39 protein-coding genes (1 of these 39 cut by a window edge) are annotated in these 41,562 nt (G+C 66.8%); 14 read left to right on the plus strand and 25 right to left on the minus strand.

All coding sequences use genetic code 11. The annotated features are described in order from the left end of the window. Together LC092_RS14070 and LC092_RS14075 are read left to right on the plus strand one after the other, a co-directional pair. Nucleotides 1-562: the end of a tyramine oxidase gene (locus tag LC092_RS14070; protein WP_224807462.1), read on the plus strand. The gene continues 1,439 nt to the left of window position 1, outside the view; only the last 562 of its 2,001 coding nucleotides appear in the window; its start codon lies beyond the left edge, outside the window; the stop codon is at nucleotides 560-562. Between the two features lie 130 nt (nucleotides 563-692). Beyond that, on the plus strand, nucleotides 693-1,751 hold the full coding sequence (locus LC092_RS14075; RefSeq protein WP_224807464.1) for an AraC family transcriptional regulator: 1,059 nt from the start codon (nucleotides 693-695) through the stop codon (nucleotides 1,749-1,751). Between the two features lie 70 nt (nucleotides 1,752-1,821). Here LC092_RS14075 and LC092_RS14080 read toward each other — a convergent pair whose 3' ends face one another. The 7 genes from LC092_RS14080 to LC092_RS14110 form a co-directional block, all read right to left on the minus strand. Further along, a complete protein-coding gene (locus tag LC092_RS14080; protein WP_224807466.1) occupies nucleotides 1,822-3,711 on the minus strand; it encodes an amidohydrolase in 1,890 nt (629 codons plus the stop codon). 488 nt (nucleotides 3,712-4,199) lie between these two features. Next, nucleotides 4,200-4,427 carry a hypothetical protein gene (locus LC092_RS14085; RefSeq protein WP_224807468.1) on the minus strand — a complete coding sequence of 76 codons (228 nt, stop codon included), beginning with the start codon at nucleotides 4,425-4,427 and terminating at the stop codon, nucleotides 4,200-4,202. Between the two features lie 252 nt (nucleotides 4,428-4,679). Continuing rightward, the gene (ccoP, locus tag LC092_RS14090; RefSeq protein WP_224807480.1) at nucleotides 4,680-5,558 is read right to left on the minus strand and encodes a cytochrome-c oxidase, cbb3-type subunit III; all 879 of its coding nucleotides are present in this window, start codon (nucleotides 5,556-5,558) and stop codon (nucleotides 4,680-4,682) included. 3 nt (nucleotides 5,559-5,561) lie between these two features. Next, nucleotides 5,562-5,717 (minus strand): cbb3-type cytochrome c oxidase subunit 3, encoded by a 156-nt coding sequence (locus LC092_RS14095; protein WP_029060040.1) that lies wholly within the window; start codon nucleotides 5,715-5,717, stop codon nucleotides 5,562-5,564. A gap of 16 nt (nucleotides 5,718-5,733) precedes the next feature. After that, on the minus strand, nucleotides 5,734-6,468 hold the full coding sequence (ccoO, locus tag LC092_RS14100; protein WP_224807490.1) for a cytochrome-c oxidase, cbb3-type subunit II: 735 nt from the start codon (nucleotides 6,466-6,468) through the stop codon (nucleotides 5,734-5,736). A gap of 15 nt (nucleotides 6,469-6,483) precedes the next feature. Then, on the minus strand, nucleotides 6,484-8,139 hold the full coding sequence (gene ccoN / locus LC092_RS14105; protein WP_224807501.1) for a cytochrome-c oxidase, cbb3-type subunit I: 1,656 nt from the start codon (nucleotides 8,137-8,139) through the stop codon (nucleotides 6,484-6,486). A gap of 265 nt (nucleotides 8,140-8,404) precedes the next feature. Beyond that, a complete protein-coding gene (locus LC092_RS14110) occupies nucleotides 8,405-9,469 on the minus strand; it encodes an AbrB family transcriptional regulator (RefSeq protein WP_224807503.1) in 1,065 nt (354 codons plus the stop codon). Nucleotides 9,470-9,694: 225 nt separating this feature from the next. Here LC092_RS14110 and hemN point away from each other — a divergent pair, with 225 nt between their 5' ends. Next, nucleotides 9,695-11,044, plus strand: a complete 1,350-nt coding sequence (gene hemN / locus LC092_RS14115; protein ID WP_224807505.1) for an oxygen-independent coproporphyrinogen III oxidase — start codon at nucleotides 9,695-9,697, stop codon at nucleotides 11,042-11,044. A gap of 96 nt (nucleotides 11,045-11,140) precedes the next feature. Here the strand turns inward: hemN and LC092_RS14120 are convergent, their stop codons facing one another. The 7 genes from LC092_RS14120 to LC092_RS14150 all read right to left on the minus strand — a co-directional run bounded on the left by LC092_RS14120 (nucleotide 11,141) and on the right by LC092_RS14150 (nucleotide 17,119). Beyond that, nucleotides 11,141-11,848: a helix-turn-helix domain-containing protein gene (locus LC092_RS14120; protein WP_224807507.1), complete on the minus strand. Its 708-nt coding sequence runs from the start codon at nucleotides 11,846-11,848 to the stop codon at nucleotides 11,141-11,143. Between the two features lie 257 nt (nucleotides 11,849-12,105). After that, nucleotides 12,106-12,444, minus strand: a complete 339-nt coding sequence (locus tag LC092_RS14125; RefSeq protein ID WP_224807519.1) for a response regulator — start codon at nucleotides 12,442-12,444, stop codon at nucleotides 12,106-12,108. Nucleotides 12,445-12,754: 310 nt separating this feature from the next. Then, on the minus strand, nucleotides 12,755-13,378 hold the full coding sequence (locus LC092_RS14130) for a response regulator transcription factor (protein WP_224807531.1): 624 nt from the start codon (nucleotides 13,376-13,378) through the stop codon (nucleotides 12,755-12,757). Beyond that, nucleotides 13,375-14,562: a two-component system sensor histidine kinase NtrB gene (locus LC092_RS14135; protein ID WP_224807532.1), complete on the minus strand. Its 1,188-nt coding sequence runs from the start codon at nucleotides 14,560-14,562 to the stop codon at nucleotides 13,375-13,377. The genes LC092_RS14130 and LC092_RS14135 overlap by 4 nt, the downstream gene beginning before the upstream one ends. A 101-nt stretch (nucleotides 14,563-14,663) precedes the next feature. Further along, entirely contained in the window at nucleotides 14,664-15,833 is a 1,170-nt protein-coding gene (locus LC092_RS14140) for a pyridoxal phosphate-dependent aminotransferase (RefSeq protein WP_224807533.1), read from the minus strand. 95 nt (nucleotides 15,834-15,928) lie between these two features. Then, complete coding sequence (mscL, locus tag LC092_RS14145; RefSeq protein WP_224807534.1) at nucleotides 15,929-16,357, minus strand: large-conductance mechanosensitive channel protein MscL; 429 nt, start codon at nucleotides 16,355-16,357, stop codon at nucleotides 15,929-15,931. A gap of 132 nt (nucleotides 16,358-16,489) precedes the next feature. After that, nucleotides 16,490-17,119 (minus strand): hypothetical protein, encoded by a 630-nt coding sequence (locus LC092_RS14150; protein ID WP_224807535.1) that lies wholly within the window; start codon nucleotides 17,117-17,119, stop codon nucleotides 16,490-16,492. Nucleotides 17,120-17,247: 128 nt separating this feature from the next. On the opposite strand from LC092_RS14150, the gene LC092_RS14155 reads away from it, so the two are divergent. Further along, complete coding sequence (locus LC092_RS14155; RefSeq protein ID WP_224807536.1) at nucleotides 17,248-20,772, plus strand: PAS domain-containing hybrid sensor histidine kinase/response regulator; 3,525 nt, start codon at nucleotides 17,248-17,250, stop codon at nucleotides 20,770-20,772. 134 nt (nucleotides 20,773-20,906) lie between these two features. Continuing rightward, entirely contained in the window at nucleotides 20,907-21,506 is a 600-nt protein-coding gene (locus LC092_RS14160; RefSeq protein ID WP_224807543.1) for a cytochrome P460 family protein, read from the plus strand. Nucleotides 21,507-21,774: 268 nt separating this feature from the next. Here LC092_RS14160 and LC092_RS14165 read toward each other — a convergent pair whose 3' ends face one another. Next, complete coding sequence (locus tag LC092_RS14165; RefSeq protein WP_224807545.1) at nucleotides 21,775-22,443, minus strand: response regulator; 669 nt, start codon at nucleotides 22,441-22,443, stop codon at nucleotides 21,775-21,777. A gap of 381 nt (nucleotides 22,444-22,824) precedes the next feature. Between LC092_RS14165 and LC092_RS14170 the strand changes: the two genes are divergently transcribed. From LC092_RS14170 to pip, 5 genes are read left to right on the plus strand one after another with little or no spacing between them, the layout of a single operon-like run. Beyond that, nucleotides 22,825-23,124 carry a DUF4212 domain-containing protein gene (locus LC092_RS14170; protein WP_224807547.1) on the plus strand — a complete coding sequence of 100 codons (300 nt, stop codon included), beginning with the start codon at nucleotides 22,825-22,827 and terminating at the stop codon, nucleotides 23,122-23,124. After that, a complete protein-coding gene (locus tag LC092_RS14175) occupies nucleotides 23,121-24,956 on the plus strand; it encodes a sodium:solute symporter family protein (RefSeq protein ID WP_224807549.1) in 1,836 nt (611 codons plus the stop codon). Before LC092_RS14170 ends, LC092_RS14175 begins: the two co-directional genes overlap by 4 nt. Before the next feature lie 28 nt (nucleotides 24,957-24,984). Then, a complete protein-coding gene (locus tag LC092_RS14180) occupies nucleotides 24,985-25,272 on the plus strand; it encodes a hypothetical protein (protein WP_224807551.1) in 288 nt (95 codons plus the stop codon). A 4-nt stretch (nucleotides 25,273-25,276) separates the two neighbouring features. Then, nucleotides 25,277-25,618 carry a hypothetical protein gene (locus LC092_RS14185; RefSeq protein ID WP_224807553.1) on the plus strand — a complete coding sequence of 114 codons (342 nt, stop codon included), beginning with the start codon at nucleotides 25,277-25,279 and terminating at the stop codon, nucleotides 25,616-25,618. Nucleotides 25,619-25,670: 52 nt separating this feature from the next. Beyond that, nucleotides 25,671-26,624, plus strand: coding sequence for a prolyl aminopeptidase (gene pip, locus LC092_RS14190; protein WP_224807555.1), 954 nt, complete (start codon nucleotides 25,671-25,673; stop codon nucleotides 26,622-26,624). A gap of 47 nt (nucleotides 26,625-26,671) precedes the next feature. Here pip and LC092_RS14195 read toward each other — a convergent pair whose 3' ends face one another. Continuing rightward, on the minus strand, nucleotides 26,672-27,076 hold the full coding sequence (locus LC092_RS14195; protein ID WP_224807626.1) for a secondary thiamine-phosphate synthase enzyme YjbQ: 405 nt from the start codon (nucleotides 27,074-27,076) through the stop codon (nucleotides 26,672-26,674). A 246-nt stretch (nucleotides 27,077-27,322) separates the two neighbouring features. On the opposite strand from LC092_RS14195, the gene LC092_RS14200 reads away from it, so the two are divergent. Together LC092_RS14200 and LC092_RS14205 are read left to right on the plus strand one after the other, a co-directional pair. Then, the gene (locus LC092_RS14200; protein ID WP_412103583.1) at nucleotides 27,323-28,282 is read left to right on the plus strand and encodes an alpha/beta hydrolase; all 960 of its coding nucleotides are present in this window, start codon (nucleotides 27,323-27,325) and stop codon (nucleotides 28,280-28,282) included. A gap of 54 nt (nucleotides 28,283-28,336) precedes the next feature. Then, a complete protein-coding gene (locus tag LC092_RS14205) occupies nucleotides 28,337-29,209 on the plus strand; it encodes an acyl-CoA thioesterase (protein ID WP_224807567.1) in 873 nt (290 codons plus the stop codon). 62 nt (nucleotides 29,210-29,271) lie between these two features. On the opposite strand, the gene LC092_RS14210 is transcribed toward LC092_RS14205, so the two are convergent. The 5 genes from LC092_RS14210 to LC092_RS14230 form a co-directional block, all read right to left on the minus strand. Further along, nucleotides 29,272-29,805, minus strand: coding sequence for a hypothetical protein (locus LC092_RS14210; RefSeq protein ID WP_224807569.1), 534 nt, complete (start codon nucleotides 29,803-29,805; stop codon nucleotides 29,272-29,274). Between the two features lie 122 nt (nucleotides 29,806-29,927). Continuing rightward, entirely contained in the window at nucleotides 29,928-30,548 is a 621-nt protein-coding gene (locus LC092_RS14215; protein ID WP_224807571.1) for a 2-hydroxychromene-2-carboxylate isomerase, read from the minus strand. A 115-nt stretch (nucleotides 30,549-30,663) separates the two neighbouring features. Next, nucleotides 30,664-32,340, minus strand: coding sequence for a cisplatin damage response ATP-dependent DNA ligase (locus LC092_RS14220; protein WP_224807573.1), 1,677 nt, complete (start codon nucleotides 32,338-32,340; stop codon nucleotides 30,664-30,666). Between the two features lie 16 nt (nucleotides 32,341-32,356). After that, nucleotides 32,357-32,788 (minus strand): DUF4440 domain-containing protein, encoded by a 432-nt coding sequence (locus LC092_RS14225; protein ID WP_224807575.1) that lies wholly within the window; start codon nucleotides 32,786-32,788, stop codon nucleotides 32,357-32,359. 1 nt (nucleotide 32,789) lies between these two features. After that, the gene (locus tag LC092_RS14230; RefSeq protein WP_224807628.1) at nucleotides 32,790-33,887 is read right to left on the minus strand and encodes a ligase-associated DNA damage response exonuclease; all 1,098 of its coding nucleotides are present in this window, start codon (nucleotides 33,885-33,887) and stop codon (nucleotides 32,790-32,792) included. A 92-nt stretch (nucleotides 33,888-33,979) separates the two neighbouring features. On the opposite strand from LC092_RS14230, the gene LC092_RS14235 reads away from it, so the two are divergent. Next, nucleotides 33,980-36,511 (plus strand): ligase-associated DNA damage response DEXH box helicase, encoded by a 2,532-nt coding sequence (locus tag LC092_RS14235; protein ID WP_224807630.1) that lies wholly within the window; start codon nucleotides 33,980-33,982, stop codon nucleotides 36,509-36,511. Beyond that, nucleotides 36,508-37,233 carry a ligase-associated DNA damage response endonuclease PdeM gene (pdeM, locus tag LC092_RS14240; RefSeq protein ID WP_224807584.1) on the plus strand — a complete coding sequence of 242 codons (726 nt, stop codon included), beginning with the start codon at nucleotides 36,508-36,510 and terminating at the stop codon, nucleotides 37,231-37,233. The genes LC092_RS14235 and pdeM overlap by 4 nt, the downstream gene beginning before the upstream one ends. A gap of 25 nt (nucleotides 37,234-37,258) precedes the next feature. On the opposite strand, the gene LC092_RS14245 is transcribed toward pdeM, so the two are convergent. The 4 genes from LC092_RS14245 to LC092_RS14260 form a co-directional block, all read right to left on the minus strand. Then, nucleotides 37,259-37,753, minus strand: a complete 495-nt coding sequence (locus LC092_RS14245) for a DUF3429 domain-containing protein (protein WP_224807586.1) — start codon at nucleotides 37,751-37,753, stop codon at nucleotides 37,259-37,261. A gap of 45 nt (nucleotides 37,754-37,798) precedes the next feature. Further along, nucleotides 37,799-38,593, minus strand: a complete 795-nt coding sequence (locus LC092_RS14250; protein ID WP_224807588.1) for a TIGR02186 family protein — start codon at nucleotides 38,591-38,593, stop codon at nucleotides 37,799-37,801. Beyond that, nucleotides 38,590-39,522 carry a sulfite exporter TauE/SafE family protein gene (locus LC092_RS14255; RefSeq protein WP_224807590.1) on the minus strand — a complete coding sequence of 311 codons (933 nt, stop codon included), beginning with the start codon at nucleotides 39,520-39,522 and terminating at the stop codon, nucleotides 38,590-38,592. Before LC092_RS14255 ends, LC092_RS14250 begins: the two co-directional genes overlap by 4 nt. Nucleotides 39,523-39,741: 219 nt before the next feature. After that, nucleotides 39,742-41,562, minus strand: a 1,821-nt coding sequence (locus LC092_RS14260; RefSeq protein ID WP_224807601.1) for an SEL1-like repeat protein, incomplete at its 5' end; no start/stop codon positions are given.

A 41,562-nucleotide genomic window follows, 5' to 3' on the forward strand; every position in this document is an offset into this window, starting at 1 on the left:
CAACACGTTCATGCGCACCGCATTGGTGAAGGGCGAGGTCGCGGCCGATGCGCCGCGCCGCTCGCTCTGGGTGACGCAGACGACGCCGGCGGAAACCGAGCTTGGCGGGCGCTACAAGGTCAATCCGGACACGCCGGCGATGTATCACGTCATGAACATGGGCGCGGAGGGACCGCTCGGCCACAAGCCCGGCTACATGATCGTGCCGAACAACTCGGTCGCCTATTCGCCGTTCGATTTTGCAAACGACCCGCCGATGAAGCGAAACGCCTATGTGGAATACACCATCTGGAACACGCCCTATGACCGCGACGAGCGCTACGCGGGCGGGCGCTTCGCCTTCCAGAGCGACGGATCGGACACGCTGGCGGCCTGGACCGCGCAGGACCGGCCGATCGCGAACACGGATATCGTCACCTGGTACACGATGGGCTTCCATCACGTGCCGCACACGGAAGACTGGCCGGTGATGTCGACCATGTGGAAGGGTTTTTCGCTGAGACCCTTCAATTTCTTCCCGCACAATCCGGCGCTGTCGATCCGTCTCGACGACGGCTCCTGAGAAACGCGACCTGTGGCAGGGCGGCACGCCGCCGCCCTGCCCGCCCCTTCCGACACGCTCCTTCCGCCATCCCGCGATTGACACGGCCCGCCGTCGCGGGCGACGCTTCGCGGCGAGGACGGGAAACCCCATGCAGGATTTCACCATTCCCGAGGCGACCATCGGCGCGGCCGCGCTGCCGCTGATCGCCGACGCGATGCAACAGGCCGGGGTCGACGCCGCGCGCGCCTTCGCCGACAGCGGCCTCGCCGTGCGCCCCGCCGCGCCGCCTGCGGTCGGCGAGGAATTGCCGCTCGCCCAGTTCACCCGGCTGCTGCAGGCCGGCGGCGCCCAGGCCCCGGATCAGGGGCGCATGTGGCGCTGCGGCGAGGCGATCGCAGCCCCCGCGCTCGCCGGTCTGTTTCCCGCCTGCCTTGGCGCAACGCATCTCGGCGACCTGCTGGACCGGCTTCTCGCCGATCTCGAAGCGCTGCAGCATGGCACGGCCTTTCGCCGCGAGGTGGCCGGCGACACCTGCATCCTGAGCTACCGGATCATCGATCCCGCGATCTGGCCGCGCTCGCGCGACGCGGAATTCACGCTTGCCTTTCTCGATGCGGTGGTGCGCCGCTATGCGTCGGCCAACCCCGGCGACGACACGCTTGCCGTCGCGCTTTCCTTCGAACACGAACGCGACACGCCCGCCGATATCGCCCGCGTCGCCGGGCTCGCACCGCTCTTCGGCGAACCTTGCAACATGCTGGCGTTTCCCGCGCGACTGCTGGATGCGCGGGTTGCGGGAACCCCGGCGCCGGCCGGCAGGCTTGCGCCCCCGACGGCAACGCGCGGTGGGGCACCTGTTCCGGTCGCCGACATCGTCGAGGCGGTCTATCGCAGGCTCGGCCAGGGCGATCTCAACCAGGGCGCCATCGCGGCGGACTGCGGTCTGTCGCAACGCAGCCTGCGCCGGCGGCTCGACCGGGCCGGCGTCACCTTTCGACAGCTCACCGAAGACGCGCGGACGCAATATGCGCTGTGGGCACTGCGCGAGACCCATCTGCCGGTGAGCGAAATCGCGCATCGGCTGGGCTACGACAGCCAGGGCGCCTTCGCCCGCGCCTTCAGAAAGTCCACCGGCACACCGCCCAGCGGATTGCGCCGGGGCGGGCGAACGGACCGCCGCGCAACCGCGCCCGACCCCCCATCCTGACACGCTTGAACGCAAGACGCCCGGGGCCTTTCGGTCCCGGGCGTCGGTGTTTCAACCGGTATCGCGCGCCTTAGCGGCTGGCGGCATCCGGCCCGGCGAAGCCGGCGGCAAAGGCCTGGTAGAGAATGTCCGGCCCGTGCGCATGGCCGCCGGATTCCTCGATGCTATGCGAGGCATGACGCAGGAAGTTGCCGAGCGCATCGCTTCCGTCCGGTCCGGGACGCATGCGCAGGTTGCCCTGCTTCTCGTCGTCCTTGCGGGTGTAGATCGTCTCGCCGTGCTTGATGGTCTCCTCGACCTTCAGGCTGTCGAGCGTCTCCGGGTCGATGGCCGTCGGATCGTCGGACAGGACGATCAGGTCGGCGACCTTGCCGACCTCGATGGAGCCCTTCCCGGTCTCCTCGAAGTGCTGGTAGGCCGGCCAGATCGTCATCGCCTTCAGCGCGGTCATCACGTCGACCCGCTGGTCGGGACCCAGTATGTCGCCAGAGCGCGTGCGCCGCGTCACCGTGGCATCAAGGATGCGCATGCTGTCGGGGAAGGCCACCGGCGCATCGTGATGCGAGGAGAACATCATGCCGCGCTCGCGCACCCAGCCCGTCGGCGAGATGTTGTCGGCGTTGTCCGGACCGACGGTGCGGTCGCGGTGCCAGTCGCCCCAGTAGAAGGTGTGCATCGGAAACAGCGAGGGGAACACGTCCAGCTCGTCGAAGGCCGCGACCTGGTCCTTGCGCAGGAACTGGCCGTGGATCAGCACCGGCCGGCGGTCGACATTGCCGTGTTTTTCCGTTGCGGTCTTGATGCCCGCGATCAGCATGTCCGAGGCGCCTTCGCCGTTGGAATGGGTGATCACCTGGATGTTATTCTCAAACGCCCAGTCGATCGCGTCGAACACCTGATCGGGGGTGGCGGCGGAATAGCCGGCGTAATCCGCGCGGTACTGCTCCGGCGGCTTGTAGTAGGGCCGGTCGCGCAGCGCGGTGAAGCCCTGCGGCGAGCCGTCGATGGTCAGCTTGGCGCCGGCGACGCGGAAGCCGTTCTTGTAGGTCCGCGACACGTTCTTGGCGATGAAGTCGCGGTCGACCAGCACATCCGGATAGGTCACGACGTCGATCTTGATCCGGCCGGCATCCGAGGCGGCCTGCATCAGCTTGACGACATTGGGCGTCGAGCGCCCCTCGTGGCCGGTGGTGTAGCCATAGCTTGCCAGCAGCTCGGTGCCGGCGACGAAGAGCTCCTCGCCGCCTTCCTTGTCGAGCCCGGACAGCAGCTTCACCAACGCCGGGAAGAAGGCGGATTCCTCCAGCACGCCGTTTGGCTCGGTGCTGCCGTCCTCACGCCGGATGACACCGCCCTCGGGATCCTTGGTGTCGGCGGTGATGCCGGCCACTTCGAGCGCCTTGGAGTTGAAAACCCCCAGATGGCCGGACTGGTGAATGATCAGCACCGGCTGGTCGGTGGAGACGGCGTCGAGATCCTCGCGCGTCGGGTGGCGCTGCTCCTTGAGCTGGGCGTCGTCATAGCCAAAGCCGAGGATGGTTCCAAGCCGTTCGATCCGCTCGGGATAGGCCTTCTGCCACTCGCTCAACGTCTGCTGCAGGGCGGGAATGTCGTTGACCTTGCCGTCGGGCGCCGGCTGGGTGTTGGCGGAGACCGCCTGCACGCCGATCATGAAGGCGTGGCCGTGGGCGTCGACGAAGCCGGGCAGCATCGTGCGGCCCTTGAGGTCGATGAGCTTCGTGCCCTCGCCCTTGTGCTTCATCACCTCGGCCTCGGAGCCCACGGCAATGATCTCGCCATCCTTTTCCGCGACCGCTTCCGCGCGCGGCGCGAGATCGTTCATGGTCAGGATCGGACCGCCGGACCAGATGCGGTCGGCGATGTCCTCGGCGGCGAACGCGGGCAGCGAACTGACCCCGGCGACCAGCATGGCCATGAGGGATTTGGACAGTGGTTTCACGATGAACTCCAGACTGAAAACAGGGTTTGCCAAAGCGGACGGCCGGCATGGACAGGCGACTCGCCCTGGCGCACGGACGCAGCTTGATCTCCAAACTCTTTCGGGAATGTGAAGGCTTTCCGGGCTTTTTGCATCGCGGTGGCGGGTGTCACCGGAAAGATCCCTCCTGACGCAGCGGAAGCGAGATGTCACCCCCTTGAAGGCTTTGGCGCGCGAGAAGATTTCACCCGCACCCAGTACCAAAAACGCCAAATATTGATTGCTAAATTTCAATATGCAATCCTAGTGTGCATTTTTACTCAAAGGTGAAGTGTCCGAATTCAATGGGGGTGCTACCAATGTTCCGGATCCTTTTCGTTTTCATCATTTTTTTCGCAAGCGCTTCCTTTGCGAACGCAGGTACTTGTGAATGCTGGGATGACGGCGTCATGAAGTATCGCTACTGCGCTGATTCAGCACTGTCTTGTTCGTGTTCACATTGGGAGCAATCACGCTACGTTCGCGAGGGAAGCCTGTGCCCAGTTGGAAGCGGCTCGCCCGCATGCAATATCGGCAGCGGCGACAATTGCGTTGTTCTGTTCCTTGGCAAAAATTACACCAACGGTGCGCACGGACGTTCCGCCGGCGAATATTCGGATTTCGCTGGATGCGGCTTCAATGATCGCATTGAGAGTCTGCAAGTCGCGGCAAATTGCGCCGTTACTCTCTGCCAGCACGCGAACTTCGTCGGACCTTGTCAGTACTACGGACCAGGCGAATGGATCCCGGATCTTTGGGCACATGGAAACGTCCCCGGACGAACGGCCTCATCGATGATCGTCGAAAGCAAGTAAGGCTCGGAAGCGCGGACGCGGGGACATCGATACCAAAACAAGAGAAGGCGCCCGCGAGGGGCGCCTTCTTACATCTTTCCGAAATCGGCCGGGGAGGCTGCACGCGGTGCGCGCAGAACCGTTCGCGTCTCCCGCCTATTCGCCGCCGCCGAGCGAGTGCACGTAGACGGCGAGCGACTTGACGGTCGCCGGCTCGAGACGGGGCGACCAGGCCGGCATCACACCATAGCGCGGATTGATGACCTGAGCGGCAATACCGTCGATGGACCGCTCGAACGTGTAATTGTTGGCAAGGAGGTTCGGCGCGCCGAGATCCCGGTTGCCCTTGAGGTCATCGCCGTGACAGGCGGCGCAATTGTCGGCGTAGACCGTCTCGCCCGCGGCCAGATCGACGTCTGCGGCCGGTTCCAGGCCGGCTTGCGCGCCGACATAGTTGGCCACTTGGGTGATCTGCTCCTTGTCGAGGATTTCGTCGCGACCGAACGCCGGCATCTCGCCGAACCGGGTTTCGTCATGATCGGAGCGGATACCATACTGCAGGGTCGTGTGGATAGCATCGAGCGAGCCGCCCCAGATCCAGTTGTCGTCCTGGAGGTTGGGATAGCCCGGAAAGCCTTCCGCACCGGTTCCGTGACAGCCGGCGCAATTGTCGCCGAAGGCGGCCTCGCCGTTGGCCAGCGCGAACTCCAGCAACGACTGGGTCGAGCGGATTTCCTCCAGCGGGGCATTGATCAGCTTCTCGCCGATCTGCGAACGCGCCTCCAGGTCGGCCTGATAGGCGGCCAGCGCATTGGCGCGCTGGCTGTCGCCGATGACGCCGGCGGTATAGCCGGAGATCAGCGGCCAGGACGGGTAGACGATCCAGTAGCCGATGGCCCAGACGATGGTGGCGTAGAAGATATAGAGCCACCACTTCGGGAGCGGATTGTTCAGTTCCTTCAAGCCGTCCCACTCGTGCCCGGTCGTTTCCACGCCGGAGAGCTTGTCGACTTCCTTGTTGTGCATGTCAGCCATTCATCAATCCTCCCGCAAGGGGATATGCGCGGCCTCGTCGAAGCGGCTGCGGTTCTTGGGCCACAGCGCGTATGCCAGGACGACGGCGAACAGAACCACGAAGTAGACCAGGCCCCATGTCTGGGCGAAGCTGGCGACGGAGTTGTACGCTTCGTTCATGTCACGTTCCTCTTCGTCAGCGCAGGTTGGCCTTGTTGTCGTAGATCGAGAAGTCGACCAGCGTGCCGAGCATCTGGAGATAGGCGACGAGCGCGTCCATCTCCGTCACGTCCCTCGGGTTGCCGTCGAAATCGCGGACGATGGCGTTGGGATAGCGTTCCAGGAACGCATCCACGTCGTCGCCGTCGGGATTGGCCTGAGCCAGCATGTCGGCGCGTGCGGAGGCGATCATGTCCTCGCTGTAGGGCACGCCGACGATGGCATTGGCGGTCAGGTGATCCTCGATACCGCGCGTCTCCAGCTTCGCTTCCAGCAGGAAGGGATATCCCGGCATGATGGAGGCGGGCACGACGGAGCGCGGGTTCACAAGGTGATCGCGGTGCCATTCGTCGGAGTATTTGCCGCCGACGCGGGCAAGGTCGGGACCCGTGCGCTTCGATCCCCACTGGAAGGGATGGTCGTACATGGATTCCGCCGCCAGGCTGAAGTGTCCGTAGCGCTCCAGCTCGTCGCGCATCGGACGCACCATCTGCGAGTGGCACAGATAGCAGCCCTCGCGGATGTAGACGTTGCGCCCGGCAAGCTCCAGCGGGGTGTAGGGCCGCATGCCCTCCACCTTCTCGATGGTGCTCTTCAGGTAGAAGAGCGGTGCGATTTCGACGAGGCCGCCAATGGCGACGACGACGAGGATGCCGATGACAAGCACAAGCGAATGCTTCTCAAAGACTTCGTGTTTTTTCCAGATCGACATTATGTCCCTCTCCCCTTATTCGGCAGGGGCCATGGCGCCGGCGCCCACGGTGTCGGCTTCTTCAGCCTCGCCGTGACGAACCGTCATCCACAGGTTGTAAGCCATGATCAGGGCACCGACGACGAACAGGGCGCCGCCCAATGCGCGGATCACATAGAAGGGGTGCATCGCCTCGACGGTCTCGATGAAGGAATACTCCAGGAAACCGAGCTGATCGTAGGCGCGCCACATCAGGCCCTGCATGATGCCCGACACCCACATCGCGCAGATGTAGAGCACGATGCCGATGGTGGAGATCCAGAAGTGCCAGTTCACCAGCTTGAGCGAATAGACCTGCTTCTTGTTCCACAGCCACGGGATCAGGCAGTAGAGGGCACCGAAGGAGATGTAGCCGACCCAGCCGAGCGCGCCGGAATGCACGTGACCGATGGTCCAGTCCGTGTAGTGCGACAGCGAGTTGACCGAGCGCAGGCTCATCAAGGGGCCTTCGAAGGTCGACATGCCGTAGAAGGCGATCGACACGACCATCATGCGCAGAACCGGATCCGTGCGCAGCTTGTCCCACGCGCCTGACAGGGTCATCAGGCCGTTGATCATGCCGCCCCAAGAGGGCATCCACAGGATGATCGAGAAGGTCGCACCCAGCGTCGAGGCCCACTGCGGCAGCGCCGTGTAGTGCAGGTGGTGCGGACCCGCCCAGATGTACAGGAAGATCAGCGCCCAGAAGTGCACGATCGACAGGCGGTAGGAATAGACCGGCCGCTCGGCGCGCTTGGGCACGAAGTAGTACATGATGGCGAGGAAGCCGGCGGTCAGGAAGAAGCCCACCGCGTTGTGGCCGTACCACCACTGCACCATCGCGTCCTGAACGCCCGCCCACACGATGTAGGACTTGGTGCCGTAGATCGACACGGGGACCGTCAGGTTGTTGGTGATATGCAGCATGGCGATCGTCACGATGAACGCCAGGTAGAACCAGTTCGCCACGTAGATATGCGGCTCCTTGCGCTTCCACAGCGTGCCCAGGAAGACCAGCAGATAGGCCACCCAGACGATGGTCAGCCACAGATCGGCGTACCACTCCGGTTCGGCGTATTCCTTCGACTGCGTGGCGCCGAGCAGGTAGCCCGTGCCCGCGATCACGATGAAGGCGTTGTAGCCGAGAATGACGAACCAGGGCGCGATGCGGCCGGGCATGCGGGCGCGGCTCGTGCGCTGGACCACATAGAAGGAGGTGGCAAGCAGCACGTTTCCGCCGAAGGCGAAGATCACGGCCGAGGTGTGAAGCGGCCGCAGGCGACCGAAGCTTGTCCAGGGCAGATCGAAGTTCAGCACCGGATAGGCCAGCTGAAGCGCGATGATCAGACCGACGGTGAAACCGGCGATGCCCCAGAAGACCGCAGCCCACGCCCCGAACTTGATCGGGCCGAGATTGTAGTTCGGCTTGCCGTCGATCTCTTGCGGAATCGCCAATCCGCCGTCGTTGAAATAGTTCTTGAAAATGATGAACGCGCCACCGGCTGCAAAGAGCGAGCCGATTGCGGTGTGAAACGCCATAACCTGATCGTAGGTCTTACCCGCGATGATCAGGCAGACGAAGGCAATCACGATGAGAAAGACGGCAAAGAAGCCTTCCTCCAGCGTGAGGTATTTGGCTTTTGTCTGAGCCATGTCCGCGCCCCGAGTCCGTTTGTGATCCAACCCCCTATGGGTCCAGGAGGACGGTATGACGCACTGCGCCAAATCCGCCTTGATCCAGGTCAACCTGCCATAGGATAAGTCGCCTGGAATTTCACCTGCCAAAAAGTCCGTGCGACGATTTGTACAGATAATCCGCTTTAAAAATCATACTACTAAGTATATCCCCCTAAGCAAACCTCCGATTATCGTCACAGATACGGCGGCGCTTCGTCCCCAACCGGCGATACCAGACGCCCTAGACTGCGGAGCCCGGTCCGGCGGGCGGACGCGCGGTGCCCAGAAACCGCGACGTCAGGAAGGGAAGAATCAGGACCATCGCGACATAGCGCGCGATCTGATGCGCCGCGACGAAGGCCGGATCGAGGTTGAGCAGGAAGGCAAGCAGCGTCATCACCTCCAGTCCGCCGGGCGCGAAGGCGAGGAGCACCTGACCGAAGGGCAGTCCGAATACGGCCCAGACAAGCGCCGACATCCCGACCGAGATGGTCATGCCGACGAAAAAGGCGCCGAGGCACACGACGAACATCCGCGCCAGCGCCTGCGCTCCGAAATCGGAAAAGCGCGTGCCGACCACGCATCCCAGGCCGATCAGCGCCGCATGGGTCAGCCAGCCCGGCAGGATAATGTCCACCGTGCCGGTGGCGCTCAGGATGGCGCTCATGAAAAAGGGACCGGTCATCCACCCGGCCGGCACGCCCGCGCGGGCGGTGCCGAAGCCGATTAGTCCGGCAAGCGCCACCAACACGGCGAGCACCGGCAGGCCGGGTCCGGCCGGCGGTTGCGCGGAGATATCCAGAACCGGCGCCCCGCTGCCCGCGATCAGCGACGGCAGAACCGCCATGAGAATAAAGAGCCGCACCGACTGGGCAAGCGCCACGCGCCCGACATCCGCGCGGGGATAGGACAAGGTCATCGCCATCACCACGGCGAGCGCGCCGGGGATCGCCGCGAAATAGGAGGTTTCCCGGTCCCAGCCCGCGACCTTGCGCTGATAGAGATAGGTCGCCCCCATTACCGCGATCATGGTGAGCCCGAGCAGCGCCATGGTGAAGGGCCACTCGCCGATGCGCGCAATCGTGTCCGGCGTGACCCCTGTTCCCATCGTCACGCCCAGCACCACGAAGAGCCCGTCGCGCAGGGGCGTTGGCACATGCGCGGGCATCTTCGCCAGGCTCGCCAGCGCAACCGCGATCATCGCCCCCGACAGCCAGGCGGCCGGCAGGCCGACCCAGGCGAACAGCGCGCCGCCGAGCGCACCGACGACGAGTGTGGCAAGCGTTGCGGGAACGGCGTGTGGCACGGAGGAAATCGCTTCGCGTTCGAAAATGGAGGATCGAGACCGCGCGAGCGCGGGTCTGCGATGACAGGCGGGAACCTCGCCAGCATAGCGCGTCTTTCAGGGTTTGCGCAGACCGGTTTTTCGCAAAACGCCCCCTGCCCGTGCCCTTGCATAAAAAGCCGCGTTCGACCGTCCTGATTGAGGAAGATCAAGGCGGGCGGTTTCCAGGCGGCGAATATTGGGGGCATGACACAGCTCGACGATCGCTATGCCGCACGTTCCGTGCCGCGCTACACCAGCTACCCGACCGCGCCGCATTTCCATGCCGGCATCGACGGGCCCACCTATGGCCGCTGGCTGGACGAGATCCCGGCCGAAGAGGCGCTGTCGCTCTACCTCCACGTGCCCTACTGCCGGACCATCTGCGCCTATTGCGGATGCCACACCAAGGGCGCGCGCAAGGACGGGCCGGTGATCGCCTATGCCGAGACCCTGTTGCGCGAGATCGACCTTGTGGCCGACCGTCTGGGATCGCAACGGCCGGTCACCCACATCCACTGGGGCGGCGGCACGCCGAGCCTGTTGCCGCGCGACAGCTTTCTGGCGCTGGTCGAGCGATTGCGCCGGCGTTTCCGGCTCGAGGACGGCCACGAACACGCCATCGAGCTCGACCCGCGCACGGTGACGCCGGAGCTGGCCGACACCCTGCGCGACGCCGGCATCACGCGGGCGAGCCTCGGCGTTCAGGACTTCGACGCCACGGTGCAGGTCGCGATCGGGCGGGTTCAGCCGCAGGCCCAGGTGGCGCGCGCCGTGGAGCTGCTGCGCGCCGTCGGCATCACCGCGATCAACTTCGACCTGATGTACGGACTGCCGCACCAGAGCGTGGCGACGATCGACGAGACCGTCCGCGCAACGCGCGAGATGGCGCCCGGGCGCATCGCGCTCTTCGGCTACGCCCATGTGCCCTGGTTCAAGAAGCACCAGCGGCTGATCGACGAGGAGGCCCTCCCCGACACGCAGGCGCGCATCGCGCTGGCCGATCATGCGCGCGCCGCGCTGATCGATGCCGGCTACCGCGCCATCGGTCTCGACCATTTCGCCCTGCCCGACGACAGCATGGCCATCGCGCTTGAAGCCGGGACGCTGCGGCGCAACTTCCAGGGCTATACAACGGACACCGCCGACACGCTGATCGGTTTCGGCTGTTCCTCCATCGGCCATCTGCCGCAGGGCTATGTCCAGAACATGCCCGACATCGGCGGCTGGCAACGCGCGATCGAGGCGGGCGAGCTGCCGATCGCCAAGGGCATCGCGCTCGATGCCGACGACCGGGTGCGGGCCGAGATCATCGAACGGCTGATGACCGATCACCAGGCCGACATCCCGGAGATCGCCGGCCGCCACGGCTTCGCCCCGTCGCATTTCAGCGACGCCTTCGAGGCCCTCGAAGAGTTGATCGCCGACGGTCTGGTGACCGAGGACGGCGGACGGGTCGTCATCACGCCCGCCGGCCAGCGCTATGCAAGGATCGCCGCCGCCGCCTTCGATGCCTATCTGGCGCGCGGCACCGCCCGCCATTCGATCGCGGTCTGAGCGGTGACCTTGGTCTCCCGCAACGACAAACGCCCCGGACACGGTCCGGGGCGTGGGATCGGCTTCCGGCGGATGACCGCCGGCACGCGGGATGTCTCAGTGAATGCCGGTGAGCTGGCAGATGCCGCAGACCCGCGAAATATGGATCTGGTCCTGACGCTCGACCTTGATCAGGCCGCGGCGCTTCAGGTCGGAGATCACCCGGCTTACCGTCTCGATGGTCAGTCCGAGGTAGTCGGCGATTTCCTGGCGGGTCATCGTCAGGACGACATTGTGGCTGTCGGCGCCGGTTTCCGCCGGTCCGATGCAGCCTTCGCCGCCGCGCCGGGGCACCATGCGCATGAGGAATGTCGAGACGCGCTCGATCGCGGACTTGCGCCCGAGGAGGACCGCATGATCGTGCATCAGTTCCATTTGCGACATCAGGCATTTCGTCAGATGGCGCTGGAGCGATGCGGAGCGGTCGATCTCGCGCCGGTCGTAGGCGCTGATGCGCGCACCGGTGAGGGTTTCGGCCGAACAGTCGTAGGTCTCGCCGGCGGCGGCACCGAAGATCGTGCCCGGGTTGAGGATCTCGACGACCTGCCGGCGCCCGTCGGGCAGCAGCTTGTAGAGCATCACGATGCCTTCATCGAGCTCGAACAGACGCTCCGCGCGGTCGCCCTCGTAGAAGATCACGCTGTGCTGGGAATGGCGCTGGACCTTCGCGCTCTGTGACTGCTTCAGTTCAAGCGGCCGGGTTTCGAAGTTGGCCAGTCCCGCGTGGCCGAGGTCGGCCTCGATCGCCGGCTCCAAATAGGTCATGCTACCCTCCTGTGCATTCTCGGCCACCGGAGGAATTCTTCAGGTCATGCCCGGCCCGTCCGCCGCGCGTTGCCCCAGTCTGCGTGCCCCGTCCGACACCGACTCTCCGCCAACCGATTACAAAAGCCTAGCCCCAAGTCGGGAACGCGGGAATCGGGTCGTTTTCGTACGACCTTCTACCTATCCGCCCGCCATGCCGGCGGCCTGCCACGGCGGCCGGGGGTGTGGAAGCCACACAGCGCCAGAGACGGCCCGCATCACAGATGCGAAACCAGCAGCTCCTCGGTCAAAGGCTTGCGCAGCAGGACGGCGGGCTGCTCGTCTCCCAGCATTTCCATGATGTTGCGGTTGGACTGGCCGGTGATCGCAATCACCTTGGGCGGCTTTTTCAGGCCGTTGATCCAACGGATCAACTGCACGCCGCTCAGGCCCGGCAGGCCGAGATCCACGATCACCGTATCGCTTGAGGACGGTGGCGGGGCCTCGAAGAAGGATTCCGCGTCCGGATAGACCCGCGCGCTATGCCCGATCTGCCCGAGCAACATGGCAAGGCTGTCACCGACGCCGGGGTCATCCTCGATGATGTGGACCGTCATCACGCGCGCACCGCGTTCGGCAGCGGCCCGGCGGTCACCCGCAGCCGCACTGCCTGCTTCCAAGTCGCGCACACGATCCTCACCACCGACGCCATCCCCGCTCGGATATTCGCTCCCGGCCAGGCGCTGGCACATCCCCGCGCACGCGTCGGCTCTTCGCGCACGCGTCGGATTGCACACGCGAACGCGCGCACCGCCCCCGATCGGCCGTTCAACCCGACTATAGTCGCAAGGCTTTGATGAGAAACTACGCAGAAGCACGCAAATGCCGATGATATTTGCGTGAGAAACCGGCCGCCCTGGGTGTGCGTCAGCCGCCCGTCGGTCCCTCGCGCGACAGCACGATACGCACCAGGTCGGCGGCGTTGCGCGCGCCGAGCTTTTCCATGATGCGGGCGCGGTGCACCTCGATCGTGCGCGGGCTGATGCCGAGCGTGCGCCCGGCCTCCTTGTTGGAGGCGCCGGCGGTGATTTCCTTCAGCACCTCGCGCTCGCGCGGCGTCAGCGTCTCCGCGCCGGGGAAGGCACCGGCGGGATGCTCCGGGGGGGTGGCGGCATTCTCGACGGCCGCGATGGCATCGCGCACCCGCGTCACCACGGTATCGGCGTCGAACGGCTTTTCGATGAAGTCATGTGCGCCCTGCTTGATCGCCTCCACCGCCATGGGAATGTCGCCCTGTCCCGAAATCACGAACACCGGCACTGCAAAGCCGCTGCCATGCAGCCGGCGCAGGATCTCGATGCCGGACTGGCCGGGCATGTGGACGTCGAGAATGACGCAATTCGGCGTGGTTGATCCGATCGCATCCAGGAAGGCGTCGCCATTGTCGAACGTGTCCACCGCATAGCCCTCCATGTCGAACACCAGCGAGAGGGCATCGCGGATGGCGGGATCGTCGTCGACAATGTGGATCACCTGCGCATTGACGCTCATTCGGACGGTCCTTTCGTCAGGGAAACTGCCGGCGCCGGGGTCTCTTCCGCGCGGGCATCCAAAGGCAGGCGCAACACGAAAACGGCACCGCCATCCTCGCCCAGCGGCTCGACCGAAAGGTCGCCGCCGTGGTTTTGCGCAATCGATCGGGAGATGGTCAGGCCGAGGCCGAGACCGCGCCGCTTGACGCCGGAAAAGGCGCGAAACAGGTTCGGCACCACCTCCGGCGGAACGCCGCCGCCGGAATCGCTCACGCTAACGATCATGTCGGGGCCTTCGGTGAAGGCGCGCACCCGCACGACCTTGTGCTTGCACTCGCGCACCGCCTCAAGCGCATTGCGCGCAAGATTGACGAGAACCTGCTGGATCTGGACGGGATCGGCGCTGATCTCGGGCAGGTCGTCCGGGATCTCGGCAAAGATCTTCACGCCGGAATGGGCATCGCCCAGCACCACCAGCTCCAGGCATTCCCGGATCAGGCTCGCCATCGACACGGGGCGGCGTTCCGGGTCGCGCTTTTCCACGAAGCCGCGCATGCGCTGGATGATCTGGCTTGCCCGCTCCGCCTCGCGCACGCCCTTGTCGACGATCTCGACGAGCTTCTCGTCCGGCGCACCGCCGGCCGACGCCTTGCGGCGCGCGGCCTGCAGATAGAGCATGATCGCGGTCAGCGGCTGGTTGAGCTCATGCGCGATCGCCGCGCCCATCTCGTCGAGGGCGCTGATGCGGGTCATGTTGACCAGTTGCGCCTGGGCCTCCGCCAGCCGGCGCTCCACCGCCTTGCGCGGGCGCAGGTCGCGCATGATGCCGATGAACTGGCGTCCTTCCGGCGTCGCCGCCTCGCCGACCGACAGCTCGATGGGGAATTCCGTGCCGTCGCTGTGCCGGCCGCGCACCTCGCGCCCGATGCCGATGATGCGCTTTTCGCCGGTTTCGAGGTAATGCGACAGGTAGCCGTCATGCTCATGCGCGTAATCGGCCGGCATCAGCATCTTGACGTTCTTGCCCCGCACCTCCTCGGCCGAATAGCCGAACAGCGTTTCGCAGGCCTTGTTGAACAGGATGATGCGCGCGGCGTCGTCCATCACCACGATGCCGTCGACGGCCGTCCCCAGAACGCTGGCAAGCCGCGCCTCTGAGACGCTCGGCGAGACCGACATGCTGCGGCTATGGTCTTCGCGCATCTTTGGTCCGGTCCACCCCGTTGCTGGCCCGGCCGCCGGTGTGGCAGCCCGTCATCACAATCGTCTACGCAGAATTCCGTAGCGCATCGCGCATGAGCGCGTCAACGCGCGATCCAGTCGCGCAAACGGGTGGCGGCCATGCTTAAATCCCGCTCGGAGCGGGCAAAACACAGGCGCAGGAAGCCCTCGCCCTCGCCGCCGAAGGCACGGCCCGGCGCCAGCCCGACGCCCGTCTCGCTAACGATGCGTTTGGCGAGCGCACGCGAGTCGTCCTCGCCCTCGATCCCGAAAAACAGATAAAACGCGCCGTCGGGACGGGTAAAGCGCGCCCGTCCGCTCTCGTCGAGTGCCGTGGCGACGATCTCCAGCCCGCGGTCCGCGCGCACTGTCTGCTCGGCGAGAAACCCCTCTCCTTCCGTCAACGCGGCATGGGCGGCGTGCTGCATGAACTCGGCAACCCCCGAGGTCGAATACTGGATCAGGTTTTCCACAATCTGCGCGATTTCGGGCGGCGCCGACAGCCAGCCGACGCGCCAGCCGGTCATCGCCCAGTTCTTGGAAAACGTGTTGACGTAGAGGATCCGGTCGTCCGGTTCGGCAATATCGATGAAGGAAGGCGCGCGCGTCAGGCCGCCGCGCACGAATCGGCTGTAGACCTCGTCGGCGATAATCCAAAGCCCGCGCCGGCGGGCCTCGGTCAGGATCGCCTCCAGCGTCGCGAGATCGGCGGTCCAGCCCGTGGGGTTCGATGGCGAGTTCAGGTAGATCGCCCGGGTGCGCGGGGTGATTGCCGCGATCAGCCGCTCCGCATCCAGGGTCCAGCCGTCATCGGAAAACGTCAGCGGAACCGGGATCGCCTGCGCGCCGGCGATCTGCAGCGCGGCCGGCAGGTTCGGCCAGGCGGGCGCGGGATAGATCACCTCGTCGCCAGTGCCCGCGACAAGCCGCACCGCGATCTGGATCGCCTGCATGCCCGAGCCGGTGACGAAATAGCGTTCCGCGCCCCAGTCCTTGCCAAACTGCGCGAGGTGATAGTCGGCCAGGGCCCGGCGCAGGACCGGGATGCCGCGCTGATGGGTGTAGAAGGTCTCGCCACGCACCAGCGAGGCGGAGGCCGCGCGGGTGATGAACTCCGGCGTCGGCAGATCCCCCTCGCCGACCCAGAGCGGAATGAGATCGGCCCGGTCCCGGCCGAAGGTCACAACTTCGACAATGCCGCTTTCCGGCGCGGTGCGGGCCTCGTCGCGCAGCGACGCGATCAGGTCGGTCATGGTTCGTTTCCACCCGAAAACCGGCGACGGGCGGACGGGACGACAATCGCGCCCCGTCCACCCGCGCCTCTTGAACATCTTGACGTCCGGAGGGTCTAGCGCGCTTTCAGAAGGTCGCGGATTTCTTCCAGCAGAACCTGGTCGCGGCTCGGCGCCGGCGGTGCGGCGGGCGCAGCCTCTTCCTTTTGCCGCAGGCGGTTGACGCCCTTCACCACGATGAAGAGCGCGAAGGCGACGATCACGAACTTGACCAGCGCATTGATGAAGAGCCCGAGGTTCCAGGTGACGGCGCCGGCCTCCTTGGCCGCATCGACGGTGGCATAGGGGCCTGCCGTCGTTCCGCTCTTGAGCACGAGGAACAGTTCGGAGAAATCGACGCCGCCAAGCAGCAGACCGATCGGCGGCATGATGACATCGTCGACCAGCGACGAGACAATACCGGCGAAGGCCGCGCCGATGACGATGCCGACCGCCATGTCGACCATATTGCCCTTGACCGCGAACTTCTTGAATTCCTGCAACATATCCTGATGCTCCCCGTCGCCCGCGCCACCCGTCCGAGGCGCGTCTCAATCAACAGCCTCCCTTAGCACGGCGTTTGGAAACCGGGTATCGCAGAAATCGCGCCGTCCCTGATGCCGGCCGGCCGTGCCGTGTCACCCCGCGGGTCTGACCCGCGTCAGGGCCGCCACGTCGAGGCGTCGCGACATATCCTCGTAAAGCTCGGCCAGCGCCAGGCGCAGGGTGTTGCGGATCGTCTCGCGGTCGTCGTCGGTAAAGCCGCGTTCGAGCGGCAGCAGAAGGGCGAAGCGCGCCGCCTCCTGCGGCGCCACAATCTCTGACAGGGAGACCGGCGGCGTGGCGGGCAGCCGCCGCAAGGCGCGCAGGGCCTCGGCATGGTCCTCCCGATCCTCGCCCATGCCGGCGGCGGGAAGCTTGCCCAGCGCATCGACGGCAACCCGCGCCAGGGTCTCGCACCAGATCTCGTGGGCGCCGGAGGGATCCGCGCAGACCTCGCAACAGGCCGCCGCCGTCAGCCCGGCGCGACGGGCGGTGCGGGTCGTCCAGACCAGGCACAAGGGGGTGGCGGCCCTGCAGGCGCAGGCCAGCGCTTCCTGAAAGGCGGCCTCGCAGAAGAGCTGCGGCCAGTTCCGGCCGACCCGCATGCGGGTGTATTCCACGATCGACCGACGCGCCAGGACGATGGCCCGGCGCGCAAGCTCCGTGCTCAGCGCATCCGGGTCGCGAAGCGGCTCCGGCCGCTTGCGGCGAAACAGGGTCGGCAATCGAAAGATCGGCTTTCTCCCGTGGGTTGGCGCCGCCCGGCCCTTCGCCCTTCGACCCGATGGACAGCACCGGGCAACTGTGATCCGATCGCGGTCAAGAGGCAAGAACCGCAGGGAGGCGGCGCAACATGCTTGAGGGTTGGGTCGTCGTCGTTTCGGCGCTCGGGTATATATTGTCGCTCTTTGCGATTGCCAGTTATGGCGACCGCAAGGCACGGACAATGCCGCCGGGCCGCGGACGGCCGCTGATCTACGCGCTGTCGCTGTCGGTCTATTGCACGTCCTGGACGTTTTTCGGCTCCGTCGGCACCGCCACCCGCAGCGGTCTGGAGTTCCTGACGATCTACATCGGTCCGGTGCTGGTCTTCGCGCTCGGCTATCCGCTGCTGCGCCGGATCATCCGGCTGGCCAAGAGCGAGCGCATCACCTCCATCGCCGACTTCATCGGCGCGCGCTACGGCAAGAGCCAGTCGGTCGCAGCCGTCGTCGCGATCATCGCCGTGATCGGCATCATTCCCTATATCGCGCTGCAACTGAAGGCGGTGTCGCTCTCGGTGACGACGATGGTCGACCAGATCGACCTGTCCGGCGGAGTCGGGCCGTTGTCCTTCTTCAGCGACATCACGTTGATCATCGCCATCGGCATGGCGATCTTCGCCTGGCTGTTCGGCACCCGCCACATCGATGCGACCGAACACCAGGAAGGCTTGATGCTGGCGATCGCTGCGGAAGCGGTGGTCAAGCTCATCGCCTTTCTCGCCGTCGGCATCTGGGTCACCTACGGGCTCTACGACGGACCGGGCGCACTGGCGAGCGCGATGGCGGGCGATGCCCGGGTGACCGAGGTGCTCACCGGCGAGTTGTCGGGCGGCAACTGGATCGTGATGACGCTGCTGTCGTTTTTTGCCGTGCTCATGCTGCCGCGCCAGTTCCACGTCACGGTGACGGAGAACAATTCCTCGGAGGAACTCAAACGCGCGACCTGGCTGTTTCCGCTCTATCTCGTCGCGATCAACGTCTTCGTCGTGCCGATTGCCGCCGCCGGCATGATCGCCTTCACGCCCGCCACCAATCCCGACACCTATGTGCTGGCGCTGCCGATTGCCGCCGACCAGCCGTGGCTGGCGCTCTTCGCCTTCGTCGGCGGGCTGTCAGCGGCCACCGCCATGGTCATCGTGGCAACCGTCGCGCTCGCCATCATGATCTCCAACGACCTGGTGATGCCGCTGGTGCTCAGGCGCTCCAGCGAGGATGCGATCATCTCCTCCTCCGGCGAGGACATGAGCCGCATCCTGCTCCTGATCCGCCGGGTGGCGATCTTCGTCACGCTGCTGCTCGCCTATGCCTATTTCCGTGCCGCCGGCGACACGGCGGCGCTGACCTCCATCGGCCTGTTGTCCTTCGCGGCAATCGCGCAATTCGCACCGGCCTTCTTCGGCGGCCTGATCTGGCGCCGGGCGACGGCGCGCGGAGCCATCGCCGGCATGACCTCGGGCTTCGCCATCTGGGTCTACACGCTGCTGCTGCCGACCTTCGCCCAGTCCGGGCTGATCTCCGACACCTTCCTGGAGAGCGGTCCCTTCGGCCTGTGGCTGCTGCGCCCGCAGGCGCTGTTCTCGCTTGCCTTCGATCCGCTGACCCATGGCGTGTTCTGGAGCCTGTCGGTCAATCTCGCCGCGTATATCCTGGTGTCGCTGTCGCGCGCGCCCGAACCAATCGAGCGGTTGCAGGCGAACATCTTCGTGCCCTCCGAGCTCTCGCCCGCGCCGGGCCTCAGGCTGTGGCGCACCTCCGTCACCGTCGGCGAGCTGCAGGCAACGATCGCGCGCTACCTTGGCGAGGAGCGCACCGAGCGCTCGTTCCAGCGCTTCACCCGCGAGCGCGGCCGCGACATGGATGCCGACGCTCCGGCGGACGCGCAGATCATCCGCTTTTCCGAGCAGCTTCTGGCCAGCGCCATCGGCGCCGCCTCCTCGCGCCTCGTCCTGTCGCTCTTGGTCAAGCGCAGCGACCCGAGCGGCAAGGGGGCGCTGAAGCTGCTCGATGACGCGACGGTCGCCATCCAGTACAACCGCGACCTGTTGCAGACCGCACTCGACCAGGTGCGCCAGGGCATTGCCGTCTATGACCGCGACCTCAGGCTGATCTGCTGGAACCGGCAGTTCCGCGAGTTGCTCGGCCTTCCGGCGGAATACGGCCAGGTCGGCACGCCGCTCGACGCGATCATCCGCTACAACGCCAAGCGCGGCGCCTTCGGCAACGATCCGGTGGAGGTCATCGTCAGCGACCGGATCGACAAGCTGGCCGTGCGCCAGGAAACGTTCCAGGAGCATCTGGAAACGGAGGCGACGGTGCTCGAAGTGCGCACCAACCCGATGCCGGGCGGCGGCATCGTCACCACCTACACCGACATCACCGAGCGGGTCCTGGCGGAAGAGGCGCTGGCACGGGCCAACGAAACGCTGGAACGGCGGGTGCGCGAGCGCACGCTGGAGCTCACCCACGTCAACGAGGAGCTCAGCAACGCCAAACGGCTGGCCGACGAGGCCAATTTGGGCAAGACGCGCTTTTTGGCGGCCGCCGGCCACGACATCCTGCAACCGCTGAACGCGGCCCGGCTCTATGCCTCAAGCCTGACCGAACGCTTTGCCGACGGGGAACTGCGGCACCTGGTGCAAAACGTCGGCGCGTCGCTTGAATCGGTGGAGGAGATCATCGGCGCGGTGCTCGACATCTCCCGTCTCGACACCGGCGCGCTCAATCCGGAAATCACCGTTTTCCGCATCGAGGAGATCCTCAACCCGCTCAGGATGGAGTTCGAGCCGATCGCGCGGGAGAAGAACCTCGACCTGCGCATCCTGCCGAGCGGCCTGTCGGTGCGCTCGGACCGCCGACTGCTCAGGCGCCTGCTGCAGAACCTCGTCTCCAACGCGATAAAATACACCCGCGCCGGCAAGGTGCTGGTGGGGGTGCGCAAGCGCGGCGGCAAGGTCGTGATCGAGGTCTTCGACACTGGCATCGGCATTCCGGAATCCAAGCAGAAGCTGATCTTCATGGAGTTCCACCGCCTCGACGACGGCGCGCGGGAAGCCCGTGGCCTCGGTCTCGGACTGTCGATCGTGGAGCGCATCGCACGGGTCTTGAACCATCCCGTCTCCCTGCGCTCGACAGCGGGCGTGGGGTCCCGCTTTTCGCTCTCCGTCCCGCTCGCCGCGACCGTGCCCGTCCTGACGGAGCCGGCACCGCCGCCGCCCGCCCCCGGGGCCCTCGACGGCCTGCATGTGCTCGCCATCGACAACGAACCGCAGATCCTCGACGGCATGCGGGTCCTGCTGACCGGCTGGGGGTGCCAGGTCACCATCGCCCATGACCCGCTGGAGGCGGCGCGCAAGACGACGGAGGCCGGTCAGCAACCGGACGTGCTGATCGTCGACTACCATCTCGACGAAGGCACCGGCGTCGAGGCGGTGGTGCAACTGCGCTGGCGCTTCGGCGTCGAATTGCCGGCGATCCTGATCACCGCCGACCGCACCCAGGCCGTGCGCGCGGAAGCCGCCGACAAGACCATCGACCTGCTCAACAAGCCGGTGAAACCGGCCGCGCTGCGCGCGCTGCTGTCCCGATTGCGGCTGTCGCGGTCCGCCGCCGAATAGACGCCGCGATGACGGGCGATCAAGCAAGCGTGTAGAGCTTTGACTTGCCTGCAGGCGTCCGGCAAAGGACGCTCAGAGCGCCCGCACCGCTTCGGTCGCGCGGCCCAGGATCGGGATCCGTCAGGGAGACGAACATGCATAGTTTGACAAGGATGGCGATTGCCGCGGGCGCCTTTTTCGCAGCCTCGGGCGTCGCACAGGCGGCCTGCGATGTCGACAAGCCGGGTTCGGAACTGTCGCTGGCGGAGGCGGCGACGGTCTATCACTGTCTCGAAGAGGAGCTGCACGCCGGATACCTGCAAGGCGACAAGCGCTGGATCCCGAGCGAGTTCGTCAGCGACTATCGCGGCTGGAAGGCGGCGAGCGACTTTCCCGCCGCTCCCGGCTTCCATGGCCAGCGGTACCTGGTGACCTTCGTCAATCCGGTCGGCGAGGCCGAATACATGCAGTTCAAGGAAGAGGGCGCGGTAATGCCCGCCGGCAGCGTGCTCGCCAAGGAATCCTTCATGGTCAACGACGACGGCAAGGTCACCAAAGGCCCGCTCTTCCTGATGCAGAAGGTCGCCGCCGGCACCTCTCCCGAGACCGGCGACTGGTACTATATGGCGGTCACACCGGGCGGAACGCCGATGACCATGGATGTCGTCGCGGCCTGCAGCGAGTGCCATCAAGGCAATTTCAGCCAGCGCGACGGCCTCGGCTATCCGGTCGAGGAAGCGCGCGCCAAACCCTGACCGGCGCCGCCCGGTCGCGCATCAAAGCAAAACCGCGAAGAGCGCGGAATATCCCGCGTCATACCGGGCAAGCGCAAGCGCGACCCGGTATCGGAGAGCCGAAAACCTGTCCGTTTAAAGGAGTTGCACATCGCAAGACCGTGCCTCGCCGATCCCGGATCGCAGCTCATGCTGCGTCCGGGATGACACCGTTTCGGAGCCTTGTCATCATCGTCAGGGCGCGGCATGTCCCGCGCCCTTTCGCTCGATCTGCGTCCGGCAGCGCCTGTCAGCGCGCGATTGCCGAGTGCCACTGCCCCTGTTCGATCTTGGAGGCGGCGATCACCGCCTGGGTGCGGCTCTCCACACCGAGCTTTTGCAGGATCGCGGAGACATGCGCCTTGACGGTCGCCTCGGAGACGCTGAGCTCATAGGCGATCTGCTTGTTCAACAGGCCTTCCGACAGCATCATCAGCACACGCACCTGTTGCGGCGTCAGGCTCGACAGGCGCTGCACCATGTCGGCGATCTCGTTGCTTTCGGACGCCAGGTCGACGTCGGGCGGCGTCCAGGTGCCGCCGTTCATCACCGAAGCCACCGCATCCCGGATCACCTCGATGCCGAGCGACTTCGGGATGAAACCGGATGCGCCAAGCTCCATGCAGCGGCGAATGGTGGAGACGTCCTCGGTCGCCGAGACGATCACCACCGGCACGCCCTGATACTGCGCGCGCAGATACATCAGGCCGGAGAACCCGCGCATTCCCGGCATCGAAAGGTCGAGAAGGAGAAGGTCGACCTCGTCGTGGGCATCGAGATCGGCGGCCGCTTCCTCCAGCGATCCGACCTCTGAAATTCCGGCCCCTGGATAAACGGTTTCAAGCGTTTGGCGCATGGCGCCACGAAACAATGGATGATCGTCGGCAATGACAAAGTGATAGGATGTAGCTTCCGACACGCAGTCCTCCTCCCTCCAGGCCGGCTGTCGTCGCCGGCTCTGAACCCCGCAGGCCGCCAATCGCCTCCCGCCGATTCGCGCGCCGTGTCCCCGAACCTCCGGTTGCCCGGCGTGCCGGCCCGGATACGGGCGGCCCCTTTGCGCAAGCGCATTATCGACCCTGCCTCGACACGCATCAAGCGAAGAACCGGGACCAAGGCCTTCCGCTGCCGGTCTTGGCGGGGCACTCCCTGTATTCTCACAGTTTTCGCTTTTTCGAAAGTCGTATAAGCAACCCTGCGGTCAGGGTGCTAAGCGTTCGGGCCAAGCGTCTTGCGCCCCTGACGGCACATGCGCCACAACACGCGAACAGGGATACGGTCGGACGACGCGGGGGACACAATGACAGGACGCGCTAACACGCCCGGCGGCCGGGACCGCATCTGGTGGCACCGCACGCTGCGCCTCGCGGCGGTCGTGCTGGGACTGTGGGCTGTCTTCGGCTTTGCCGTCCACGGCCTCGTCGTGCCGCTGAACTCGCTGGTGATCGCCGGCTTCCCGCTCGGCTTCTACATGGCGGCGCAGGGGTCGCTCATCGCCTTCGTCGTCCTCGTCTTCTGGTTCAGCGCCCGTCAGGACCGCATCGACCGCGAGGCCGGCGTCGCCGAACCGGACCCCGCCCGCGAGGAGCGGCCGCAATGAGCCTGCCGCAGCGCGACGACGCCTTCCTCGCCAACCTCGGGCGGATCTACGGCACCTATGTCGGCGGCTTCATCGCCTTTGTCGCCGCACTCGCCATCCTCGAGCAAATGGGCGTTCCCGACCGGATCATCGGCTATCTCTTCGTCTTCTTCACACTTGCCGTCTATGCCGGCATCGGCATCGTCACCCGCACGGTGCAGGTCTCGGAATACTACGTCGCCGGACGGCGGGTCCCGGCCGTCTACAACGGCATGGCGACGGCGGCGGACTGGTTGTCGGGTGCCTCCTTCGTCGGCATGGCCGGCACGCTCTACGCGCTCGGCTACGACGGTCTGGCCTATGTGATCGGCTGGACCGGCGGCTATGTGCTCGTCGCGGCGCTGGTCGCGCCTTACCTGCGCAAGTTCGGCGCCTACACGGTGCCCGATTTTCTCGCCGCGCGCTTCGGCGGCAACCTTGCGCGGCTGGTCGGCGTTCTCGTGCTCTTCGCCTGCTCCTTCACCTATGTGGTGGCGCAGATCTATGCGACCGGCATCATCGCCTCGCGGTTTCTCGGCATTTCCTTCGAGGTGGCGGTCTATGTCGGCCTTGCCGGCATCCTGCTCTGCTCGATGCTCGGCGGCATGCGCGCCGTCACCTGGACGCAGGTCGCGCAATATATCGTGCTGATCGTCGCCTATATGCTTCCCGTGGCAATCCTGTCGGCGCAGAAATTCGGCTTTCCCCTCGCCCAGTTCACCTATGGCGCGGTCTTGCAGGAAATCGCCTTGCTGGAACAGGATCTGCTCGCGCGCGGCCTTGCCACCGCCGAAACCCTGAAGCCGCATCTGGCGCCCTTCACCTCGCTCGATCCGCTGAATTTCTTCGCGCTGATCGCCTGCCTGATGGTCGGCACGGCCTCGCTGCCGCATATCCTCATGCGCTATTTCACCACCCTTTCGGTGCGCGACGCGCGACGCTCGGTCGGCTGGTCGCTGCTCTTCATCCTGCTGCTCTATGTCACGGCCCCGGCCTATGCGGCCTTCGCCAAGCTGGAAATCTACCAGAACGTCATCGGCGCCGGCCTCGAGGCGCTGCCGCAGTGGATCTACACCTACGGCAAGCTCGGACTGGTCGACATCTGCGGCGCACATGCGGCCTCGCCAGACGCGGTGCAGTCGGCCTGCGCCGCCGTGCCCGGAAACGACGGCGTGCTCAGGCTTCCCGATCTCGCCATCGACCGCGACGTGATCGTCATCGCCATGCCGGAAATCGCCGGCCTGCCCTATGTCATCGCCGGTCTTGTGGCGGCCGGCGGTCTCGCCGCCTCGCTGTCGACCGCCGACGGGCTGCTGCTCGCCATCGCCAATGCGATGAGCCACGACGTCTACTACCGGATGCTGGACACGCGCGCGCCGGCAAGCCGCCGGCTGGTGATGGCCCGCGTCCTGCTGGTCGGGGCGGCGGTGCTTGCCGCCTATGTCGCCTCCACGCGCCCGGCCGACATCCTGTCGGTCGTCGCCTGGGCCTTCTCGCTGGCCGCGGCCGGCAATTTTCCGGCGATCGTGCTCGGCATCTGGTGGAAGCGCTGCACCTCGGCCGGCGCCATCGCCGGCATGATCGCGGGCTTCGGCGTCACGCTCTATTACCTGGCGATGACGCAATACGGCGGGATGGCGGAGTGGTTCGGGGTGAAGAACATCTCGGCCGCGCTCTTCGGTCTTCCGGTCGGCTTCGCGGTCACGATCCTCGTCAGCCTGGCGACCCCTGCGCCCTCACGCGAGGTGCAGGCCCTGATCGACGACATCCGCAAGCCCTCGGGCGGACCGCTGATGCGCGACGGTCCGCTGTGAACGCTCCGGCGATGCGGGCGTCGCTTCCGTGAGCGTGCTCATCTACCAGATCGCCAATTTCGTGCTGGCGGCGCTGATGTACACGCTGCTCGGGCGGCTGGCGCTGACGCTGCTGCTCGGGGCTAGCCACCCGGGGTTCATGCTGCGCGCCTTTGCCCGCCTCACCGATCCGGCCCTGTGGCTGGTGCGGCTGATCACGCCCTCGCTGGTGCCGCAGGGCCTGCTGCTGATCTTCGCCGTTACCTGGACGATGATCGCGCGCGTGCTGCTCGCGGTCGGTTTCGCCGCCAGCGGCGCACTTTCCGGGGCGGTGTGAGACGATGACCACCCGCGTCACGGAAACCGGCCGCATTCCGCTTGCCATCGCGGCGCTTGCGCTTCTCAACGGCGTGTTCAACCCCTGGCTCCTGCCGCAGACGACGGCTGCCGTGATCCTGCTGGCGCCGGGATTGCTCGTGTCCTCCGCCTCGCTCGTCGTCTATCTCGCCTCTCTCTTCGGCGCGCTGACGACGCTGGTCGTCGCCGGCATTCCCGCCGCCCTCTACGAGCGCCTCGCCGTCGGGCGCGCCTCGCCCTTCGCGGTCTGCCTCGTCTGGCTCGCGGCAACCGCGCTTCTTTCGCTGCCGGCTGCGGGGATGGCCGCGCTTCTGCTTCTGGGATAGGCTTTCGCCTGTTTCGACGTTTCCCCGCCCACGCCTTTCAAGGACTTTTCCCGTGCCCGAGACGCTTTTTCCGCCGCTGGAGCCCTATGCTTCCGGCATGCTGCCCGTCAGCGAGGTGCATTCGATCTACTATGAGGAATGCGGCAATCCGGACGGCGTGCCGGTTGTCATGCTGCATGGCGGGCCGGGCGGCGGCGCGGGGGAAATCATGCGCCGCTTTCACGATCCGGCGGTCTATCGCATCGTGCTGTTCGACCAGCGCGGCTGCGGCCGGTCCATCCCGCATGCGGAGCTGCGCGAAAACACCACCTGGGATCTCGTCGCCGACATCGAGCGGCTGCGCGAACATCTCGGCATCGAGCGCTGGCAGGTCTTCGGCGGCTCCTGGGGGTCGACGCTTTCGCTGGCCTATGCCGAGACCCATCCCGAGCGGGTGACCTCGCTGGTGCTGCGCGGCATCTTCCTGCTGCGCCGCGCCGAGCTTTTGTGGTTCTACCAGGAGGGCGCGAGCTGGCTGTATCCCGACCTTTTCGCCGCCTATCGCGACCTGATCCCCGAGGACGAGCAAAGCGACCTGATCGCCGCCTATCATCGCCGGCTGACGGGAACCGACGAGGCGGAGCGGCTGGAAGCGGCGACCCGCTGGGCGCGCTGGGAAGGGTCGACGCTCTCGGTGCTGCGCAACCCGGAGCGCGAGGCGGCCTTTTCGGATCCGCATTACGCCCTCGCCTTCGCCCGCATCGAGGCGCATTATTTCGTCAATGGCGGCTTCTTCACCCATGACGACCAGTTGCTGCGCGATGTCGACCGGGTCCACGGCATCCCGGCGGTCATCGTCCACGGCCGGCACGACGTGGTCACGCCGATGAAAAACGCCATCGATCTCGCAGCCGCCTGGCCGGAAGCGGACCTGCGGATCGTCGAGGATGCTGGCCACGCGGCGAGCGAACCGGGCATCGTCTCGGAGCTGGTGGCGGCGACCCGCCGGTTCGCGGCGCACCGCTGAGGCGGGCCGGAAAGATCCGCGTCAGAGGTCCACGTCAGAGATCCGCGTCAGGTGCCCAGATAGCGCAGCGTCAGGCTGCGCTGATGCGGATCGCGGCGGTGCTCCACCAGATAGATCTCCTGCCAGGTGCCGAGGTCGAGCCGTCCGGCCACCACCGGGACCTGCAGGCTGACGTCGGTCAGCATGGTCTTGACGTGGGCCGGCATGTCGTCCGGCCCTTCCGAGCGATGGCGCCAGGGCGCATCCTCCGGGGCAAGCCCTGCAAGCGCGTCCAGAAGATCGGCCTGCACGTCGGGATCGGCGTTTTCCTGGATGGTGAGCGAGGCGGAGGTGTGGCGCAGGAAGAGCGACACGGCGCCGTCGCGGGCGGTCTGCTCGCTCAGCCAGTCGTCGATACGCCGGCCGATGCCGTAGAATCCGCGGCCACGGGTCGCCACGACGAGGCGGCCCATGCGTTGCCGCAGGTCGAGGCCATCGTCCTCGAAGGTCCAGGACTGGTCGCTCAGGCCGGTTCGGGAACGGGTCATGATCGCGCGTGTTCCTCCCTTTTGCCGCAACTATGTGAGGAGCGCGCCGACAGCGCAAGCGCGGCAGGGCTTGGCAGGCGAATGCCCAGGCTTTAGCCTGCGCTCCGCACCGCGTTTCCGCGGGGCGCTTTCGAAGGCACCGACGACAGGATACCGGCCTCCATGGCTGCAATGGGTTTCGACTTCAGCCATCGGGGCAAGGCCAGCGTGGAAACGCTCGACTTCAACCGGGAGCTGGTTCACCGGCTGACGCTTCTGCCGGACCAGTGGTCCTTCGCCCCGTCCGTCATTCGCGAAAAGCGCGCCGAGGGTCTTGGCCCCTTTCCCTGCCCGCCGCGCGATCCGCACGCCGAGGTGCGTACGATCCCGGGACCGCATGGCGACATTCCCCTGCGCATCCTGCGCCCGCGCAGCCGCGCCTGCGAGGGCGCCTATCTGCATATTCACGGCGGCGGCTGGACCCTGGGCGCGGCCGACGAACAGGATCCGCGGTTGCGCGAGATCACCGAGAACACCGGCCTGGCCGTTGTCTCCTGCGACTATCGGCTCGCGCCCGAGCACCCCTATCCGCAAGGGCCAGACGATTGCGAGGCGGCGGCGCTGTGGCTGCACGACAACGGCGTGCGGGAGTTCGGCACGCCGCGCTTCGCCATCGGCGGGGAATCGGCCGGTGCCAATCTCGCCGCCTCCGTGCTGATGCGCCTGCGCGACCGGCACGGCCTGGGCCGCCTGTTTTCGGCCGCGGTCTTCGTCTGCGGCTGCTTCGACCTGCGCCTGACGCCGAGCGCGCGCAACTGGGGCCGCCAGAAGCTCGTCCTCAACACCCGCGACCTGACGATGTTCGTGCGCCACTATCTGGCGCGCGGCGGCGATCCGGCCGCAGCCGACATCTCACCGCTGATGGGCGATCTCGGCGGGCTGGTCCCGGCGCATTTCGTCGTCGGCGACGCCGACCCGCTGCTCGACGACACGCTGTTCATGGCGGCGCGCTGGCGGGCGGCCGGCAACCGGGCGGATCTCGCCGTCCACCCCGGCGGCTGCCATGTCTTCCAGCACTTCCCCCTCGCCATCGCCGAGGACAGCAACCGCGCGATCGATGCATTCCTTCTGGAAATTCCGCCCTCCAATTGACACTCGGCCCCACCCGGCGCACACACCATCACCGAACCCTCCGGAGAGCCTCACATGGCCGCTATCGAGACATTGTTTTCCTTTGTAAATTGCTGGGAGTGCGATGAAAATGACCATCTGAACGTCCAGTTCTATCTCGCCCGCTTCGAAGAGGCGGACAGGCAATTCCGCCTGCTGAGCGGCTTGAGCGACGCGCTCGCCGGGGCGCGGCGCGCACGGCACCTGCGCTATCACGAAGAGCTTTATTCCGGCGACACGCTGGTCATGCGCAGCCATGTCGCCTTCGACGGGCCCTACATGCTGACGGTGGTGCATGAATTGCGCCGCAGCGCCGACAATGTGCTCGCCGCGACCGCGACCGACGGCTATGCGCCCGCCGACAGCGTCGCGCGCGAATTGCGCCGCCGCTTCCAGGACGTCAGCGCGCCGATGCCCGATGCCGCCTTGCCGCGCAGCCTGGGGACCGCGGCCGAAACCAGCGCCGTGACCGTGAAGCAGCTTGAGACCGCCGGGGCGCGCATCGTGCATCGCGCCACCGTACTGCCGCGCCACGCCGGGCCGGACGGACGCGCCGACGACGCTTTCGCGCTGTCATGCTTCACGGAAGGGGCGCCGCATGTGTGGAACATGACCCCAATGACCGACGCCTGGCTGACGAAGCACGGCTTCGGGCGTGTCGCGGTGGAGATGAAGCTTGCCTGGACCGGCCCGCTCAAGCCGGGCGATCCGGTGGTGACCTACAGCGGGCTGACGGGCGCGGCGAATTCCACCTTCTCCTTCCGCCACCACCTGTTCGAGGCGCGCACCCACCGGCTTGCCGCCGTCTGCGATGTCGTGGCGCTGACCATGGACCTGAAGACCCGCAGCGCCGTGTCGCTGGACGACGAGGTGCGCGCGAGCATCCTCAAGTCCGTGCTGAAGGCCTGAGGGCCGGCCCGACACGCAAGCGATTGACCGACCGACTACCGGCGAGCCGCAAGGCCCGCCGGTCAGTTGGCCATGTCGTCATATTCCTCGCGCAGGGTCTTCATCAGGCCAAAGAACCGGCGCATGGCCTTTTCGGTAAAGTCGAGCGCCTTGTCGAGCTCGGCTTCCTCTTCCGGCGTAAACGACGGTTCCTTGCCGGCTTCGGGCGCCGGCGTTGACGGGCTTTGCGACCGGGCGGAGGGGGCGTCGCCGGTCTCGCCCAGACGCTTTTGCAGCGCGGCGTTCTCGTCGCGCAAGGCCGCCAGTTCGTCGCTCAGCCGCGAAATCTCCTGCTCCATCGCAAGCTGCGCATCCGGCACGGCGACGCAGCGCCAGGCCTCGCCGCGGCGGCGGCATTCAGCGACCCGGCCGCTGTCCCGGTCGAGACGCAGGAATGCCTCGCCGGCCGGGGCGAGCAGATAGCGGTCTTCCGGGGCCGACGGTCGCGGTCCCGTCCCCGCGTCCTCCGACTGGGCCAGAACGCCAGTGGCAAGCGACACAGCAAGACCGGCTGCGGCAAGGGCAGTTGCGAGCAGGCGCATCACGAGGTTCTCCATGTGTTCGGCCGTCCGCGTCCCGGGGACGACAGGGCCGTATCCAGCGCAATATCTTCGACTTTATACAACTATCCGCGCCGGTCGTGGCGAAAGCACGACGTCCCGCACCGGGGACGTCCGCATTACGGCGCGGAAAACGGCGCGCGCCCCTCGGCAAGTGCCGCATCGAGCAGATCGAGACGGTCCTGCCCCCAGAACACCTCGCCGTTCAGGACATAACTCGGCGAGCCGAAGACACCGGTCTCGATCGCTTCGGCCTGATTGGCCATATAGCGTTCGACAATGACCTTCTCGCTCGCCTGGTCGAGCGTGGCATCGGCGTTGAGGCCGAGCCGCTCGAGGATCGCGCGATGCACGCTTTCCTGCGCGATGTCCAGCTCGTCGCTCCACAGCGCCTGGAACACGGCGAGCGAATAGGCGGCGACCGGTCCGCCGTCGACCGCGACCGCAAGCGCGATCCGGTCCGCCAGTTCCGGGTTCACCGGAAAATGCGCCGGCTTCAGCGTCAGCGGGATGTTGCGATAGGCGCGCCAGCGCTGCAGTTCCACCAGCCGGTAGGCCTGGCGCACCGGATGGCGCTTGGCGAGCGGCAGACCGCCGGTTTCGGCAAACACCGTGGTCAGAGAGACCGGACGGAAGCGCACCGCATATTCGCGCCTGTCGGCAAGCGTCAGGAAGGCCTGATGGCCGAGATAGGCCCAGGGAGAGGCGTGCGTGTAGTAATAGTCGATGATGCGCTGCATGCGGGGGGATCCGTTGCTGATTGGGTTTCCCGGCACCGTGCGCCGGGACCCGCGCGCGATCAAGTGCGATTGCGGCAAAAGCGCGCCGCCGTCCGAACGCGGATGCCTGGGCTTCTCAGCCCGCGCGGGTCTTTCGCAAGGAGGCGGGCGCGCGCTCGTCGGCGGGCAGAAGCGCCTCCAGTGTCTCAATGCGGTCGGCCTCCGCCGGCGGCTTGTCGAACCTCAGCCGCGCCACCCGGGGAAAGCGCATCGCCACGCCGGACTTGTGCCGGGTGGAGCGGTTCAGGCCCTCAAACGCGATCTCCAGCACCAGGCCGACCTCGGTGTCGTGACGGACCTCGCGCACGGGGCCGAAGCGATTGACGGTGTTCTGCCGCACGAAGCGGTCGATCTCGGCAAGCTCCTCGTCGGTAAAACCGAAATAGGCCTTGCCCACCGGGACGAGTTCCTCGCCCGCCTCGCCGGCCTCGCGCCAGACACCGAAGGTGTAGTCGGAGTAAAACGACGAGCGCTTGCCGTGACCGCGCTGCGCATACATCAGCACCGCGTCGATGCGGTGCGGATCGCGCTTCCACTTGAACCACTGCCCCTTGGGGCGGCCGGGGACGTAGGACGAGGCCCAGCGCTTCAGCATCAGGCCCTCGATGGCCTGCGCATCCGCACCCGCATGCAGCGTTTCCGGCGCGTTGCGCGCCTGTGCCAGTTCCTCCAGACCCGCAACCTCCACCAGCGGCGAGAGGTCGATGCGCGGCGAGGCGAGCCGCGCGACGAAATCCTCCAGCCGCGCGCGCCTGTCGCGAAACGGCAGGTCGCGCAGATCCTCGCCATCCAGCGACAGAAGGTCGTAGGCGCGGATCGCCGCCGGATGCGAGGCCATCAGCTTCGCTGTCACGCTCTTGCGGTTGAGGCGCTGCTGCAGCGTGTTGAAGGAGCGCACCTCGCCGTCGATCACCACCAGCAGTTCGCCGTCGATCACCGCCTCGACGTCCAGCGCCGCGACGAGATCGGGAAAGGCGGCGGAGAGATCCTCGCCGGTGCGTGAATAGAGCCGCCGTCGCAACGCGCCGCTGCCGTCGTAGCCGGCCGCCGCCTGCACGCGAATGCCGTCCCACTTCCATTCCGCCGCGAACTCCGCCGGCGCGAAGTCGTCCAGATCGCGGTCTTCGGCCGGATGCGCCAGCATCGGCGGGCGAAACGGCACAGGATCGTCGGAACGCGGGCGTTCGCCCGTTCCAAGCGCCCAGGCAAACAGCGTCTCATAGGGCGGGTCGAGACCGTGCCAGACCTCCTCGATGTCATCCGGCTGGAGCGATCCGAGGCCGGCCACCGCCGTCTTGGCAAGCCGCGCCGAAACGCCGACCCGCAAGCCGCCCGTCACCAGCTTCAGGAGCGCCCAGCGCCCGGTCTCGTCCAGTGTGTCGAGCCAGCCGGCGATGAGCGCCGGCACCTCGCCGCGCCTCGCCGTCTCCAGCCGCGCCACCACCTCCTGAAGCGCGGGCGGCGATGCGTCGCCGCCCTCCCCGTTCGGCCAGATCAGCGCGATGGTTTCCGACAGATCGCCGACGAAATCATAGGAGAGCGCGAAAAGATGCGGATCGACCCGCTCGGCGACGAGCGCCCTGAGCATCGCCGGTTTGGCGTGGCGAAACGACAGGCCGCCGGTGAGGGCTGCCAGCGCAAGCCCGCGTTCGGGATCCGGCGTCTCGATAAAATGCTCGCGCATCAGCGCGAGCTTGGCGCTGCGGCGCGGCTCGAACGACAGGCGGTCCAGAAGGCGGGCAAAGCGGATCATCGCATGTGCATACGGATCACGGCTCGTTGACGATCATCGCGATCCGCCAGGTGTCGCCGTCGTAGAGCAGATGGTAGTGGCAGGTGAACTCGATCACCGGCTCGCCCTGCGCATCCGACTGGGTCCAGCTCAGGGTGGCCACCGCCGTGTCGCCGCCGACGTAGCCGGCCAGGACCTCGTAGTCGGAGGCGACCACGCCTTCCTTGTCGAGCGCGGCCAGAAGCTTTTCGATGTTTTCCAGCAGTTCCTCGTCGTCTGCGAAGACATTGCCCTTGCCGAACTGCCAGATGACATTGGGATAGGCGAAACAGTCGGCGACCGCATCCGCGTCGAAATCGTCAAAGGCCGCGCGATAGTCCTCGAAGAGGTCGAGCACCGCCGGCTCCAGCTCCGTGCCCGTTCCAGCGTCCACGTCCGTGTCGCGATCCGCACCATTGTCCTGTGTCATGTCAGCCTCCCGCGGCCTTCCCCGCCATCGTTTCACGTTCCGTCGTCTCGCCCGCCGGCACCCCGTCCGGGATCGCCGCGCCGGCATCCAGTTCCGCCTCGCCGTCATCGCCATAGCCGATGAGGTTGAGCGGCCGGGCGGCAAGCCCCTCGCCGCGGCACCAGTGCACCAGCGCCTCTTCCGCGCCATGCGTCACCCAGACCTCGCCCGCGCCCGTCTCCTTGATCGTGGCGCGCAGGTCGTCCCAGTCCGCGTGGTCGGAGATCACCAGCGGCAGCTCCGCCCCGCGCTGGCGCGCCCGCGCCCTGACCCGGACCCAGCCGCTGGCAATCGCGGTGACCGGATCGCCGAAGCGCCGGGCCCAGCGGTCGGCCAGCTGACCCGGCGGGCACAGCACCACCTCGCCGGCCAGTTCCTTGGAGCGCCGCCCGACTGTCTCCAGCGGCCCGAGGTCCACGCCTTCGGCTTCGTAGAGACGGCAGAGCTTTTCCAGCGCGCCATGCAGATAGATCGTGCGGTCGTATCCGGCGGCACGCAATTCCGCAATCACCCGCTGCGCCTTTCCAAGGGCATAGGCACCGACCAGATGGGTACGGCCCGCGAATGTCTGCAAGGAGGCGAGCAGTTTCGCGATCTCGTCGCGCGCCTCGGGATGGCGAAACACCGGCAGGCCGAAGGTCGCCTCGGTGATAAAGACGTCGCAGGCAACCGGCTCGAAGGGGGCGCAGGTCGGATCCGCCTGGCGCTTGTAGTCGCCGGAGACAACAACGCGCGTCGCCCCGCGCTCCAGCCGGATCTGCATGGACCCGAGCACATGGCCGGCCGGATGGAACGACACAAGCACGCCGTTGATGTCGAGCGTCTCGCCGGCGTCCGCGCGCTGGCGCATTCCGGTGAAGCCCTCGCCATAGCGCACGGCCATGATCTTCAGCGTCTCGTCGGAGGCCAGCACCGCGCCATGGCCGGCGCGCGCATGATCGGCGTGGCCATGGGTGATCAGTGCGCGCTCGACGGGGCGCGTCGGATCGATGTGAAAGCCGCCTTGCGGGCAGTAAAGTCCCTCATCGGTGAGGGTGAGCAGATCGGCGCCAAGGGTCATCACCGGCAATGTAGGGTCGCACCTCGCGAATTGGAATGGAGGACGCGCAGGCCGCTCGACGCCGGCGGCGCGAGGCACTATCTGTGGGCGCCATGGATGCCGCCGGCCCGCCTCTTCTTCCCCCCGAGTTCCAGCGCTGGTTCGAAAGCCGGGGCTGGCAGGCGCGCGCGCATCAGCTGGACCTGCTCGAGGTTGCCCGCAACCGGCGCTCCGCGCTGCTGATCGCGCCGACGGGCGCCGGCAAGACGCTCGCAGGCTTCCTGCCGAGCCTGACGGACCTGGCGGCGACGCCACGCGCCAAGCCCGGGGCGGCCGGAAGCCGGCGCGGGGTGCATACGATCTACATCTCGCCGCTGAAGGCGCTTGCCGTCGACATCGCCCGCAATCTCGAGGCGCCGGTGGAGGGCATCGGCCTCGACATCCGCATCGAGACGCGCACCGGCGACACGCCCTCCCACAAGCGCCAGCGCCAGAAGAAGATCCCGCCCGACATCCTGCTGACGACACCGGAGCAGATCGCCCTGCTCCTGTCCGATGCGCAGGGGCGCGAGATGCTCACCGGCGTGAAGACCGTGATCCTCGACGAGTTGCATGCGCTGGTCACCTCCAAGCGCGGCGACCTGCTGGCGCTCGGCCTTGCCGCGCTGCGGCGGCTGTCGCCGCAACTCAGGACCATCGGCCTGTCGGCGACCGTGGCCGAGCCGGACGACCTGCGCGCCTATCTGGTCGAACAGAGCGGCGACGAACCGGACAGGGAGGCGCGCAATCTCGCCGATCTCGTCACGGTCTCGGGCGGTGCCGCGCCCGACATCACCATTCTCGACACCGACGAGCGGCTGCCCTGGTCCGGCCATTCGGCCCGGCATGCGGTCCCGGACATCTACGAGATCATCCGCAAGCACCGCACCAGCCTCGTCTTCGTCAACACCCGCTCGCAGGCCGAGGCGCTGTTTCAGGCGCTGTGGCATGTCAACGACGAGAACCTGCCGATCGCCCTGCACCACGGCTCGCTGGATGTGGGCCAGCGGCGCAAGGTGGAAGCCGCGATGGCGGCGGGCGCCCTTCGTGCCATCGTCTGCACCTCCTCGCTCGATCTCGGCATCGACTGGGGCGACGTCGACCTCGTCGTCAATGTCGGCGCGCCAAAGGGCGCGAGCCGGCTGGCGCAGCGCATCGGCCGTTCGAACCACCGCATGGACGAGCCGTCGCGGGCCATCCTGGTGCCGGCCAACCGCTTCGAGGTGATGGAGTGCCAGGCAGCGCTTGCCGCCTCGCGCGCCGGCGAGCAGGACACGCCCCCCTTGCGCACGGGCGCGCTCGACGTTCTCGCCCAGCACATCCTCGGCGTCGCCTGCGCGGGACCGTTTCTGCCCGACGCGCTGTTCGACGAGATCCGCACGGCCGAGCCCTACCGCCACCTGACACGGCGCGACTTCGACCGCACCGTCGCCTTCGTGGCGACCGGCGGCTACGCGCTTCGCACCTACGAGCGCTACGCCCGGCTGAAGGACGACGGCGACGGCCGGTTGCGGCTCGCCCACCCTTCCTTCGCCCAGCAATACCGGCTGAACGTCGGCACCATCGTCGAGGCGCCGATGCTGAAGGTCCGGCTGGTGCGCTCCAAGGCCGAAGGCCGGCGCACGCCGGTGGGGCGCGGCGGACGCATGCTCGGCGAGATCGAGGAATGGTTCGTCGACCAGCTCATCCCCGGGGACACGTTCCTTTTCGCCGGCGAGATCCTGCGGTTCGAGGCGATCCGGGAAAACGAGGTCTATGTCTCGCGCGCCCGTGCCCAGGCGCCGAAAGTCCCGTCCTATCAGGGCGGCAAGTTTCCGCTCTCCACCTTTCTGGCGGCGAGCGTGCGCGCGATGCTCGCCGATCCCGGGAGCTGGTCCCGGCTGCCCGGTCAGGTGCGCGACTGGCTGGAGCTGCAACGGCTCCATTCCGCGCTGCCAAGGGCCGACGGCCTGCTGGTGGAAACCTTCCCGCGCGCCAACAAGCATTATCTCGTCTGCTATCCCTTCGACGGGCGGCTGGCCCATCAAACGCTCGGCATGCTGCTGACCCGGCGACTGGAGCGCCTTGGCGCGCGGCCGCTCGGCTTCGTCGCCAACGACTATGCGCTCGCCGTTTGGGGGATGTCGGACCTCGGCGCGATGATCGCCGAGGGCCGGTTGTCCCTGGACGGCCTGTTCGACGAGGACATGCTGGGCGACGACCTCGACGCCTGGCTGGCGGAATCGAGCCTGATGAAGCGCACCTTCCGCACCTGCGCGGTGATCGCCGGGCTGATCGAGCGCCGCCATCCGGGCAAGGAGAAAAGCGGCCGGCAGGTCACCGTCTCGGCGGATCTGATCTACGACGTGCTGCGCCGTCACGAGCCGGATCACATCCTTCTGGAGGCGACCTGGCAGGATGCGGCACAAGGACTTCTGGATATCTCCAGATTGGGCGAACTTCTGCGCCGAATTCAGTGCCGAATCGCGCATACTGCGCTTGATCGGGTGTCTCCGCTCGCCGTTCCGGTGATGCTGGAAATCGGCAAGGAGCCCGTGTTCGGCGCCGCGCAGGAAGCCTTGCTCGGCGAGGCCGCCGACGATCTTGTCAGGGAGGCAATGGGGTGAGTCCCTTCACCGCGCAGCAACCGGTCCGGCGCTTTGCGCCCGTGTGCCACGACATCTCGCTTGCGGGCGAGCTTGTCGGTCTCCACGACAGCGGCGCGCTGTGGTGGCCGGACGAGGACACGCTCGTCGTCTCCGACCTGCATTTCGAGAAGGGCTCCAGCTACGCCCGCCGCGGCGTCATGCTGCCGCCCTATGACACCGCCGCGACGCTGGAAAAACTCGCCGGGGTCATCGATGCCTTCGATCCGAGCCGCGTGATCGCGCTCGGCGACAGTTTTCACGACACAAACGGGTCGGACCGCCTGCCGGCGACCTATCGCGCCATGCTGACCACGCTGCAGCTCGGGCGCGAATGGATCTGGATTACCGGCAATCACGATCCGGTCGCGCCGGTGTCGCTGTGCGGCGAGACCATGGAAGAGGTCCGGCTCGCCGGCCTCGTCTTCCGGCACGAGCCGGAGGAGGATGCCGCTCCCGGAGAGGTCTGCGGCCATCTTCATCCGGCCGCCCGCATCCGCCGCTACGGGCGCAGCGTGCGCCGGCCCTGTTTCGCAACAGACGGACAGCGCATGGTGCTGCCGGCCTTCGGCGTGCTGACGGGCGGTCTCAACGTTCTGGACGAGGCCTGGTCGGGCCTGTTTCCGCCGCGCGGCTTTTCGGTCTTCATGTTGGGCGAAGGCCGCCTCTATCCCTTCACGGCGAGCCGCCTCGTCGCCGACTGAGCGGCTGCCCCCGTCCCGCGCGCCGTCAGCGTGCAAGCAGGATGAGCAGGCTTCCCGCGGCGACCAGAAGGCTTGCGACCACCACCACCGTCAGCCGGCGCCGTAGCCTCACGTACCACTGCGGCAGCGTGCCCTTTTCCCCCGCATGAAGATCCCAGCCGCCCTGCAGCAGGAAGCCGCAGGCGAGCATCAGCAGCCCCCAGCTTGGCGGAAGAAGCACGGCGACCCAGCCGCCGAGGGACGGCATCACCGACCAGCCGAAGACGCCCGCCTCGGCGCGCGCGCTGGCAACCGCGATCCCCCAGCGCACCCCGCCCAGAAACGACAGGATGACCGCGCCGTACACGATCAGCGCCAGCGTCGCAAAGACCGCGAACTGCGCGTCCACAAGGCGAAACGCCGCCGCCGTCAGATAGAGCGCGCCGGCGAGAAACGGCAGCAGTCCCGCATAGCCGAGCATCCGCGACAGTCGCGGCGCGGGGCGTTTCTCGACGGCGGAGTCGGCAGACTGGAACGTCACGGGACCACCACGTGTCTTTCGGGTTGCATCTCCTGACGATACGCCTCAATCGCGCCGGAAGATCACTCCCGCGAGCCAACCGGTGAAGATCGCGAGCGCGACGGCCAGCAGGCCGTAGAGCGCGGAATATTCATAGGCCAGACGATAGGTGAACTGCTCGAAGCCGGACTTGGCGATGGTGAGCGGCTGTTCGGCCTGCGCCAGCAAGGCTCCGCCGCGCAACAGATAGGTCGACACGGTGTATTCGCCCACCGGCACGTTGGCCGGCAGCGACACCGATGTCCTGAACAGCGAATCGCTCAGGAATTCGATGCTGTCGGTCTGTTCCTGGTAGAGACCGTTCTGAACCCTCAGGCGCAGGAACGCTTCGCGGAAGTTGTCCCGGTCGCCGATCGGTACGTCGGAGGCGATCGCGATCGGCAGATTGAGGTTGCGCAGGCCGATGCGATGGCGCTCCAGCACGGTGCGCGAGGCCATTTCGTGGGGCGCGCGCGTGGTGTGCACGGCCAGGAAACTCGGCACCCGCTCGAAGGTCTCGGAATCGCGGTTGACCCAGATCCCCATGAAGCGGCCCTTGCGCCGGGTGGTGACCACCTGCTCCGGCCCCGACACCACCACGGCGAGATCGTAGGGCTCGGGCCGCGCGACGGTCAGCGCATCGCGGGCGATCTCGCCGAAGACGACGATGCGCGTGCCGGTGAAATTGGATTCGATGTTCACCCGGTCGGCGGAAAGCGCTGCGATCAGGTTTTCCGCACGCGCCGCCGGTGCCGCCGGTGCCGCGGCCAGGAGGCAGCCGAGGCCGAGGAGAACGATCATCTGCCGCAAAGGTCGTCTCATCGGCGCACCTCCGCGATCGCAGCGGAGACCGAAAACAGCTCGTCGGGCTGAAGCACCAGGTTGACGGCAAAACGGACGCCAACCGACAGCACGAGAAGCGCGAGCAGCAGACGCAACTGGTCGCCGCGCAGCTTCTGGCCCATGCGCGCGCCGAACTGGGCGCCGATCACGCCGCCGATCATCAGCGCGAGCGCCAGCACGATGTCGACCGACTGGGTCGACATGGCATGCAGGAAGGTCGCCGCCGCCATGGTGAACAGGATCTGCAACAGCGAGGTGCCGATCACGATGTTGGTCGGCACGCGCAGGAGATAGATCAGCGCCGGCACCATCATGAACCCGCCGCCGATGCCGAGAATACTGCCGAGAAAGCCGATGACGCCGCCGAGAAAGATGATCGGGATCACGCTGACATAGAGGCGCGACTGGCGAAACCGCATCTTGAAGGGCAGACCGTGCACCCAGTTGTGCCGTCCGGGCTGGCGCGCGGCGACGCGCACACCGCTCCTGCGCCGCGCCATCGAGCGCAGCGATTCAAACAGCATCAGCCCGCCAATGGCGCTCAGGAACGTCACATAGGAGAGCGAGATCACCAAGTCGAGCTGGCCAAGCGTGCGCAAGAGGTCGAACAGCCAGACGCCGATGGCCGAGCCGATGACACCGCCGACCAGCAGCATGCCGGCGAGCTTGAAATCGATCATCTTGCGTCGCCAGTAGGCGACCACGCCGGAGGCGGAGGAGGCCACCACCTGCGTCGTCACCGTCGCGACGGAAACCGCCGGCGGAATCCCGGAAAAGATCAGCAAGGGGGTCAGCAGGAAGCCGCCGCCGATCCCGAACAGGCCGGAGAGGAAGCCGACCGCTCCTCCCATTCCGAACAACATGAACATGTTGACGGGCAATTCGGCGATGGGCAGATAGATTTGCACGTCACACCGGCGACTGGGCCGCTCGCTTGCCCGGGCGGCATGTTGGAGATGAGGCGGCACACGGTCGACCAGCTTGTCGACCCCTGGGCGCGCCACCGAGACGTTCTGGCGGCAGCGCCTTTCGTCCGATAAAGCGCGCTTGTGACAGGCGTGTCAACGTCGCACGCCCCGTGCCCCATTGAAAACCGCCGCGAACGCTCCGATCCGGCGTCTTTCCGGTCAGATCGACTGGCCGGACAGCGCCTTGAGCAGATCGGCGCTGATCTTGCCCGTGACCGGCAGGCCGGACGCCTCCTCGAAGGCCCGGACCGCGTCGCGCGTCCGGTTGCCCACCTGACCGTCCGGCGCGCCGGGGTCGAAACCGCGCTTGGCCAGAAGCTTCTGCGCCAGCATGACCATGTCCCTCGGATCGCCCGAGTAGGTCGCTCGCGACACGGTATCGGCCGGCGCCGACCAGGACGGCTTCAGCTCGACCTCGTTGGCGGCGGCGGAGCGCGGCGCTTCCTTCCAGTTGGCGACGGCAAGGCGCGCTTCGGCCAGCTCTTCCTTCGACAGCATGTTCGCCAGTTCGTCGCGCTTGTTCGCGGCATCGCCGTCGCCCTGGGCGGCGGCAAGCGCGAACCACTTGTAGCTTTCCACGAGGTTCTTCTCGAGACCGAGACCGCGCGCATAGAGAATGCCGAGGTTGTACTGGCTGTCGGCCAGGCCGAAGTTGGCCGCCTTCTTGAACCAGAAGGCCGCTTCGCGGAATTCCGGATTGCCGGAAATCCCTTCCGCGTAGAGCACCGCGAGATTGTGGGACGCCTTGGCATTGCCCTGTTTCGCCGCAAGCGCGTACCAGTCGCGCGCCGCCTCGAGGTCGCGCTCCACGCCGCGACCCTTCTCATACAGCGAGCCGAGACGGTATTGCGCCGGGGCAAGACCGGCCTGCGAGGCCTTCTCGTAATAATGCGCAGCCTTCTGCAAGTCGGGCGTCACGCCCGTGCCTTCCGTGTAGCGGGCCGCGATGGCAAAGAGCGCCTCCGGGTTGCCCTGGGCTGCGGCCTGGCGCAGCGACAGCGAACCGACGTCCTCCGGAATGGCGGCCAGTGCGTTGCCATCCGCGCCGGTCATCGCTGCGCTGCCGGCGGTGTCGGACTGCGCGGGCGCCTCCATGCCGGTGACGCTTGCCGGGGTCTGGAACGGCGTCTGGAACTGGGCGGCCGGAATGTTGCCGGGCTGGGCGGAAAAGCCGTTTTGCACATTTGCCGGCGGCGCAAAGGCCATGTTTGGCGGGACGTCGCCGGCGTCCGGAGCCTCGGTGCCGGACCCGGCGGACGTGTTTGCAACGGGGCCGACCGGCGCGGGGGAGACCGCTGCCGGGGCGGTCTGCCGGGCTTCGGGGGGAGCCTTGCCGGTCACCGGTTCGCGCTCGGGCACAGCCGTTGCCGAGGCCTGCTGGACAGGCTCTTGCGGGGCGGTCGCATCCACCGGCTGCTCGATCGCCGCCGGCGTTTCCACAGCGGCAATGTCGCTCGAGGACGGCGTGACCTGCTTGAAGATCTGAAGCGCGCCGATCGCGATCACCACCGCGGCTGCAGCCAGCAGCACGGCCCGGCGTCCGCCGCTGGAAAACAGCGATCCCTTGCCCTTCGCTTCGCTCAGCTCCTGCGGATCGGGCTCGCCGGGGCGCCCTTCGGCGCGCAGCTCGGGCGCCGCCATTTCCGACAGTTCCGCCTTGCCGCGGCGGCTGCGCGGGCCGTCGCGACGGTCCTGGGCTCCTGCCGCCGGTGCGGCGGCTGCGGGTCCGGCGGCATCGGACGCCTTGCGCTTTCCAGGCAGACGCGCGCGCAGCCAGCCGGCGGCCGTCGCTGTCTTGCCGCCCTCGGCGGCCGCGTCGTCGCGGGCCTTGCCACCCAGAAGACTGCGCGGAGTGTTCTGGTCCTGAACCTCGGCGGCGGCCGCCTGGGCGGCCCGGCGCGCGGCGGCGATGAAATCGGCCTTGCGGTCGCGCGGATCGCCCTGCGCGGCGGCCGGAGCGGCGGCGCGCTGGGGCTGCGG

This window comes from Stappia stellulata (assembly GCF_020176715.1).
Lineage (GTDB): Bacteria > Pseudomonadota > Alphaproteobacteria > Rhizobiales > Stappiaceae > Stappia.

Coding starts and splice junctions, on each gene's coding strand:
- LC092_RS14125 (WP_224807519.1), bottom strand. CDS start 12,444: ATGACGGTCCACATCATCGAGGATGACCCCGGCGTCGGTGACAGCCTT.
- ccoN (WP_224807501.1), bottom strand. CDS start 8,139: ATGGCTCAGACAAAAGCCAAATACCTCACGCTGGAGGAAGGCTTCTTT.
- LC092_RS14235 (WP_224807630.1), top strand. CDS start 33,980: ATGGATGCCGCCGGCCCGCCTCTTCTTCCCCCCGAGTTCCAGCGCTGG.
- LC092_RS14205 (WP_224807567.1), top strand. CDS start 28,337: ATGGCCGCTATCGAGACATTGTTTTCCTTTGTAAATTGCTGGGAGTGC.
- LC092_RS14120 (WP_224807507.1), bottom strand. CDS start 11,848: ATGACCTATTTGGAGCCGGCGATCGAGGCCGACCTCGGCCACGCGGGA.
- LC092_RS14175 (WP_224807549.1), top strand. CDS start 23,121: ATGAGCCTGCCGCAGCGCGACGACGCCTTCCTCGCCAACCTCGGGCGG.
- LC092_RS14250 (WP_224807588.1), bottom strand. CDS start 38,593: ATGAGACGACCTTTGCGGCAGATGATCGTTCTCCTCGGCCTCGGCTGC.
- ccoP (WP_224807480.1), bottom strand. CDS start 5,558: ATGGCTGACATGCACAACAAGGAAGTCGACAAGCTCTCCGGCGTGGAA.
- LC092_RS14230 (WP_224807628.1), bottom strand. CDS start 33,887: ATGACCCTTGGCGCCGATCTGCTCACCCTCACCGATGAGGGACTTTAC.
- LC092_RS14215 (WP_224807571.1), bottom strand. CDS start 30,548: ATGCAGCGCATCATCGACTATTACTACACGCACGCCTCTCCCTGGGCC.
- LC092_RS14225 (WP_224807575.1), bottom strand. CDS start 32,788: ATGACACAGGACAATGGTGCGGATCGCGACACGGACGTGGACGCTGGA.
- LC092_RS14135 (WP_224807532.1), bottom strand. CDS start 14,562: ATGCGCGAAGACCATAGCCGCAGCATGTCGGTCTCGCCGAGCGTCTCA.
- LC092_RS14220 (WP_224807573.1), bottom strand. CDS start 32,340: ATGATCCGCTTTGCCCGCCTTCTGGACCGCCTGTCGTTCGAGCCGCGC.
- LC092_RS14185 (WP_224807553.1), top strand. CDS start 25,277: ATGACCACCCGCGTCACGGAAACCGGCCGCATTCCGCTTGCCATCGCG.
- LC092_RS14160 (WP_224807543.1), top strand. CDS start 20,907: ATGCATAGTTTGACAAGGATGGCGATTGCCGCGGGCGCCTTTTTCGCA.
- LC092_RS14200 (WP_412103583.1), top strand. CDS start 27,323: ATGGGTTTCGACTTCAGCCATCGGGGCAAGGCCAGCGTGGAAACGCTC.
- mscL (WP_224807534.1), bottom strand. CDS start 16,357: ATGTTGCAGGAATTCAAGAAGTTCGCGGTCAAGGGCAATATGGTCGAC.
- LC092_RS14170 (WP_224807547.1), top strand. CDS start 22,825: ATGACAGGACGCGCTAACACGCCCGGCGGCCGGGACCGCATCTGGTGG.
- LC092_RS14140 (WP_224807533.1), bottom strand. CDS start 15,833: ATGACCGACCTGATCGCGTCGCTGCGCGACGAGGCCCGCACCGCGCCG.
- LC092_RS14075 (WP_224807464.1), top strand. CDS start 693: ATGCAGGATTTCACCATTCCCGAGGCGACCATCGGCGCGGCCGCGCTG.
- LC092_RS14210 (WP_224807569.1), bottom strand. CDS start 29,805: ATGGAGAACCTCGTGATGCGCCTGCTCGCAACTGCCCTTGCCGCAGCC.
- LC092_RS14155 (WP_224807536.1), top strand. CDS start 17,248: ATGCTTGAGGGTTGGGTCGTCGTCGTTTCGGCGCTCGGGTATATATTG.
- LC092_RS14130 (WP_224807531.1), bottom strand. CDS start 13,378: ATGAGCGTCAATGCGCAGGTGATCCACATTGTCGACGACGATCCCGCC.
- ccoO (WP_224807490.1), bottom strand. CDS start 6,468: ATGTCGATCTGGAAAAAACACGAAGTCTTTGAGAAGCATTCGCTTGTG.
- LC092_RS14195 (WP_224807626.1), bottom strand. CDS start 27,076: ATGGGCCGCCTCGTCGTGGCGACCCGTGGCCGCGGATTCTACGGCATC.
- LC092_RS14095 (WP_029060040.1), bottom strand. CDS start 5,717: ATGAACGAAGCGTACAACTCCGTCGCCAGCTTCGCCCAGACATGGGGC.
- hemN (WP_224807505.1), top strand. CDS start 9,695: ATGACACAGCTCGACGATCGCTATGCCGCACGTTCCGTGCCGCGCTAC.